The 56,204-nt window shown below is 67.9% G+C and carries 56 protein-coding genes (1 of these 56 running past the window's edge); 16 read left to right on the forward strand and 40 right to left on the reverse strand.

What is annotated here, in order from left to right; genetic code table 11:
• Positions 1-193 precede the first annotated feature (193 nt).
• The gene (locus tag ACE3T8_RS07810; protein WP_374608224.1) at positions 194-2,854 is read right to left on the reverse strand and encodes a M1 family metallopeptidase; all 2,661 of its coding nucleotides are present in this window, start codon (positions 2,852-2,854) and stop codon (positions 194-196) included.
• A 164-nt stretch (positions 2,855-3,018) separates the two neighbouring features.
• On the opposite strand from ACE3T8_RS07810, the gene ACE3T8_RS07815 reads away from it, so the two are divergent.
• The gene (locus ACE3T8_RS07815; RefSeq protein ID WP_374608226.1) at positions 3,019-3,474 is read left to right on the forward strand and encodes a hemerythrin domain-containing protein; all 456 of its coding nucleotides are present in this window, start codon (positions 3,019-3,021) and stop codon (positions 3,472-3,474) included.
• Positions 3,475-3,540: 66 nt separating this feature from the next.
• Here the strand turns inward: ACE3T8_RS07815 and ACE3T8_RS07820 are convergent, their stop codons facing one another.
• The gene (locus ACE3T8_RS07820) at positions 3,541-4,833 is read right to left on the reverse strand and encodes an adenylosuccinate synthase (protein WP_374608228.1); all 1,293 of its coding nucleotides are present in this window, start codon (positions 4,831-4,833) and stop codon (positions 3,541-3,543) included.
• Positions 4,834-5,062: 229 nt separating this feature from the next.
• On the opposite strand from ACE3T8_RS07820, the gene ACE3T8_RS07825 reads away from it, so the two are divergent.
• Positions 5,063-7,171: a prolyl oligopeptidase family serine peptidase gene (locus ACE3T8_RS07825; protein WP_374608230.1), complete on the forward strand. Its 2,109-nt coding sequence runs from the start codon at positions 5,063-5,065 to the stop codon at positions 7,169-7,171.
• Positions 7,172-7,175: 4 nt separating this feature from the next.
• Here ACE3T8_RS07825 and ACE3T8_RS07830 read toward each other — a convergent pair whose 3' ends face one another.
• The 12 genes from ACE3T8_RS07830 to rlmE all read right to left on the reverse strand — a co-directional run bounded on the left by ACE3T8_RS07830 (position 7,176) and on the right by rlmE (position 20,177).
• Complete coding sequence (locus ACE3T8_RS07830) at positions 7,176-7,364, reverse strand: DUF2065 domain-containing protein (RefSeq protein WP_374608231.1); 189 nt, start codon at positions 7,362-7,364, stop codon at positions 7,176-7,178.
• A 3-nt stretch (positions 7,365-7,367) separates the two neighbouring features.
• Positions 7,368-8,231, reverse strand: a complete 864-nt coding sequence (gene hflC, locus ACE3T8_RS07835) for a protease modulator HflC (RefSeq protein ID WP_374608233.1) — start codon at positions 8,229-8,231, stop codon at positions 7,368-7,370.
• A complete protein-coding gene (hflK, locus tag ACE3T8_RS07840; RefSeq protein ID WP_374608466.1) occupies positions 8,228-9,307 on the reverse strand; it encodes an FtsH protease activity modulator HflK in 1,080 nt (359 codons plus the stop codon). The genes hflC and hflK overlap by 4 nt, the downstream gene beginning before the upstream one ends.
• A gap of 41 nt (positions 9,308-9,348) precedes the next feature.
• Positions 9,349-10,692 carry a ribosome rescue GTPase HflX gene (gene hflX, locus ACE3T8_RS07845; protein ID WP_374608468.1) on the reverse strand — a complete coding sequence of 448 codons (1,344 nt, stop codon included), beginning with the start codon at positions 10,690-10,692 and terminating at the stop codon, positions 9,349-9,351.
• A gap of 129 nt (positions 10,693-10,821) precedes the next feature.
• A complete protein-coding gene (hfq, locus tag ACE3T8_RS07850; RefSeq protein ID WP_374608235.1) occupies positions 10,822-11,097 on the reverse strand; it encodes an RNA chaperone Hfq in 276 nt (91 codons plus the stop codon).
• 129 nt (positions 11,098-11,226) lie between these two features.
• Entirely contained in the window at positions 11,227-12,189 is a 963-nt protein-coding gene (gene miaA / locus ACE3T8_RS07855; RefSeq protein ID WP_374608470.1) for a tRNA (adenosine(37)-N6)-dimethylallyltransferase MiaA, read from the reverse strand.
• 43 nt (positions 12,190-12,232) lie between these two features.
• Positions 12,233-13,726: a sodium/proline symporter PutP gene (gene putP, locus ACE3T8_RS07860; protein ID WP_374608236.1), complete on the reverse strand. Its 1,494-nt coding sequence runs from the start codon at positions 13,724-13,726 to the stop codon at positions 12,233-12,235.
• A 54-nt stretch (positions 13,727-13,780) separates the two neighbouring features.
• Positions 13,781-14,578, reverse strand: coding sequence for a c-type cytochrome (locus ACE3T8_RS07865; protein WP_374608238.1), 798 nt, complete (start codon positions 14,576-14,578; stop codon positions 13,781-13,783).
• Between the two features lie 61 nt (positions 14,579-14,639).
• Positions 14,640-15,548, reverse strand: a complete 909-nt coding sequence (gene folP, locus ACE3T8_RS07870) for a dihydropteroate synthase (RefSeq protein WP_374608240.1) — start codon at positions 15,546-15,548, stop codon at positions 14,640-14,642.
• Between the two features lie 6 nt (positions 15,549-15,554).
• Positions 15,555-17,378, reverse strand: coding sequence for a hypothetical protein (locus tag ACE3T8_RS07875; protein WP_374608242.1), 1,824 nt, complete (start codon positions 17,376-17,378; stop codon positions 15,555-15,557).
• Between the two features lie 181 nt (positions 17,379-17,559).
• Positions 17,560-19,461: an ATP-dependent zinc metalloprotease FtsH gene (gene ftsH / locus ACE3T8_RS07880; RefSeq protein ID WP_374608244.1), complete on the reverse strand. Its 1,902-nt coding sequence runs from the start codon at positions 19,459-19,461 to the stop codon at positions 17,560-17,562.
• 53 nt (positions 19,462-19,514) lie between these two features.
• Positions 19,515-20,177 carry a 23S rRNA (uridine(2552)-2'-O)-methyltransferase RlmE gene (rlmE, locus tag ACE3T8_RS07885; protein ID WP_374608246.1) on the reverse strand — a complete coding sequence of 221 codons (663 nt, stop codon included), beginning with the start codon at positions 20,175-20,177 and terminating at the stop codon, positions 19,515-19,517.
• A 71-nt stretch (positions 20,178-20,248) separates the two neighbouring features.
• Here rlmE and yhbY point away from each other — a divergent pair, with 71 nt between their 5' ends.
• Complete coding sequence (gene yhbY, locus ACE3T8_RS07890; protein ID WP_374608248.1) at positions 20,249-20,554, forward strand: ribosome assembly RNA-binding protein YhbY; 306 nt, start codon at positions 20,249-20,251, stop codon at positions 20,552-20,554.
• 53 nt (positions 20,555-20,607) lie between these two features.
• Positions 20,608-20,982 carry an Mth938-like domain-containing protein gene (locus ACE3T8_RS07895; RefSeq protein ID WP_374608250.1) on the forward strand — a complete coding sequence of 125 codons (375 nt, stop codon included), beginning with the start codon at positions 20,608-20,610 and terminating at the stop codon, positions 20,980-20,982.
• A gap of 50 nt (positions 20,983-21,032) precedes the next feature.
• Here ACE3T8_RS07895 and ACE3T8_RS07900 read toward each other — a convergent pair whose 3' ends face one another.
• From ACE3T8_RS07900 to surE, 4 genes are read right to left on the reverse strand one after another with little or no spacing between them, the layout of a single operon-like run.
• Positions 21,033-21,815 (reverse strand): peptidoglycan DD-metalloendopeptidase family protein, encoded by a 783-nt coding sequence (locus tag ACE3T8_RS07900; RefSeq protein ID WP_374608251.1) that lies wholly within the window; start codon positions 21,813-21,815, stop codon positions 21,033-21,035.
• A complete protein-coding gene (locus ACE3T8_RS07905; protein WP_374608252.1) occupies positions 21,815-22,429 on the reverse strand; it encodes a YqaA family protein in 615 nt (204 codons plus the stop codon). Before ACE3T8_RS07905 ends, ACE3T8_RS07900 begins: the two co-directional genes overlap by 1 nt.
• On the reverse strand, positions 22,426-23,124 hold the full coding sequence (locus ACE3T8_RS07910) for a protein-L-isoaspartate(D-aspartate) O-methyltransferase (RefSeq protein ID WP_374608253.1): 699 nt from the start codon (positions 23,122-23,124) through the stop codon (positions 22,426-22,428). The genes ACE3T8_RS07905 and ACE3T8_RS07910 overlap by 4 nt, the downstream gene beginning before the upstream one ends.
• Complete coding sequence (surE, locus tag ACE3T8_RS07915) at positions 23,121-23,909, reverse strand: 5'/3'-nucleotidase SurE (RefSeq protein WP_374608254.1); 789 nt, start codon at positions 23,907-23,909, stop codon at positions 23,121-23,123. The genes ACE3T8_RS07910 and surE overlap by 4 nt, the downstream gene beginning before the upstream one ends.
• An 87-nt stretch (positions 23,910-23,996) precedes the next feature.
• Between surE and ACE3T8_RS07920 the strand changes: the two genes are divergently transcribed.
• A complete protein-coding gene (locus ACE3T8_RS07920) occupies positions 23,997-24,551 on the forward strand; it encodes a Smr/MutS family protein (protein WP_374608255.1) in 555 nt (184 codons plus the stop codon).
• 158 nt (positions 24,552-24,709) lie between these two features.
• On the opposite strand, the gene truD is transcribed toward ACE3T8_RS07920, so the two are convergent.
• The 10 genes from truD to ACE3T8_RS07970 form a co-directional block, all read right to left on the reverse strand.
• The gene (gene truD, locus ACE3T8_RS07925; RefSeq protein WP_374608256.1) at positions 24,710-25,741 is read right to left on the reverse strand and encodes a tRNA pseudouridine(13) synthase TruD; all 1,032 of its coding nucleotides are present in this window, start codon (positions 25,739-25,741) and stop codon (positions 24,710-24,712) included.
• Complete coding sequence (gene ispF / locus ACE3T8_RS07930) at positions 25,738-26,223, reverse strand: 2-C-methyl-D-erythritol 2,4-cyclodiphosphate synthase (protein WP_374608258.1); 486 nt, start codon at positions 26,221-26,223, stop codon at positions 25,738-25,740. Before ispF ends, truD begins: the two co-directional genes overlap by 4 nt.
• Positions 26,220-26,912, reverse strand: coding sequence for a 2-C-methyl-D-erythritol 4-phosphate cytidylyltransferase (ispD, locus tag ACE3T8_RS07935; RefSeq protein WP_374608259.1), 693 nt, complete (start codon positions 26,910-26,912; stop codon positions 26,220-26,222). The genes ispF and ispD overlap by 4 nt, the downstream gene beginning before the upstream one ends.
• A complete protein-coding gene (gene ftsB / locus ACE3T8_RS07940) occupies positions 26,909-27,238 on the reverse strand; it encodes a cell division protein FtsB (RefSeq protein ID WP_374608261.1) in 330 nt (109 codons plus the stop codon). Before ftsB ends, ispD begins: the two co-directional genes overlap by 4 nt.
• A gap of 14 nt (positions 27,239-27,252) precedes the next feature.
• Positions 27,253-28,644, reverse strand: coding sequence for a phosphopyruvate hydratase (gene eno / locus ACE3T8_RS07945; protein WP_374608263.1), 1,392 nt, complete (start codon positions 28,642-28,644; stop codon positions 27,253-27,255).
• A gap of 16 nt (positions 28,645-28,660) precedes the next feature.
• Positions 28,661-29,494, reverse strand: coding sequence for a 3-deoxy-8-phosphooctulonate synthase (kdsA, locus tag ACE3T8_RS07950; RefSeq protein ID WP_374608472.1), 834 nt, complete (start codon positions 29,492-29,494; stop codon positions 28,661-28,663).
• Positions 29,495-29,496: 2 nt separating this feature from the next.
• Positions 29,497-31,185: a CTP synthase gene (locus ACE3T8_RS07955; protein ID WP_374608265.1), complete on the reverse strand. Its 1,689-nt coding sequence runs from the start codon at positions 31,183-31,185 to the stop codon at positions 29,497-29,499.
• 116 nt (positions 31,186-31,301) lie between these two features.
• On the reverse strand, positions 31,302-32,033 hold the full coding sequence (locus ACE3T8_RS07960) for a copper homeostasis protein CutC (RefSeq protein WP_374608266.1): 732 nt from the start codon (positions 32,031-32,033) through the stop codon (positions 31,302-31,304).
• Complete coding sequence (locus tag ACE3T8_RS07965; RefSeq protein WP_374608268.1) at positions 32,033-33,034, reverse strand: N(4)-(beta-N-acetylglucosaminyl)-L-asparaginase; 1,002 nt, start codon at positions 33,032-33,034, stop codon at positions 32,033-32,035. The genes ACE3T8_RS07960 and ACE3T8_RS07965 overlap by 1 nt, the downstream gene beginning before the upstream one ends.
• A gap of 11 nt (positions 33,035-33,045) precedes the next feature.
• Entirely contained in the window at positions 33,046-34,050 is a 1,005-nt protein-coding gene (locus ACE3T8_RS07970; RefSeq protein WP_374608269.1) for a glucokinase, read from the reverse strand.
• Between the two features lie 158 nt (positions 34,051-34,208).
• Here ACE3T8_RS07970 and parE point away from each other — a divergent pair, with 158 nt between their 5' ends.
• The 4 genes from parE to ACE3T8_RS07990 all read left to right on the forward strand — a co-directional run bounded on the left by parE (position 34,209) and on the right by ACE3T8_RS07990 (position 38,171).
• Positions 34,209-36,098: a DNA topoisomerase IV subunit B gene (gene parE / locus ACE3T8_RS07975; RefSeq protein WP_374608271.1), complete on the forward strand. Its 1,890-nt coding sequence runs from the start codon at positions 34,209-34,211 to the stop codon at positions 36,096-36,098.
• Positions 36,099-36,210: 112 nt separating this feature from the next.
• Complete coding sequence (locus ACE3T8_RS07980) at positions 36,211-36,750, forward strand: hypothetical protein (protein ID WP_374608272.1); 540 nt, start codon at positions 36,211-36,213, stop codon at positions 36,748-36,750.
• Positions 36,747-36,914, forward strand: coding sequence for a hypothetical protein (locus ACE3T8_RS07985; protein ID WP_374608274.1), 168 nt, complete (start codon positions 36,747-36,749; stop codon positions 36,912-36,914). Before ACE3T8_RS07980 ends, ACE3T8_RS07985 begins: the two co-directional genes overlap by 4 nt.
• A 30-nt stretch (positions 36,915-36,944) precedes the next feature.
• Complete coding sequence (locus ACE3T8_RS07990; protein WP_374608275.1) at positions 36,945-38,171, forward strand: alpha/beta hydrolase family protein; 1,227 nt, start codon at positions 36,945-36,947, stop codon at positions 38,169-38,171.
• Between the two features lie 52 nt (positions 38,172-38,223).
• Here ACE3T8_RS07990 and hutG read toward each other — a convergent pair whose 3' ends face one another.
• The 5 genes from hutG to ACE3T8_RS08015 form a co-directional block, all read right to left on the reverse strand.
• Entirely contained in the window at positions 38,224-39,009 is a 786-nt protein-coding gene (hutG, locus tag ACE3T8_RS07995) for an N-formylglutamate deformylase (protein ID WP_374608276.1), read from the reverse strand.
• 7 nt (positions 39,010-39,016) lie between these two features.
• Positions 39,017-40,276, reverse strand: coding sequence for an NAD(P)/FAD-dependent oxidoreductase (locus ACE3T8_RS08000; RefSeq protein WP_374608474.1), 1,260 nt, complete (start codon positions 40,274-40,276; stop codon positions 39,017-39,019).
• A gap of 75 nt (positions 40,277-40,351) precedes the next feature.
• A complete protein-coding gene (locus ACE3T8_RS08005) occupies positions 40,352-41,803 on the reverse strand; it encodes a DUF418 domain-containing protein (RefSeq protein WP_374608278.1) in 1,452 nt (483 codons plus the stop codon).
• A gap of 131 nt (positions 41,804-41,934) precedes the next feature.
• Positions 41,935-43,197 (reverse strand): DUF418 domain-containing protein, encoded by a 1,263-nt coding sequence (locus ACE3T8_RS08010; RefSeq protein ID WP_374608280.1) that lies wholly within the window; start codon positions 43,195-43,197, stop codon positions 41,935-41,937.
• Between the two features lie 246 nt (positions 43,198-43,443).
• Entirely contained in the window at positions 43,444-43,926 is a 483-nt protein-coding gene (locus tag ACE3T8_RS08015; protein WP_374608282.1) for a peptidylprolyl isomerase, read from the reverse strand.
• 69 nt (positions 43,927-43,995) lie between these two features.
• On the opposite strand from ACE3T8_RS08015, the gene ACE3T8_RS08020 reads away from it, so the two are divergent.
• Positions 43,996-44,547, forward strand: a complete 552-nt coding sequence (locus ACE3T8_RS08020; RefSeq protein ID WP_374608476.1) for a C40 family peptidase — start codon at positions 43,996-43,998, stop codon at positions 44,545-44,547.
• Positions 44,548-44,814: 267 nt separating this feature from the next.
• On the forward strand, positions 44,815-45,366 hold the full coding sequence (locus ACE3T8_RS08025) for a C40 family peptidase (protein ID WP_374608284.1): 552 nt from the start codon (positions 44,815-44,817) through the stop codon (positions 45,364-45,366).
• Between the two features lie 51 nt (positions 45,367-45,417).
• Here ACE3T8_RS08025 and ACE3T8_RS08030 read toward each other — a convergent pair whose 3' ends face one another.
• Positions 45,418-45,915, reverse strand: a complete 498-nt coding sequence (locus ACE3T8_RS08030; protein WP_374608285.1) for an acyl-CoA thioesterase — start codon at positions 45,913-45,915, stop codon at positions 45,418-45,420.
• Positions 45,916-46,009: 94 nt separating this feature from the next.
• Here ACE3T8_RS08030 and ACE3T8_RS08035 point away from each other — a divergent pair, with 94 nt between their 5' ends.
• Positions 46,010-46,426, forward strand: a complete 417-nt coding sequence (locus tag ACE3T8_RS08035; RefSeq protein ID WP_374608287.1) for a hypothetical protein — start codon at positions 46,010-46,012, stop codon at positions 46,424-46,426.
• Between the two features lie 4 nt (positions 46,427-46,430).
• On the opposite strand, the gene ACE3T8_RS08040 is transcribed toward ACE3T8_RS08035, so the two are convergent.
• On the reverse strand, positions 46,431-46,841 hold the full coding sequence (locus ACE3T8_RS08040) for a GNAT family N-acetyltransferase (RefSeq protein WP_374608289.1): 411 nt from the start codon (positions 46,839-46,841) through the stop codon (positions 46,431-46,433).
• On the reverse strand, positions 46,838-48,157 hold the full coding sequence (locus tag ACE3T8_RS08045) for a dicarboxylate/amino acid:cation symporter (RefSeq protein WP_374608291.1): 1,320 nt from the start codon (positions 48,155-48,157) through the stop codon (positions 46,838-46,840). The genes ACE3T8_RS08040 and ACE3T8_RS08045 overlap by 4 nt, the downstream gene beginning before the upstream one ends.
• A 113-nt stretch (positions 48,158-48,270) precedes the next feature.
• Here ACE3T8_RS08045 and ACE3T8_RS08050 point away from each other — a divergent pair, with 113 nt between their 5' ends.
• Positions 48,271-49,977 carry an alkaline phosphatase gene (locus tag ACE3T8_RS08050; protein WP_374608293.1) on the forward strand — a complete coding sequence of 569 codons (1,707 nt, stop codon included), beginning with the start codon at positions 48,271-48,273 and terminating at the stop codon, positions 49,975-49,977.
• Between the two features lie 119 nt (positions 49,978-50,096).
• Here the strand turns inward: ACE3T8_RS08050 and ACE3T8_RS08055 are convergent, their stop codons facing one another.
• The gene (locus tag ACE3T8_RS08055) at positions 50,097-50,516 is read right to left on the reverse strand and encodes a CopD family protein (RefSeq protein WP_374608294.1); all 420 of its coding nucleotides are present in this window, start codon (positions 50,514-50,516) and stop codon (positions 50,097-50,099) included.
• A gap of 139 nt (positions 50,517-50,655) precedes the next feature.
• Between ACE3T8_RS08055 and ACE3T8_RS08060 the strand changes: the two genes are divergently transcribed.
• Together ACE3T8_RS08060 and ACE3T8_RS08065 are read left to right on the forward strand one after the other, a co-directional pair.
• Complete coding sequence (locus ACE3T8_RS08060; RefSeq protein WP_374608296.1) at positions 50,656-51,249, forward strand: class I SAM-dependent methyltransferase; 594 nt, start codon at positions 50,656-50,658, stop codon at positions 51,247-51,249.
• 93 nt (positions 51,250-51,342) lie between these two features.
• On the forward strand, positions 51,343-52,707 hold the full coding sequence (locus ACE3T8_RS08065) for a polyhydroxyalkanoate depolymerase (RefSeq protein ID WP_374608478.1): 1,365 nt from the start codon (positions 51,343-51,345) through the stop codon (positions 52,705-52,707).
• A gap of 33 nt (positions 52,708-52,740) precedes the next feature.
• On the opposite strand, the gene ACE3T8_RS08070 is transcribed toward ACE3T8_RS08065, so the two are convergent.
• Entirely contained in the window at positions 52,741-53,652 is a 912-nt protein-coding gene (locus tag ACE3T8_RS08070; RefSeq protein ID WP_374608297.1) for a sensor domain-containing protein, read from the reverse strand.
• Positions 53,649-54,008, reverse strand: coding sequence for a PadR family transcriptional regulator (locus tag ACE3T8_RS08075; protein ID WP_374608299.1), 360 nt, complete (start codon positions 54,006-54,008; stop codon positions 53,649-53,651). Before ACE3T8_RS08075 ends, ACE3T8_RS08070 begins: the two co-directional genes overlap by 4 nt.
• 129 nt (positions 54,009-54,137) lie before the next feature.
• Here ACE3T8_RS08075 and ACE3T8_RS08080 point away from each other — a divergent pair, with 129 nt between their 5' ends.
• Positions 54,138-55,091 (forward strand): peptidylprolyl isomerase, encoded by a 954-nt coding sequence (locus tag ACE3T8_RS08080; RefSeq protein ID WP_374608300.1) that lies wholly within the window; start codon positions 54,138-54,140, stop codon positions 55,089-55,091.
• Positions 55,092-55,163: 72 nt separating this feature from the next.
• On the opposite strand, the gene ACE3T8_RS08085 is transcribed toward ACE3T8_RS08080, so the two are convergent.
• A protein-coding gene (locus ACE3T8_RS08085; RefSeq protein ID WP_374608302.1) for a TonB-dependent receptor crosses the window boundary here: on the reverse strand, positions 55,164-56,204 show its end. Its footprint extends 1,449 nt past the window's final position; the window shows 1,041 of its 2,490 coding nt (coding positions 1,450-2,490); its start codon lies beyond the right edge, outside the window; its stop codon occupies positions 55,164-55,166.

A 56,204-nucleotide genomic window follows, 5' to 3' on the forward strand; every position in this document is an offset into this window, starting at 1 on the left:
AACCCGTCCAGCCACCAAGCTGAGCAATACAATCCACGTCGGCCACGGCCGGCCCCAATTTGTAGTCTCGACAACCACAAGTTAGCCGGGTCGGCCGTGTGCCTCTCCCTCAGATGGGAGAAGAACCGAATTTTCGGCCAGCGCCCGGCGCGATGAAGAAGGCCCCGCATCGCGGGGCCTTCGGGTCGTCGGTTTACTTGCCCTGCTGCTGCAGCCAGGCCTCGATCGCCGGCATCCGCTCCTGCTTCACCTTGAGCCGGTATTCGATGTTGGCGATGGCGGTTTCGGTGGCGTTGCGCGCACTCGCCGGGATGTGCGCCTCGGCGAACGCACGCAGCTTGCCGATCATCGCCCGGTCCGACGAACCACCGCCGATGCCGGGGTAGTAGCGCGCCTGCGACGACGCATCCACCAGCTTCTCCACGTCCGCGCGATGCACCACCGCGAAGTCGAAGGCCATGTCCGGATGTTGGCCGGCGACCGCACCGATCATCGCCGCGCTGTTGGTCGCGCCCGGTTCGTCGGTGAGCGCGAGGTCCAGCGCGCGCTGGCCCAGCGCCTTGTCCTCGGCGATGCCGAGCAGGTTGTACAACTGGTTCTTGATCAGCGGAGTCTTCTCCGCCCTGGCCATCGCGTGCAGTCGGTCCCACGTGGCGGCATCGGCCTTGTTGGCGACGATGCCGGTGACCAGGCTGCGCAGCGCCGGCGGCAGCGAGGCATCGTCATTGGCGGCGAAACGGCGGCGCGCCTCGGCGATGATCGCCTCGTCGCCCAGCCCGGCCAGCGCACCGATCAGGGTGGTGCGCAACAGTTGCACCGGCGCGGAATCGTCGGCCTTGCCGTTCCAGCCGACCTTGGCGAACACCGGTTGCAGCACGCCGCGCGCATACGCCTGGAAGCGCGCTTGCGCCGCATCGTTGCCCGCCAGGTAGCCATTGATGCTGCCCAAGGTGCCAGCGATGTCGTCCCAGATGGCCGGGTCGGCATCGATGGACACACCCTTGGCCAGGCCCAGGTAATCCGATGCCGGCCGCAGCCCGGCCATGCCCAGTGCCCAGGTGTCGTTCATGATGCCGAGCTGGTCGATCGGGTCGAGCTTCGCGAAGTCCCTGCCGATGGCGGCGAACTGCGCGCGGTCGTAGACGGTGCGGTAGTAGCCGGCCTGCCCGGCGTTGACCACCACCGCGCCGCAACCCGGCACCTGCAGCGTGCCCTTGCCGTTTTCGACCACGGTATCCACGCGCACGCCGCCCGCCGTGGCCGCGACCACCGGCACCCGCCAGTGCAGCGGCACCTTGCCCGGGCGATCCTTGGTGAACTCGCCCTGCGACAGCTGCAGCGTGGTGTTGCCGCCGCTGCAGGTCGCCGACTCGACGGTGATCAGCGGGATGCCCGGCTGGGTGGTGAAGTCGCGGGCGATGTCCTGGATCGGCTTGCCGGCGGCGGACTGCACCGCGCTCCACAGGTCGGCGGAGACCGTGTTCCCGTAGGCGTGCTTCTTCATGTAAGCCCGCACGCCCTCGCGCCAGGCGTCCTCGCCCACGTAGTTCTCCAGCATGCGGATCACCGCGCCGCCCTTGCTGTAGGTGATCGCGTCGAAGGCCTGGCCCAGTTGCTCCACGGTCTGGACCTGCTGCACCACCGGGTGCGTGGTCGCCACCGCGTCGCGGTTCATCGCGCTCTCGCGGCCACCGACGGCGTCGAGCCTCGTGTTCCATTCTGGATGGAATTTCTCGGTCGCGCGCGCCGCCATCCAGGTGGCGAAGCCTTCGTTGAGCCAGACGTCGTCCCACCAGCTCATCGTCACCAGGTTGCCGAACCACTGGTGGGCGATCTCGTGCGCGGCCACGGAGAAGATGCCCTGCACGTTGCCGATGGTGGAGATCTTCGGATCGACCAGCAGGATGTACTCGAAGGAGAGGATCGCGCCCCAGTTCTCCATCGCGCTGAAGAACTGGCTGCCGCCCGGCGCGGCGACGTTGTCGAGCTTCGGCAGCGGGTACTTCACCCCGAAGTAGTCGTTGTATTCCGCCAGCACCAGCTTCGAGGCCTCCAGCGCGCCGGCGGCCTGGCCGACCTTGCCGCGGGTCGCGACGACGCCGACCTCGGTGCCATCGACCGTGTCCGTGGCGCGCTCGAAATCGCCCACCGCCAGGAACAGCAGGTAGGTCGACATCTTCGGCGAGGTGGCGAACACGACGCGCTTCATCCCGTTGCCGAGATGCTTCGACGCGGTCTGCGGCATGTTGCTGACCACCATGTCGGCACTCGGCGCATTGACGGTCAGGTCGAAGGTCGCCTTGAGGTTGGGCTCGTCCCAGGACGGCACGAAACGGCGCGCATCCGGCGCCTCGAACTGGGTGTACAGCGCGCGCTTCTTGCCGGCCTCGGTGTCGTAGTCGATCGCGAACAGGCCGTTGGCCTGCGTATTGATCACGCCGGTGTAGTCGATGGCCAGCGCGTAACGACCGGCCGCGAGCGGCGCGTCGAAGGTGAAGGTCGCGGTCTGGCTGGGCTCCTCCAGGCTGACCTTCGGCAACAGCGCCTTCCTGGATTTGCCGGTGAGCATGCTCTTGGCGATGGTGAGGTTGACTGCCTGCAACGTGATCGTCGATGTCGGTTCCAGCACGTCGATGTCGATCACGACCTTGCCGTCGAAGGCCAGCTTGTCCGCATGCGGCGTGACCTCGATGGCGTAATGCGATGGCACCACGTTGCGCGGCAACTGGGTGGTGGCACGCACCGCCGGCGGCGAGGCCTTGCGCGAGACCTCGGCTGGCGTCTGCGCGGACGCCTGCAGCGTGGCCGCGCACAGGGCAAGGGTGATGGCGGCGGTGACCAGGTTGCGACGCATGGGCTGTCCTCGATGACGGAGCGGGGCGGAACCGCCCGCGCGAGCCGCGATCATCCGCGCCCGCAGCGCCGGGCGGCAGCGCCGGAAGTCATGCCGGCTGCGCATTCACGTGGCCATCGCGGCGTCCGGGACAACCTGCCGGCCCGTCGCCGCGGATCGCCGCCATGCCCGAGACCATCTACGACGCCCTGCGCGAGAGCCACGAGATCCAGCGCTCGCTCTGCCGCAAGCTGCTGCGCGCGAAGCCCGGCACCCAGGACCGTATCTCCCTGTTCAAGGAACTGCATACCGAACTGGCCGCGCACGCGGCGGCGGAAGAACGCTTCCTCTACGCGCCTGTGCTGATGCACGACGCCGGCCTGGACTCGAGCCGCCACGCGCTGCACGAGCACCACGAGATGGACGAACTGGTCGAAGACCTGCACAAGGCGGATGCCGAAGGCGGGCAATGGCTGGCGGTGGCGCGCAAGCTCTCGGAAAAAGTGCACCACCACCTGCGCGAGGAAGAGAAGAAATTCTTCCAGGTCACCGGCAAGATCCTGACCGATCCGCAGAAAGTGCAGGCCGCGAAGAAGTACCGTAAGGACTATGCGCGGATGTTGAAGAAACTGCGCGCCTGAAGCACATGGCCTGCAAACGAAAACGCCCCGCACTGCGGGGCGTTTTCATGTCGAGCTGCGCGTGGCTCAGGCGAACGGATCGCGCAGGACGATGTTGGCGTCGCGGTCCGGGCCGGTGCTGACGATCGCCAGCGGGCAGCCCGCCAGTTCTTCCAGCGCGCGCAGGTAGGCACGCGCCGCCGGCGGCAGCTTGTCCCATTCGGTGATGCCGGCGGTGGACTCGCTCCAGCCCGGGAACTCCAGGTACACCGGCGTGCATTCTTCCCAGCCGGCGGCATCCAGCGGCGCGTACTCGCTGCGCTTGCCGTGGTACTCGTAGGCGATGCAGATCTTCAGGGTCTCCATCCCGTCGAGGATGTCGAGCTTGGTGATGCACAGGCCGCTGATGCCGTTGATCGCCACCGCGCGCTTCAGCGCCACGATGTCCATCCAGCCGCAGCGACGCGGGCGGCCGGTGGTCGCGCCGTATTCCTGGCCGCGGTCGCGGATGCCCTGGCCCACGGCATCGTCCAGCTCGGTCGGGAACGGGCCGCCGCCGACGCGCGTCGCGTAGGCCTTGGCGATGCCCAGCACGTAGTCGATCGCGTCCGCGCCCACGCCGGTGCCGGCCATCGCACCGCCGACGGTGGTGTTGGACGAGGTCACGTACGGATAAGTGCCATGGTCGATGTCGAGCAGCGAGCCTTGCGCGCCCTCGAACAGCACCTTCTTCCCCTGCTTGCGCAGGTCATGCAGGATGCCGGCCACGTCGGCCTTCATCGGCTGCACGTATTCGCCGAACGCCAAGGCCTCGTCGAGGGTCTGCTGGAAATCGACGGCATCGACCTTCAGGTACTGGGTCAGCACGAAGTTGTGGTAGTCCAGCGCGACGCGCAGCTTTTCGGCGAGTTCCTTCGGGTAGTGCAGGTCGGCCACGCGGATGCCGCGACGTGCCACCTTGTCTTCGTAGGCCGGGCCGATGCCGCGGCCGGTGGTGCCGATCGCCGACTTGCCTGCGGCCTTCTCGCGCGCCTGGTCCAGGGCGATGTGGTACGGCATGATCAGCGGCGTCGCCGGGCTGATCTTCAGGCGCGAACGCACTTCCACGCCATTGCCTTCCAGCTCGGCGATTTCCTTCTGCAGCGCGCCCGGGTGCAGGACCACGCCGTTGCCGATCAGGCACAGCGCGTCGTCGCGCAGGATGCCGGACGGGATCAGGTGCAGCACGGTTTTCTTGCCCGCGATCACCAGCGTATGGCCGGCGTTGTGGCCGCCCTGGAAGCGCACCACCGCGCCGATGTCCTGCGTCAGCAGGTCGACGATCTTGCCCTTGCCTTCATCGCCCCATTGCGCGCCGAGTACGACGACTGACTGACCCATTTCCGTGCTCCAGACGTGAGAAAAGCCGAGGTGAGCCCCGGCTTTTCGACATTCTACGGGGTTCGCGGCCCGCTGTCGTGGCGCACGCGCCGGACCACGACCCGCCCGGGGCCGATTCGCATTTATGCTGCCGCGAGCAGGCCATCCGGGGAGGGACGGCCCGCCCGCTACGCCGCATCCAGCATGCCGATGCGGCGGCACGCGCCCACCTCCGTCCAGGGGATCCGCCATGACTGCTGCACTGCTCGCACGCGTTGCCCTCGTCCTTGCACTCGCGTCGCCCGCATCCCTGGCCACCGCCGCGGACACCGGCAAGCGCCCGATCACCGCGCAGGACCTGTGGGCGGTGAAGCGCGTGGGTGCACCGGCGCTTTCGCCGGACGGCCGGCAGGCGGTGGTCAGCGTGCAGGAGTGGTCGATCGAGAAGAACAAGCCGACCGCCAGCCTGTGGCTGGTCGACGTCGCCCGTGCGACGACGCGACGGCTGACCGCCGGCACCGGCAGCGACACTGCCCCGGCCTGGAGCCCGGACGGCGGCCGCATCGCCTTCACCAGCAAGCGCGGTGAGGACGAAGCCGCGGCGCTCTACGTCATCCCGGTCGCCGGTGGCGAGGCCGAAAAGCTGGTGGAATTGCCGATGGGCATCGCGGTACCCGCCTGGCTGCCGGACGGCAAGGGCATCGTCTTCGCCACCCAGGTCATTCCCGAGCTGGCCGGCAGCTTCGCCAAGGCCGACCTCGCGGCGATGAAGAAGGAGGCGAAGCGCCGCAAGGATTCGAAGATGACGGCCTACGTCACCGAGTACCGGCAGTACCGCTGGTTCGACCGCAACCTCACCGACAACCTCGCCAATCGCCTGCTCCGGGTGGACGTGGCCAGCAAGGCGCTGAGCGACCTGACCCCGAAATACGACCGCCTGTTCGCGCCCTCCGGGGAGGTGCGCTTCGACATCGCACCGGATGGCCGCCACGTGGCGCTGGCGCTCAATTCCACGCCGCCGCCCTACGCCACCCAGCCCAACAGCGACATCGTGCTGGTGCCCACCGACGGCAGCGGCGCATTCGTCAACCTCACGCCGGACAATCCCTACGGCGACGATTTCCCGCGCTTCGCCCCCGATGGTCGCTCGGTGCTGTACACCCGCGTCGCCACCGCCAACAGCCAGGGCGAGTTGCGCAGGCTGTGGCGGGTGTCGCTGGGCGACCGCAAGGCCGCGCCGTTGACCGCCGCGCTCGACCTGAGCATCGACGACGTGGCGTTCTCGGCGGATGGCCGCCAGTTGTGGCTGCAGGCCGAGGACAACGGCGTGGTGCCGGTGTTCGCGATGGATGCCGACGGCGGTGCGGTGCGGAAGGTCGTGGCCAGCGGCAGCAATACCGAGCTGGACAGCGCCGAGGGCCAGCTGGTGTTCCTCGGCGAAACCACCAGCCGCGCGCCGGAAGTATTTGCGCTTGATCCGGGCGGCCAGCCACGCCAGCTCACCCGCTTCAACGACACGCTGTTCGCCGGCTTGGACCTGGGCAAGGTGGAATCGCACACCTTCCCGGGCGCCGGTGGCGACAAGGTGCAGGCGTGGGTCGTCTACCCGCCCGGTTTCGACCCGAAGAAGAAATATCCGCTTGTGCAGCTCCTGCACGGCGGCCCGCACACGATGGTGCGCGACGCCTTCAGCCCGCGCTGGAACAGCCATGTGTTCGCCAGCCCGGGTTACATCGTGGCATGGGTGAACCGGCATGGTTCCACCGGCTTCGGCGAGGCCTACGCGCGCAGCATCAACGGCGCCTGGGGCGACAAGCCGATGGAGGACGTGCTCAGGGCGAACGACTACCTGTTCGCCGCCATCCCGGCCATCGACCGCGACAACGTGGCGGCCGCGGGCGCGAGTTACGGCGGCTACCTCGCCACCTGGCTGCTCGGCCATACCAAGGTCTTCAAGACCTTGGTCAACCATGCAGGCGTCAGCGACTTCATCGGCCAGTACGGCGCCGACATCACCACCTACGGATTCACCAAAGAGGTGCTGGGCGGCACGCCCTGGGACAGCCCCGAGGCCATGCAGCGCAACAACCCGGTGGCCCATGCCGCCAACTTCAGCACGCCGATGCTGATCACCCATGGCGAGAAGGATTACCGCGTGCCCTACGGCCAGGGCATCGCCCTGTACGGCATCCTGCAGACGATGCGCGTGCCCTCGCGCCTGGTGGTGTTCCCCGACGAGAACCACTGGATCCTCAGCCCGCAGAATTCCATTTACTGGAATTACGAAGTGCAGGCCTGGCTGGCGCGCTACATCGGCGGCAAGCCGATGGCGAAGCCGGAGTTCAAGGCCGCCGAGTGACCGGCTAGCCGCCCTTCACCAGCCACAGCGAGACCAGGCCGAGCGCCAGCACGATCCCGCCGATGCGGCGGACGTGCTCGTCCGGCATCTGCTGCAACTGCTCGGCCGCGCGTTTCCATCCACCGGGCGCGGCGAACAGGACCAGGCCTTCCAGCACGGCGACCAGGCACAGCGCCGCCCACAGGTCGGCCACGGCTCAGCGGTCGCTGCGCATGTATTGCAGGAACGGGTCGTCGCGTTCCAGCACGATCACGTTGTCGCCGCTGGAGAACGACTTGCGGTAGGCCTCCAGGCTGCGCTGGAAGGCGAAGAAGCCGGGATCGCGGTTGGCCGCCTCGGCGTACAGACGGGTCGCTTCGGCATCGCCCTGGCCGCGCAGCGTCTGCGCATCGCGCTCGGCCTCGGCCAGGATCACCGCACGGTCGCGGTCGGCCTTGGCGCGGATCTGGTTGGCCTGTTCCTCGCCTTCGGCGCGCAGCCGGCTGGCCACCTGCTGGCGCTGCGCGCGCATGCGGCTGTAGACGTCGCCGATGACGCGGCTGTCGGTGGGCAGGTCGATCTGCTTGATGCGCAGGTCGACGATGCGCACGCCGATGTTCTTCGCGCCGACATTGATGTTCTGCAACTGCTTGCCGATCACGTCGGCGCGGCTGCCCGAGACCACCTGCTGCAGGGTGCGCGAGTTGATCTCGTTGCGCAGGGCGTCCTTGATGATCGGCGCCAGCCGTTCCGACGCCGCGCTTTCGTCGCCGCCGGTGGCGCGGTAGAACGCACGCACGTCCTCGATCCGCCCGATCGCGAAGAAATCGACGCTGACGTCCTTGCGCTCCGAGGTCAGGTAGCGCTCCGGCTGCGCGGCCAGCACCTGCAGGCGGCGGTCGAAGCGACGGATGCTTTCCACCAGCGGCAGCTTGAAATGTAGGCCCGGCTTGAGGTCGCTGCGGACCACCTTGCCCAGGTTCAGCACCAGCGCGGTCTGGCCTTCCGGGATCACGAACACCGAACTCGCCAGCAACAGCAGGCCGGCGACCGCGGCGGACATCCACGTGGAGAATTTCATCGCACGGCCTCCTCTCGGCCCGCGGCACGGCCGCTGCGCGCACTGCGCACGGGTTCGGCGGTGGCTTCCACCGTCGGCGAAACCAGTTCAGGCGCCAACGCAGCCGGTGGCGCGGTGGTCGCGCCACCGGCGGCCTTGCCGCCCTGCATCGGCACGTAGATCAGCTGGCGGCCATCGCCGCCGACCACGGTGCGGTTGTCGGCCAGCACCTGCTGCACGGTGTCCAGCCACAGGCGCTTGCGGGTGACCTCGGGCGCGGCCTTGTACTGGTCGACCAGCAGGCTGAAGCGCGCTGCGTCGCCGGTGGCGCGGGCAATCGACGCGCTCTTGTAGCCCTCCGCCACGGTGCGCGTGCGCGCCGCTTCACCACGCGCCTCCGGCACGATCTTGGCCGCATAGGCGATCGCCTCGCTGGTCACCCGGTCCTTGTCCTGCTGCGCGCTGTTGACGTCGTCGAAGGCCGGCTTCACCTCTTCGGGCGGGCGCGCGTTGGGCAGGTTCAGCTCGGTCACGGTCAGTCCGGTGCCGTAGGTATCCAGCGATTTCTGCAACTGGTCGCGGGCGGAGACCGCCAGCGCATTGCGCGCGCCGAGCACGGTGTCCAGGTCGGAACGGCCGACCTGCTCGCGTACGGTGCTGAGCGCGGCCTGCTTGAGCACGCTGACGCCATCGCGGGTGCCGAACAGGAACTTGTAGGGCTCGCCGATGCGGTACTGCACGTTGATCTCGACGTTGACGATGTTCTCGTCGCGGGTCAGGACCGGGACGGTTTCGTTGAAAGTGTCGATCTTGGTCGCGTTGACCTTGCGCACGCGCTCCAACGGCCACGGCAGCTTCATGTTCGGGCCCGGCTGCATCACCCGGTCGAACTTGCCGAAGCGCAGCACCACGCCGCGCTCCTGCTCGTTGACCAGGACGAAGCAGTTGAACGCGAGCCACAGCGCCAGCACGACCCAGATCCAGCGCAAGGGATTGCCGTTGCCGAAGTCAGGCAGCCTGTCCAGCAGGTTGCCGAAACCGCCACCGCTGCCACCCGTGGATTTCCCGGAAGAACCGCCGGGCCTGTTCCAGGCCATCCAGCTCACTCGTGGCCCGCGCGGGCCGCTGCTTTTCGTCGTCATGCGTCCAATTCTACCGACAAGCCCATCGGGAAGCGTTCTGCAGGAAGTCCCGTGTCGATCGCTGGCAGCAGCGGTCGCAACGGCGCGCCATCGGCCTGCGCCGCCAGCCGCGCCGCGTCCGCGACCGGCAGGTCCACGGTGAGTCGCCAGCCATCGGCATCGAGTTCCTCGCGGCGCACCGCATCCAGCGCATGCAGGCGCGCGCGCAGGCGACCGGCATCCACCGGCAGCACGATGTCGCCGACCACCCGCTGAAGGTCCAGGCGTTCGCCCAGTGCCACGCGCAGCAGGTCCAGGCCCAGCCCGTCGCGCGCGGACAGCCAGACCGCATGCCGGTCTTCGCCGCGCTGGTCGATGCGCGGAGTGGCGCCCTCGATGCGGTCGATCTTGTTGAACACCAGCAACTGCGGGATGTCGCCGGCATCGATCTCGCGCAGCACGGCATCGACCTGGGCGATGCGTTCGTCGCGCAGCGGATCGTCGGCATCGATCACGTGCAGCAGCAGGTCGGCCTCGCGCGCTTCGCTCAGGGTCGAGCGGAACGCCGCGACGAGCTCATGCGGCAGGTCGCGGACGAAGCCGACGGTGTCGGCCAGCACCACGCCACCGCCCGGAAGCTCGATGCGGCGCACGGTGGGGTCGAGGGTGGCGAACAGCAGGTCGGCGGCATAGGCCTCGGCGCCGGTGAGCGCATTGAACAGGGTCGACTTGCCGGCATTGGTGTAGCCGACCAGCGCAACCCGCGGCAGCTCGCTGCGAACGCGCGCACGGCGCATCTGCGTGTGCTGGACCTCGACCTTTTCCAGCCGCTTCTGCAGCATGTCGACGCGCTTCTGCAACAGGCGGCGGTCGGTTTCCAGCTGGGTTTCGCCGGGGCCGCGCAGGCCGATCGAACCGCCGCGCTGGCGCTCCAGGTGGGTCCAGCCGCGCACGAGGCGCGTGGCCACGTGCTTGAGCTGTGCCAGCTCGACCTGCAACTTGCCTTCGGCGCTGCGCGCACGCTGCGAGAAGATGTCCAGGATCAGGCCGGTGCGATCGACGACGCGGCGTTCCAGCGCCCGTTCCAGGTTGCGTTCCTGCACCGGGCTGAGCGCATGGTTGACCAGCACGAGGTCGGCGCCGGTGGCCTCGCAGGCGGCCTTCACTTCCTCCAGCTTGCCGCTGCCGATCAGGGTGGCGGGATTGGGGCGGTCGATCTTCGCGGTCAGTACCGCGGCCACGCTGGCACCGGCCGAGCGTGCGAGCTCGCCGAATTCCTCCAGCACGCCCTCGGCGGGCGGGCCCCCGGCATGCGGCTGGATCAGCAGGGCGTGTTCGCCCCGGCGGGAGCGTTCGAACAATTGGGTTGGCATTGCAACCCAGATGTGGGCGAATCCCGTTGGGGCAACCCCTTTGGTTGCACGGGGTTGCGCCGGGGTTGCCCCATGGGCAACAGGGCAGGCACGGGGGCCTGCCCCTACGGGTTGCCGTTATTCGGTTTCGTCGTCTGCCTCGCCCGCATCGCTGGCCTCGACGCCGGCACCGCCGGTGGCGCTGATGCGCACGTTGCGCGCCGGCACCACGGTCGAGATCGCGTGCTTGTAGACCATCTGGCTGACGGTGTTGCGCAACAGGACCACGAACTGGTCGAACGATTCGATGGTGCCCTGCAACTTGATGCCGTTGACCAGGTACACCGAGACCGGGACGCGCTCGCGGCGCAAGGCGTTCAGGAACGGATCCTGCAAGGACTGCGACTTCGACATTGGTTTCCCCACGGCTGTTGCGTGTCTTCTTTGTTGTTTGTGGTCGTGGGCCTGTTCCCCGGGCCCCGCACCCGCCGCGTTTCCGGGGGCGCGATCCGATGGTAACGCAGGACGCCGTGAATGCGTGCGTCAGGGCGCACGGTTGCCGGTGAAACCGGCCACCGCATCGTCCAGCGGCGTGCGCTGCGTCACGGGATCGAACCAGCGCGCGTCGACTTCCCCGCGCAGCCAGGTGAACTGGCGCTTGGCGAGCTGGCGGGTGGCGGCGATGGCGCGCGCGCGGAACGTGGCGGTGTCGCACTCACCATCCAGGAACTCCCAGGCCTGCCGATAGCCCACCGCACGCACCGCCGGCAATTCCAGCGGCGCGGGATGCGTGCGCAACTCCGGCAACGCGCGCAAGCCATGCACTTCATCGAGGAAACCATCAGTCAGCATCACATCGAAGCGTCGTTCGATGCGCGCATGCAGCAGCGCGCGATCCGGTGGCGACAGCACCAGCTTCAGCAACTTCGCCGGAAAGCGCACGCGCGTCGACTCGCGCTGCCAGGCGCTGATCGGCTTTCCGGTCAGGCGATGCACTTCCAGCGCGCGCTGGATGCGCTGTGCATCGGTGGCGTGGATGCGCGCGGCGGCCTCCGGATCCACCACGGCGAGATCCGCATGCAGCGCCGCCCAACCGCGCAGGTTGGCATCCTCGGTGATGGCCTCGCGCAGCGCCGGATCCGCATCCGGCATGTCGGCCAGGCCGTCGAGCAATGCACGGAAATACAGGCCGGTGCCGCCGGCGAGGATGGCAACGCGGCCACGCGCGAGGATGCCGTCGATCGCCACCCGCGCATCCTTCGCGAACTCGGCGGCCGAATACGGCTGACAGGGATCGCGCACGTCCATCAGGTGGTGCGGCACGCGCGCCTGTTCCTCGCGGGTGGGCTTGGCCGCGCCGATGTCCAGGCCGCGATAGACCAGCGCCGAATCCACGCTGACGATCTCGCCGCCGAGCCGCTCCGCAAGCTCGAGCGCATACGCGCTCTTGCCCGACGCGGTCGGCCCCATCAGCGCAATCGCCAGTGGCCTGGCGCGCAGGCGCATGTCCGGCGTCATCGCGCGCAACTCATCGAGGCTCGCCCAGGCCTCAGTAGCCCTGCTCGCGCAGGCTCAGTCGTACCTGCCGGTGCCGCGCCAGCACGTCCGCACTCGGCGCGCGCGACAGCAGGCTGCCGGCCACGATCGCGATGCTGGCGGCAATCACCCCCGGCACCATTTCGTACAACGCGCTGCCCGTGTATTTCCACAGGATCACCGTGGCCGCGCCGGCCAGCATGCCGGCCAGCGCGCCACTGCGGGTCATCCGCGCCCAGAACAGGGAGAAGAGCACGACCGGACCGAACGCCGCGCCGAAACCGGCCCACGCATAACTAACCAGGCCCAAGACGCGGCTCTGCGGATCGCGGGCGATGAAGATCGCCACCAGCGCGATCCCCAGAACCATCGCCCGGCCCATCCACACCAGCTCGCGTTCGCTGGCGCGTGGCCGCAGGAATCCCCGATAGAAGTCCTCGGTCAGCGCACTGGAGCAGACCAGCAACTGGCAGGACAGCGTGCTCATGATCGCGGCCAGGATCGCCGACAGCAGCACCCCCGCAATCCACGGATTGAACAGCACATTCGACAACGCGATGAACACGCGCTCGTGGTTCTCGCTGACGATCCCCGCCTGTTCCGGATGCTGGGCGAAATAGGCGATGCCGAAGAAACCGGTCGCCATCGCACCGCACAGGCACAGCACCATCCAGGTCATGCCGATCCGCCGCGCCTGCGGGATCACTGCCAGCGAATCCGCCGCCATGAACCGGGCCAGGATATGCGGCTGGCCGAAGTAGCCAAGCCCCCATGACAACAACGACACGATCCCGACCAGGCCCAGCTCGCCGCCCTTGAACCAGTCGAGTTTCGCCGGATCCACCTGCTCGATGATGCGCAGGCTGTCGCCGATGCCGCCGGTGCTCAGGATCACGATGATCGGCGTCAGGATCAGTGCGAAGATCATCAGCGTGGCCTGCACGGTGTCGGTCCAGCTGACCGCCAGGAAGCCGCCGATCAGGGTGTACAGGATGGTCGCCGCCGCACCCCACCAGAGCGCCTGCGCGTACGACAGGCCGAACACGCTTTCGAACAGGCGCGCGCCGGCCACGATCCCGCTGGCGCAATACACCGCGAAGAACACGAGCACCACCAGCGCGGAAACGATCCGCAACAACTTGCCATCGGCGGCGAAGCGCGTGGTGAAGTAATCCGGCAAGGTCAACGCGTTGTCGGTGCGCTCGGTGTACACGCGCAAGGGTCCGGCCACGAATTTCCAGTTCGCCCACGCGCCCAGCACCAGCCCGATCGCGATCCACGCCTCCGAGACGCCGGACAGGTACAGCGCGCCGGGCAAGCCCATCAGCAACCAGCCGCTCATGTCCGAAGCGCCTGCGGACAACGCAGTCACATAGCCGCCCAGCGAGCGTCCGCCCAAGATGTAGTCGTCGAAGTCGCGGGTGCGCCTCCACGCCACCACGCCGATGCCGATCATCGCCAGCAAGTAGACCGCGAAAGTGATCAGCAATGGCGTGCTTGCGGTCATGCGTGCCTCCCCGTGGCGTTCGCGGGGAGCTTACCGCGACCGAGCGTGGCTCGCTCAGCGCGAGTCGAGGTAGAGCTTGAGCGCCGACACCTCGGCATCGGTCAAGGTCGAGAACCGATACGCAGCGACCTCACTCATCATCCCGGTCTTCGACTTGCCGCCGGTGGCGATCTCGCCTGTCTTCATCAATCGCGCGAATTTTTCCGCGGTGTAGGCCTTGGCCACGACCAGCGACGGCGCGTCATCTTCCCGGCTCCAGCCATTGAGGTCGCGCCCGTGGCATTCGGTGCAGGTGGTCATCGCCAGGTACTTGCCGAGCGCCAGCGGCTCGACCGGGCGCGTCGCCGGCGGCACGTTGCCGGGATCCGGCTTCACGTCATCGAGGTAAGGCAGCGTGCCATCGGCGATCGCCCTGGCGATGGCCGGCGCGTACGCCGTCTTCGGCAACGCCGTGGCGACATCCGGCAGCGAGCGCAACCAGGCGGTGACGTCGCGGACTTCGCCGTGGCTGAGGTACTGGAACATGTGGATCGGCATGCCCAGCGGGGGGTGGCCGTCGTGGGTCTTGCCTTCGTGCAGCAGCGCGGCGAACGCGGCATCGTCGTACAACCGCCTGCGTTCGGTGAGGTTCGGTGCCACCACGCGGCCCACCTGCGGATTCTCCATGAAGATGCCGCCGCCCCCGTTCTTTTCATGGCAGCCGTTGCAGCCCAGGCGCGTCGACACACGCAGGCCTTCGACGGGATCGCCTTTCGCCACGGCTTCGACCTTCGCAACGGGCGCTGCCGGCATCGGCGAAGGCGATGGGTTGCAACCGGCGAGCAGTATCAGCACGACGACGAGATGGCGCATCGGAGTTCCCGCGGGATGTCCAGGAGTCCAACGCAGCCGCCGCACGCGAACGGACAGCGGCTTATTCGTCCGGCCAGCGGATCTCGGGCTTCGCCTGCACGCGCGGCATCGGCACCGCCGCGAGTGCGTTCCACACCTTCAGCGCATCGACGGTGGCGGCGACGTCATGCACGCGCAGCAGCATCGCGCCACGCTGCGCGGCGATCAGGTGCGCGGCCACCGACCCCGCCGCGCGTTCGCGCGGTTCGGCGCGGCCGGTGAGTTCGCGGGCGATCAATTCACCAATCGTCTTCTTGCGCGACAGCCCGGCCAGCACCGGCACGCCGAGTTCGGTGAAGCGCTGCAATTGCGCGAGCAATTGCAGGTTGTGGCGCGTGTCCTTGCCGAAGCCGAAACCCGGATCGACCAGGAGATTCTTCTTGGCGATGCCGGCCATCTCGGCGACGAAGATGCGCTCGGCCAGGAACCGATGCACCTCGGCGACCACGTCATCGTAGACCGGCGCGTCCTGCATCGAGCGCGGTTCACCCTGCATGTGCATCAGCACCACCGGCACGCCGAGCGATGCCGCGGCATCCAGCGCACCTTCGCGGCGCAGCCCGCAGACATCGTTGATCATGCCCGCACCGGCCGCGACCGCGGCGCGCATCACCTCGGGCTTGCTGGTGTCGATGCTGATCGGCACGGCGACCTGCGCCGCCAATCGCTCGATCACCGGGATCACCCGGCGCAGTTCTTCATCGACCGCCACCTCGTCCGCACCGGGTCGGGTCGATTCGCCGCCGATGTCGAGGATGTCCGCGCCTTCCTCGACCAGTTTCACGCCATGCGCGACCGCAGCATCGACGTCGTCATGCGCACCGCCATCGGAAAACGAATCCGGGGTGACATTGACGATGCCCATCACCCGCGGCAGGTCGAGGCGGAGGATGCGGCCGTTGCAATCCAGTTGCGGCGAGGTGTCGAACATGCGGTTCTAGAGGCCCTTGGCCTGGCTTTGGGTGGGTGGCGGCAGCCCGACCTGCTCGCAGAACGCGGCCAGGCGTGGGTCGGTCTTGTAACGCATCACCAACGGATCGATCAGGGTATTACCCACGCCCGGGTCGCGGGTTTCGCGCGCGCGCTGCAGCCATTCGAACGTGGCGTCGGCATCGTTGCGCAAGGCCTGCACCTGGGCGACCTGGTAGGCGGCCACGTCGCCGTATTCGGCGATGAGTCTGGCCAGCGCGGCATCCGCGGCGGCGCGATCCTTGCCGCCCTGCAGCGCCATCGCCAGCGCGATGTCGTGCCACACGCCCTCGGGCTCGTTCTTCGCAGCCTCCAGTGCCGCCTTCGCATCGCCGCGCTGGAGCTCGATGATGGCCAGTTGCGCCCATGCGGAGCTGCCCTGCGGACGCAGCGCGATGGACTGGCGGATCGCCGCCTCGGCCTCGTCGAGCCGGCCCACCGCCGACAGGTAGGCGCTGTACCAGTTCCACCAGTTCGGCGACATCGGATCGTTGTCGAGTGCCTGCCGGCTGAGGGTGATGGCCTCGCCGAGTTGTCCCTGCAAGGCGAGCATGCTCGCCATGCTGAACATGGTCTGCAGGTTGTCGGGCGACAGTTCCAGCCCGCGCCGATAGGCGATGGTGGCACCTCGCCAGTCGAGCTCGGCATTCTCCAGCAGCCAGCCACGCGCCACGTACGCATCGCCGAGGTCCGGTGCCAGCGCCAGCGCCACGTCGCCGGCCTTGCGCGCTTCGGCGTAGGCCTGTTGCGCCTCGGCACCGCTCAGGCCCAGCGCGGCCAGGGTGGTCCAGTTGCGCGACAGCGTGGCCCAGGCCTTGGCGTACTTCGGGTCCAGTTTCGTCGCCCGGGTGATCTCCTCGATCGCGCGGCGCATGTCGCCGTCTTCGCCGCGGTCGGCGTAGAAACTCCCGCGCAGGAAGGCCGAATACGCCTCCACGTTGCCGCTCGGTGGGCGGTCGTCCGCGCGGACGCCGGGCGACAGCAGCTTCGCCTTCAACACGCCGGCGATCGCGCGCGTCAGCTCGTCCTGCAGGGAGAACAGATCGCGGAAAGGCCGGTCGAAACTCTCCGTCCAGATCGCGGAACCATCGCTGGTGCGGACCACCTCGGCGCGGATGCGCACCTGGTCGTCGGCACGCTGCACGCTGCCCGCCAGCAGGTACGCGACACCAAGCTTGGCGCCGATGCTGCGCGCGTCCTCCTTGCTGTCGCGGAACTGGAACGAGGACGTGCGCCCGATCACCCGCAGGCCCTCGAACTTGGACAAGGCGTCGATCAGGTTGTCCGACAGCCCGTCGGAGAAGAACAACTGGTTGGCGTCTCCGCTCGCATTCGCCAGCGGCAGCACCGCGATGGAATTGCCGCGATCCACCGGCTTGGCGCGCGCCACGGCCACGCGCGTGGTCTCGGCCACCAGGGCCACTTCCCGCCGCGGCGACAGCACGAACTTGTCGAAGGCGAAATAGCCCAGCGCGATCGCCAGCAGGACGATGATCGCGCGGTCGAGCATGCGCGCGGTCTTCGGTGCGATCGATTCCGACGGCGGCACGTCGGCATCGCGCTTCAATCCCTGCGGGGTCAGCTCGAAGATCCACGCCACCGCCAGCGCCGGCACGAAGGCGACCGCCAGGGTCAGCACCAGCGCCTTCATCGTCCATGGCGGCGCATCGAACACCGGCAACAGGGTCGCGCCGACCTGCACCACCAACCACGCGGCGACCAGGTACAGGCCCGCCATGCGGATGACGTTGCGGCGCTTGAGCTCCGCGATGAATCCGCCGGTCGTCGCCAAGGCCCGCCCCCTTCGCGCCGGCATCGCGCCGGCCCTCGGGCGAGTGTCCGCAATGGTCAGCGCGTGTGCAAGCCGTCAGGTTCACGGCGGTCCCGATTGCGATATCCGCGGCGTCTCCGTGATCCAGCATGCGAAAGGCCCGGATCGCTCCGGGCCTTCCGTTTCCCGCGTCGCTGTCGCGTCAGATTTGCGGCGCGGGATCCACCAACACCGGAGCCGTGGGCGTGGACGAATCGTCCTTGCCGCCGCCGGCAGGCGGCTTGGCCACCCAGCCCGGCGGTGGCGACGGCGTGCGCCCTTCCATCAGCGCCTTGACCTGCTCGGCATCGATGGTTTCCCACTCCAGCAGCGCGGCCGTCATCGCCTCGACCACGCTGCGCTTGTCTTCCAGGATGCGATGGGCGACCGCGTACTGCTCGTCCAGGATGCGGCGGATCTCGGCATCGACCTTCTGCTGGGTGGCCTCCGAAATCGTCTTGTTCTGCAGGCCGAACCCGGAATCCTTGTCGTCGGCGTAGACCATCGTGCCCAGCGCATCGGACATGCCGTACCTGGTCACCATCGCCCGCGCCAGCTTGGTCGCGCGCTCGAAGTCGTTGGACGCGCCGGTGGACATCTGGCCGACGAACAGCTCCTCGGCGATGCGGCCGCCGAACAGGATCGCCAGTTCCTCCAGCATCTTGTCCTTGTAGTTGCTGAGACGGTCGTGCTCCGGCAGCTGCCAGGTCAGGCCCAGCGCCCAGCCGCGCGGCATGATCGTGACCTTGTGCACCGGGTCGGCCTTGGGCAGCGACATCGCCACCACCGCATGGCCGGACTCGTGGTACGCCGTATTGCGGCGCTCGTCCTCGCGCATGACCATGCTGCGGCGCTCGGGGCCCATGTAGATCTTGTCCTTGGCGTCCTCGAAGTCCTGCATGTCCACCTGGTTCTTGTTGCGACGCGCGGCGAACAGCGCGGCCTCGTTCACCAGGTTGGCCAGGTCGGCGCCGGAGAAGCCCGGCGTGCCGCGCGCCAGGATGTCCGCGCGCACGTTGTCGTGCAGCGGCACCTTGCGCATGTGCACCTTGAGGATCTGCTCGCGGCCCTTGATGTCGGGCAGGCCCACCATCACCTGGCGGTCGAAACGACCCGGGCGCAGCAACGCCTTGTCGAGCACGTCGGGGCGGTTGGTCGCGGCGATCACGATCACGCCCTCGCCGCCCTCGAAGCCGTCCATCTCCACCAGCATCTGGTTGAGGGTCTGCTCGCGCTCGTCGTGGCCACCGCCCATGCCGGACCCGCGATGGCGGCCGACCGCGTCGATCTCGTCGATGAAGATGATGCACGGCGCGTGCTTCTTGGCCTGCTCGAACATGTCGCGCACGCGGCTGGCGCCGACGCCGACGAACATCTCGACGAAGTCGGAACCGGAGATCGAGAAGAACGGCACCTTGGCCTCGCCGGCGATGGCCTTGGCCAGCAGGGTCTTGCCGGTGCCGGGTGGGCCGACCATCAGCACGCCGCGCGGGATCTTGCCGCCCAGCTTCTGGAAGCGCGACGGATCGCGCAGGAACTCGACCAGTTCGGAGACTTCTTCCTTGGCTTCGTCGCAACCGGCGACGTCGGCGAAGTTGACCTTGGTCTGGTCTTCGTTGAGCAGTTTCGCGCGCGAACGGCCGAACGACATCGCGCCCTTGCCACCGGCACCACCGCCCTGCATCTGCCGCATCATGAACAGCCAGAAGCCGATGATCAGCAGCACCGGCAGGAAGTTCAGCACCAGCGACCAGAACGAGATGCCGGAATCCGGCGGTGCCTGGTTGATCTCGACCTTGTGCTCGATGAGGTCGGCGATGAGGTCCTTGTCGCGCACCGGCGCGGTGGTGGTGCCCTTGCTGCCGTCGGTGCGTTCGAAGGTGACCGTGCGCTCGTTGCTGGAGATGTCGACCTTCTTGATCCGGTCGTTGTCCACTTCCTGCACGAACTGCGAGTACACCACCTCCTGGCTGGCGGCCAGCTTCGGCGAGAAACTCTGGAACACCACCATCAGCACGGCGGCCACGACCACCCAGAGCAGCAGGTTCTTCGCAAGATCGTTCATGTATTCGCCTGTCCTTCCTCGATGCTGCCCTGGAACACCGGGCCTTGGCCCACTTATTTCACCTGCGCCAGCTTGCCTTGCGCCAGCGCGTACACCTCCGGCGACCGCTTGCGCGAGGCCGCCGGCTTGCGGATCGCCACCTTGGCATAGCGCCGCCGCAGCTCCTTCACGTACTCGTCGAACCCGATCCCCTGGAACAGCTTGATCAGGAACGTGCCGCCGGTGCGCAACTGGCCATCGGCGAAGTCCATCGCCAGTTCGGACAGGTGCATCGCGCGCGGCTGGTCCACCGCATGCACACCGCTTTTATTGGGGGCCATGTCGGACAACACAAGGTCGACCTGTTCCCCGCCCAGCATCCCCAACAGGTTGGATAGGACGGCATCCTCCCTGAAGTCGCCATGAAGGAAATCGACCCCGGCCAGGGTCGGCATCTCCAGGATGTCGCTGGCGATGACCCGCCCGCGCTTGGCGGTGTCCGGCAGGCCGCGCTCCAACTGGTCCAGTTCCTGCCGCACCCATTGCGACCATCCGCCCGGTGCGGCCCCCAGGTCGACCACCACCATGCCCGGCTTGAGCAGGCGATCGCGATCGACCAGCTCCTCCAGCTTGTAGGCCGCGCGCGAGCGCATGCCTTCCGCCTGCGCCTTCTTCACGTAGGGGTCGGAGAAATGTTCCTTGAGCCAGCGCTGGCTGGATTTGCTGCGAGTCGCCACGAGCGCCGGCCGGATGGGAAAACAGGCCGCCATGATACCCTGCCGCCTGTTTCCGCCTCTCTTCGTGCCGCATGCCCATCGCCCTCACCAATGCCCAGATCCGCTTCCTGCGTGGCCAGGCGCACGACCTGAAGGCGATGCTGCAGGTGGGTGGCAAGGGCATCACCGACGCCCTGGCGGCCGAGGTCGACGGCGCGCTGGAGCACCACGAGCTGATCAAGGTGAAGGTGGCCGCGGAGGATCGCGAAGCCCGCGACGCGATGATCGGCGAACTCGTCGAACGCAGCGACGCCGTGCTCGTGCAGCGCATCGGCCACGTGGCGGTGCTGTACCGCCCGGCGAAGGACAAGCGGCAGATCGTGCTGCCGCGCGCGTAACAATCCACCCCCACCCCAGCCCTCTCCCGCCAGCGGGAGAGGGAGCGAACGGCATGCAGCTCAACCTCGAACGCCCGGACTACACGTACTTCCTGCGCGGTGCCGACGGCAGCGGCGCACTGGTCAACGAGCGCCGGCTGACCCGCAGCTTCATCATCGCCCCGGATGCGCTGGTCGAAGACTGGCCGGTCCACGACGTGCGCGCGATGAACCCCGCGGATCTCGATGCACTCCTCGCACTGCAGCCGGTACTCGTGGTGCTGGGCACCGGCGCGCAGCAGCAGTTCCCGCCCGCCGCGGTGATGGCGGCCTGCCTGCAGCGCGGGATCGGGCTGGAAGCGATGACCAATGCCGCTGCCGCACGTACCTATTCGGTGCTGGCCGGTGAAGGCCGTCGGGTGGTGGCGGGGTTCGCGTTCCCCGCGTGAGGCGCCATCACTGCATCACCTGAAGTGGTACCGCCTGCGGATCGTGAGACTCAACGCCCCGGCAAGTACTGCTGCGGGTTCACCGGCTTGCCGTTGTAGCGGATCTCGAAGTGCAGCATGTCGCGCGAGGCGCCGCTGCGGCCCATTTCGGCGATCTGCTGGCCGGCCTTCACCAGTTGGCCCTCGTTGACCAGTCGCGCGCGGTTGTGGCCGTAGGCGGACAACCATTGGTCGTCGTGCTTGACGATCACCAGCTCCCCGTAACCGACCAGGCCGGAGCCGGAATACACCACCACGCCATCGGCGGCGGCACGCACCGGTTGCCCGGCCTTGCCGGCGATGTCGATGCCTTGCCGGGTCGGGTCGCCGCCGGCATACGTCGCGACGACGCTGCCCTCGGCCGGCCAGCGCCAGGCGAGCTTGCTGGTGGCAGGGACCACGACCGGCGTCGGCGCGGGAGCGCGCGGAGGCGTCGTGGTCGGCGTTGCGGGCTTCTTCGGCGGCGTTGCCGGCCGCGCAGCCACACTGCCCTGCCCACCCGGATACAGGCGCAGGCGCTGCCCGGGGTGGATCGTGTAGGGCGGCGGGATGTCATTCCACAGCGCGAGGTCGAGCGCTGTCAAACCGTTTTCCGTGGCGATGCGGTAGACGTTCTGGCCGCGCTGGACCACCACCGTCGCACCATATTTGGGTTGCGATACCCGCACCGGGCTGTCCGCGCCGCGCGGTCGCGATGACCCGCCTTCGCGCACCACGTGGCTGCGCCCGCAACTGGCGAGCAGGACGACGGCAGTGCAGGCAACAAGGACACGATGCAGGCGCATGGACCGCATCATGCCGCATGGCCCCGCAACAGGAACCAACCCGCGGCGCCGACCATCAGCACCAGCACGCTCCAGCCGATCGGTTCGATGTAACGGTGCAGGGCGCGCTCCGCGCGTTCGCCACCGATGCGGATCGCCGCGGCGACAAGGTAGAGGCGCTTGCCGCGCCCGACCAGCATGCTGAGCATGAACGGCAGCATCGGCACCCCCACGATGCCGCTGGCCCAGGTGAACACCTTCATCGGGATCGGCGAGAAGCCGGCCAGCACCAGGAACCAGAACACTGCCCAGGGCGATTCCACGCTCTTCGCGCGCACCACCTCGATGCCGTGTTCGATCGACTCGAGCATGCCCAGCTTGCCCAGCAGCGGCTGCACCACCTGCCAGGCGTAGTGCCCGAGGTAGTAACCGACCACCGCGCCGACCATCGCGCTGGCCAGGCTGATGGTCGCGAACCAGAAGCCGCGTCGCGGCTGCGACAGGCACATCGGCGCCAGCATCACTTCCGGCGGGATCGGGAAGAAGATCGCTTCGATGAAACTCAGGAAGGCGAGCAACCACGTCGCATTGCGATGACGCGCCCAGCGCAGGGTGCGCTCGTACATCGGGCCGAACAGCTTCATCGGTCTGCCACTCCCGACAGCAGCGGCACGAACACCACCGGACCCAGGTCGTCCTGTTCGATGTCGCCATCGGCGTTCTTGCGCAGGCACAGCAGCGACTGCGCGCTGGAACCACCGACCGGCGCGACCAGGGTGCCGCCCGGCGCCAGTTGCGCGCTCAGCGCATCCACCAGCGACGCCGCCGCGGCGGTGACGATGACGCCATCGAACGGCGCCTCCTCGGGCCAGCCGATGCGGCCGTCGTCATGCTTGCTGCGCACCTGCAGGCCCAACGTGCGGAAGCGCTTGCGCGCGGTGCGCAGCAGGTCGCCGATGCGTTCGACGGTGTAGACCTCGATGCCGAGCGCCGCCAGCACCGCCGCCTGGTAGCCGGAACCGGTGCCGATCTCGAGCACGCGCCTGGGCATGCCCCGTTGCAACAGGACTTCGGTCATCCGCGCCACGACCCACGGCTGCGAAATCGTCTGTCCGTGGCCGATCGGCAGCGCGGTGTTCTCGTAGGCGCGGGTAGCCAGCGCCTCGTCGACGAACTGGTGGCGCGGCACCGTGCGGATCGCATTGAGCACGCGCTCGTCGGTGATCGCGTCGTACTGCGGCGAACCGGCGCGCAGCCAGTCGATCAGGCGGTCGCGCACGCGCTGGCCGGTCAGGCCGCTGCCGATGTCCGCCGGCTGCAGGCGCATCCGCGCGATCACGCGGTCTGCTCCAGCGTGGTCGACAGGCCGCCGACCCAGCTCGCCACCTGTTCCAGCGCCTGGTAACGGGTCAGGTCGACGTGGATCGGGGTAATCGAGATATGACCGGTCCGCACCGCATGGAAATCGGTGCCCGGGCCGGCATCCTGCTCGATGCCGGCGGCCCCGATCCACCACCACTGGCGCCCGCGCGGATCCTGCTGGGCGATGCACGGCTCGGCACGATGGCGATTGCCGAGGCGGCTGGTCTCGAACCCGCGTACTTCATGCCAGGGCAGGTCCGGCACGTTGACGTTGAGGATGGTGTTGGCCGGCAGGGGATCGGTGCGCAGGCGCGCGATGATCTCCACCGCCGCCTTCGCCGCGGTTTCGTAATGGCGACCCTTGTGGTCGGCGGTGACCAGCGACATCGCCACCGCGGGCAGGCCCAGGAAGCGCCCTTCCATCGCCGCGGCAACGGTACCGGAATAGATCACGTCGTCGCCGAGGTTGGCGGTGTTGTTGATCCCGGAGACCACGATGTCCGGTTCCAGGCCCAGCGTCTCCAGCATGCCGGTGATCGCCACGTGGACGCAGTCGGTGGGCGTGCCGTACACCTTCCACATGCGCGCGTCGAGTTGCACCACGCGGATCGGTGCATCCAGCGTCAGCGAATTGCTGGCGCCGCTGCGGTCGCGGTCCGGGGCCACCACGATGACCTCGTGGCCGGCCTCGCGCAGGCCTTGCGCCAGCGCCTGGATACCGGGGGCGTCGACGCCATCGTCGTTGCTGACAAGGACCCGCATGGCGCTACGACATCACTGGATTCTGCATGCGGCCATGATACCGGATCGATCACCGACACCGCCCGCGCTTCGCGGTAACCTGCGCCGATGCGCAAGGCCCCGCCCCAACCCGACGATCGCGACGACGCCGAACTGTTCCGCGCCGCGATCGGCGCCGACCGGGGCAAGGTGCGCGCCCTGCCCGAAGCGCCGTTGCCGCCCTCGCCGCCCAAGCCGAAACCGTCGGCGAAGATGGCGCGCCGCGACGAGGATGCCGCGCGCGACGAATTCCGCCATGCGGTGATCGCCGAACTGGAAGCCGGCGACGTGCTCAGCCATCGCCGCGACGAGATCCCGCCGCTGGTGTTGAAACGGCTGGCGCGCGGCGAATACTCGCCGCAGGAGGAGCTGGACCTGCACGGCCTGCCGGCGCATGTCGCCGAAGCGCTGTTGCGCGAATTCCTGCGCGACTGTCGCACCCACGGCGTCGGCTGCGTGCGGATCGTGCACGGCAAGGGGCGCAACTCGGAAGAACGCCTGCCGGTGCTGAAGAACCTGGTCGACCGCGTGCTGCGCCATCGCGCCGACGTGCTCGCCTTCCATTCGCCGCCGGTGGCACAAGGTGGAACGGGGGCGGTGCTGGTGTTGCTCGAGAAACGTTAAGCTCGATGGTCTGCAACCTCGGATGCGCTGCGCTTATCCGGGCTACGACAGTCGAACGATCGAAACATGCATCTGTAGCCCGGATAAGGCCCCAGGCCGCATCCGGGGCCGCCGTGTGAGACGTCGTGGCGGGCCAATACTCTGCAATATCCGGCCTGCTATACCTCCGCTGCGTCGGTGATGTCGCCGAGTTCTCGCAAGACGGTCGTCGCGTAACACCCGGGAGGCAAGGCGAAGCGCAGCTCCAACGCTGCATCGTCCAGCCATTGCCAGCGCAACTCCGACGGCTGCAAACGCAACGCACGTCGCTCCTGCTTCAGGCCTGCACGTTCAAGGCCGGTGCGCAGGCGTGATGCGGTATCGCCCTCGAGCGCGCCTAGTTCAACTTCCCGGGCAATGCCGTCACTTCGCAACTCGCCCTCGCCCCAAAGCGGCCCGGTCGGATGAATGTCGAATGCATCGAGGCGAGCCTGCAATTCTTGGGTCAAAGACTCAGGCCCGAACACGCTGCGGCTGCCGTCGAGCATCCACACCTCGCCATCGAGCGCCGAGTTCCAGATGCCGGCCTCGACGCGCGCGGCCAGCACCCGGTTGAACAGTTCGGAACGCGCGGCCGAGAGCAGCATCGAGCGTTCCTCGCGCTTGACCCGGCGGCCGGCGAACATCGCCACCGCCTGCTGCACGTTGTTCCCGCCGCGGCCGAAGCGCTGCTCGCCGAAATAGTTCGGCACGCCCTGCGTGGCGATCGCCTGCAGGCGCGCATCGATGGCATCGCGCTGTCCTTCGACATCGCGCAGCACCAGCACGAACCGATTGCCGGCCAGCGCACCGCGCGGGAGCTTGCGCGCATGCCAGGCGTGGTCGAGCACGCGCAGATCGTCGGACTGCAGGGCATCGAGGTCGGGCGCGACTTTCTTCGGCAGCCACACGGTGAAGCGCTGCCGGGTGACCGCATGGCGGTCCTTCATCCCGGCCTGGCCGATCGCGGATTCGTCCACGCCTGCCCACGCGGCGATGCGCTTCGCTGCGAACGCGGTGTTCATGCCGCGCTTCTCGATGGTCAGCAACAGGTGTTCGCCGGCACCACTGGCCTCGAAGGCCGGCAGTTCCTCGACGAAGAAATCCTCCGCCGACACGCGGATGCGCGCGGTCAGTACCGATGCGCCATGCGCACGCGCTGGCTCGCTCATGCGCGCACCAGCAGGCAGACCGCCTGTGCGGCAATCCCTTCGCTGCGGCCGGTGAAGCCGAGCGTCTCCGTGGTCGTGGCCTTCACGCTGACGCGGTCGATCTCGATGCCGAGGTCCGCCGCGATCGCCTCACGCATCGCCAATGCATGCGGGCCGACCTTGGGCCGCTCGCAGACCACGGAGAGGTCGCAGTTGCCGACCTTCCAGCCGCGTTCGCGGACCAGCGCATCGCAATGGCGCAGGAAGGTGCGGCTGTCCGCGCCCTTCCAGCGATCGTCGGATGGCGGGAAATGCTTGCCGATGTCGCCCAACGCGAGCGCGCCGAGGATGGCATCGCACAGCGCATGCAGGGCAACGTCGCCGTCGCTGTGCGCGAGGACACCGCGCGTGTGATCGATGCGCACGCCGCCGAGCATCACGTGGTCGCCGTCGCCGAACGCATGCACGTCGAAGCCCTGGCCGATGCGGATGTTCGTGCTCATCGCGATGCGCGTCCTTGCAGCAGGAATTCCGCCAACGCGAGATCCGCTGGCGTGGTGACTTTCAGGTTGTCCTCGCGGCCTTCCACCAGCGCGGGATGCAGGCCGAGGCGTTCGACCGCCATCGCTTCGTCGGTGGCGACCACGCCGTCGGCTTGCGCGGCCTTCAGCGCGCGCAACAGCAAGTCCCGGTGGAACGCCTGCGGGGTCAATGCACGCCACAAGCCATCGCGCGGTTCGGTCCGCGCGATACGGGTGTCGGCGTCGGAACGCTTCAGCGTGTCGCGCACCGGCGCGGCCAGGATCGCGCCATCGATGCAGTCCCTTGCGGCTTCGATCAATCTGCCGATGTCGTCTGCGTGCAGGTGGGGTCGCGCGGCATCGTGGACCAGCAGCAGTTCGTCATCTGCTACACCGGCCGGCAATCCACGCAAGGCAGCGAGCACCGAATCGGCGCGTTCACCGCCGCCGATGCAGGTCAGCACCGGCTTGCCGTGCAACGACGTCAGACCCGGCCAGTGCGCATCATCAGCCGCCAGCGCGACCACCACGCCATCGATCCCGGGATGCGAGAGCACGGCCTCCAGCGCATGTTCGATGAGCGATTTTCCGGCGGCATGCAGATATTGCTTCGGCACCTCGCCGCCGAAGCGGCGACCGCTGCCGGCGGCGGGCACCAGCGCCCAGGTCACGGGCTCGCAGCCGGCGCGGGCGTGGGCGCAACCGCGCTTGCCGGCGCGTCCTCGACCACGCGATAGAAGGTCTCGCCCGGCTTGACCATGCCCAGCTCGCTGCGCGCGCGTTCCTCGACCGCAGCCTCGCCGGACTTCAGGTCCTCGACCTCGGCCGCGAGCGCGTCGTTGCGTTCCTGCAGGCGCAGGTTCTCCGCCTGCTGCGTCGCCACCTGCTGCTGCAGCCCGGCGACTTCCCGGTGACCACCGCTGCCCAGCCAGAGCGTGTACTGCAGGCCCGCCAGCAACAATGCCAGCAACAGCAGCAGCACGCGCACGGGCTTCACCTCCGCGCTGCCTCTCAGCGCTTCAGCGAGACGAACGCGGCGCGACCGGCATAGCGGGCTTCGCTGCCCAGCTGCTGTTCGATCCGCAGCAACTGGTTGTACTTGGCCACGCGGTCGCTGCGGCACAGCGAACCGGTCTTGATCTGGGTGGCGGTGGTCGCCACCGCGATGTCGGCGATGGTGGTGTCTTCGGTCTCGCCGGAGCGATGCGAGATCACCGCCGCGTAGTTCGCGCGCTCCGCCATCGCGATCGCTTCCAGCGTCTCGCTGAGGGTGCCGATCTGGTTGACCTTGATCAGGATCGCGTTGGCCACGCCTTGGTCGATGCCGTCCTTGAAGATGCGCGGGTTGGTGACGAACAGATCGTCGCCGACCAGTTGCACCTTGCCGGCCAGGCGCTCGGTGAGCAGCTTCCAGCCGGCCCAGTCGTCCTCGGCCAGGCCGTCCTCGATCGAGACGATCGGGTACTGCGCGGCCCAGTTGGCCAGGAAGTCGACGAACTGTTCCGAGGTCAGGCGCTTGCCTTCGCCGGTGAGGTTGTACTTGCCGTTCTCGAAGAACTCGCTGGCCGCGCAGTCCAGGCCCAGCAGCACGTCCTCGCCCGCCTTGTAGCCGGCCTTGCCGATCGCTTCCAGGATCGTTTCCAGCGCTTCCTCGTTGCTGCGCAGGTCGGGCGCGAAACCGCCTTCGTCGCCGACTGCCGTGCTCAGGCCGCGGCCCTTCAGCACCGACTTCAGCGCGTGGAAGATCTCGGTGCCGCTGCGCAGCGCTTCCGAGAACGAATCGAAGCCGACCGGCAGCACCATGAATTCCTGCAGGTCGACGTTGTTGTCGGCATGCGCGCCGCCGTTGATGATGTTCATCATCGGGACTGGGAGAGCAGGAGCGCTCAGGCGTTGCCCTATCGGCAACGCCTGCTCCTGCGAGCGCCCGGCCATGGATGGCCGGGCCGGGCTATCCGAAGTCGACGCGCCTGCGCCATGGATGGCCGCGACATCCATCAAATGCCGCCAAAGTGGAACCTTCTTCGATGCCGCGACCGCATGCGCATTCGCCATCGACACCGCCAGCAGCGCGTTCGCGCCGAGCCGGCCCTTGTTCTCGGTGCCGTCGAGGTCGATCAGGCGCTTGTCCAGGCCTTGCTGGTCCTGCGCATCGAAGCCCTTGAGCATGTCGGCGATCGCGCCGTTGACGTTGCCCACGGCCTTGAGCACGCCCTTGCCCAGGTAGCGGGTCTTGTCGCCATCGCGCAGTTCGACCGCTTCCTTGGTGCCGGTGGACGCGCCCGAGGGCACCAGCGCGCGGCCGAAGCTGCCGTCCGCCAGGGTGATCTCCGCTTCGAGCGTGGGATTGCCGCGGCTGTCGAGGATTTCGCGGGCGTGGACGGACGTGATCGTGGTGGTCATCGAGGGGATCGTCGGCTCAGAGGGAGGATTCGGCGAAGCCGGCGCGCTTGGTGATCGCGTCGAGTTCGAGCATGGTTTCGAGCAGGGCTTCCATCTTGCCCAACGGCCAGGCGTTCGGGCCGTCGGACAGCGCCTTGCTGGGATCGGGATGGGTTTCCATGAACACGCCGGCCACGCCGACCGCGACCGCCGCGCGCGCCAGCACCGGCACGAATTCGCGCTGGCCGCCGCTGCTGCTGCCCTGCCCGCCCGGCAACTGCACGGAGTGGGTCGCGTCGAACACCACCGGGCAGCCGGTGTCGCGCATCACCGCAAGGCTGCGCATGTCGGAGACCAGGTTGTTGTAGCCGAAGCTGGCGCCGCGCTCGCAGACCATGATGTTGCCGTTGCCGGTGGACTTGGCCTTCTCGACGACCGGCTTCATGTCCCACGGCGACAGGAACTGGCCCTTCTTGATGTTGACCGGCTTGCCGGTGGCGCAGACCTTGGTGATGAAATCGGTCTGGCGCACCAGGAAGGCCGGCGTCTGCAGCACGTCGACGACGGAGGCGACTTCATCCATCGGCGTGTATTCGTGCACGTCGGTCAATACCGGCACGCCCAATTGGCGCTTGACCTCGGCGAGCACGCGCAGGCCTTCTTCCATGCCCGGGCCGCGGAAGCTGCCGATCGAGGTGCGGTTGGCCTTGTCGAAGCTCGACTTGAAGATGAAGTTGATGCCGAGCCGCTCGGTGATTTCCTTCAGCTTGCCGGCGACATCGATTTGCAGTTGTTCGGACTCGATCACGCAGGGGCCGGCGATCAGGAACAGCGGCCGATCCAGGCCGACCTCGAAACCGCACAGTTGCATGCTCATGCTGCTGCCTCGCTGAGTAGCTTGCCGCCGGCCTTGCGCTCGCGCGCGGCGCGGATGAAGCCGACGAACAACGGATGCCCGTGGCGCGGCGTGGAGAGGAATTCGGGATGGGCCTGGCAGGCCAGGAACCACGGATGCGCATCCTGCGGCAGTTCGACCATCTCCACCAGCAGGTCGTCCATCGACTTGGCCGAGATCACCAGGCCGGCCGCTTCCAGTTGGGTGCGGTAACGGTTGTTGAACTCGTAACGGTGGCGGTGGCGCTCGCCGACGACGTCCTTGCCGTAGAGCTTGTGGGCGAGCGTGCCCGGCTTCACCCGCTGTTCCTGCAGGCCGAGGCGCATGGTGCCGCCGAGGTCGCTGCCTTCGCTGCGGCGTTCGATGTCGCCCGCCTGGGTGCGCCATTCGGTGATCAGGCCGATCACCGGGTGCGGGGATGCGCGATCATTCTCGGTGCTGTTGGCGCCGTCCAGCCCGGCGATGTGGCGCGCCACGTCGACGGCGGCCGCCTGCATGCCGTAGCAGATGCCGAAGTACGGCAAGTGGGTCTCGCGTGCATGCTTCGAGGTCAGCACCTTGCCTTCGAAACCGCGATCGCCGAAACCGCCCGGCACCAGGATGCCGTCCACGCCGGCCAGCACGGTCTCGGCACCATCGCGCTCCACGTCCTCGGCTTCCAGCCACTTCAGGTTGACCCGCGTGCGCTGGCGGATGCCGCCGTGCTTGAGCGCCTCGCCGACCGACTTGTACGCGTCCTTGTGGTCCACGTACTTGCCGACCACGGCGATGGTGACTTCGTCGATCGGATGCGCGGACGCATCGACCACCGCGTCCCATTCGGAGAGATCCGCGACCGGCGCGGCCTTGCCCTGCAGGCGCAACTGGTCGACGACGAGCTGGTCCAGCTGCTGGCCGTTGAGCCAGCGCGGGATCTTGTGGATGTTGTCCTGGTCGATCACCGAGATGACCGCCTTTTCCGGGACGTTGGTGAACAGCGCGATCTTGCGGCGCTCGCCGTCCGGCAGCGGCTGCTCGCTGCGGCAGAGCAGCACGTCCGGCTGGATGCCGATGCTGCGCAGTTCCTTGACCGAATGCTGGGTCGGCTTGGTCTTCAGCTCGCCCGCAGCGGCGATGTACGGGATCAGGGTGAGATGCACGTACATCGCCATGTCCTGGCCGCGCTCGATGCGCAACTGGCGGATGGCCTCGAGGAAGGGCAGCGACTCGATGTCGCCGACGGTGCCACCGATCTCGACCAGGCCCACGTCATAGCCGGCGGTCGCGGCATCGATGCAGCGCTTGATCTCGTCGGTCACGTGCGGGATCACCTGCACGGTGCCGCCCAGGTAATCGCCGCGGCGTTCCTTGCGGATCACCTGCTCGTAGATCTTGCCGGTGGTGATCGAGTTCAGGCCGGACAGGCGGGTGTTGACGAAGCGCTCGTAGTGGCCCAGGTCGAGGTCAGTCTCGGCGCCGTCGTCGGTGACGTAGACCTCGCCGTGCTGGAACGGGCTCATCGTGCCCGGATCGACGTTGAGGTACGGGTCCAGCTTCATCATCGTGACCTTCAGGCCACGGGCTTCGAGGATGGCCGCCAGCGAGGCGGCGGCGATGCCCTTGCCGAGCGAGGACACCACGCCCCCGGTGACGAAGACGAGGGGGGTATGCGAAGCGGGGGAAGTCATGGCGTCGGCACGGCGCTGGAAAGCGGCATTCTAGGCCAAGCGCCCCGCCGCTGCACGCGCCGGCTGCGCTGGCATCCACGGAAACCATTGATCCGCAACGGGAAAACCCGCCACGCTCAGGCGCGGAGGTCGAGCGCCTCGCGCAGCGCGCGCACCGTCGCTGCATCGCTGCGCCAGTGTCCGCGGGCCAGTCCGGCCGGCCCATCCGCGCCGATACCGGGGTCGAACCCCTTGGCAGAGGCATGCAGTTCACGGACGCCCGCGAGGCGCGCGACCTCGGCGATGTTTCCGGGCGTCAGTCCAGCCCCAGCGATCAGCGCGATGCGCCCGGCGGCACATTCGACGTCGGCAGCGATCACGGCAGCGCCGTCCAGTGCGCTGTCCGCGCCGCCGGAGGTGAGGATGCGCGAGCAGCCAAGGCCGATGACCGCCTCAATCGCCGCAGCGCGATCCGCGACCACGTCGAACGCGCGATGGAAGGTGATGTCCATCGTGCCCCCTGCCTCCACCAGTGCGCGGCAGCCCGCCCCGTCGACCCTGCCATCGGCATCCAGCATGCCGATGACGATGCCGTCGCAGCCCAGCCGGGCGCAGGCCTCGACATCGCGACGCATCGCGTCCAGTTCGGCTTGCGAACAAACGAGATCCCCGGCGCGCGCGCGGATCAGCACGTGCAGCGGGATGCGCAAGCGCTCGCGGGCGATGGCGATGCTGCCGAAAGACGGCGTGGTGCCGCCCTCGCCGAGGTTGGCGCACAACTCGACGCGATCGGCTCCACCGGCCTGCGCCGCCAACGCGGATTCGACGGAATTGGCCGCGATCTCCAGCAGTCGTCGCGACGACGCCATCAGGTCTTCGACGTGGCGTAAACCGAGGATGCCTGCAGCAGCGCGTCCTGCTGTTGCGCATCGCAGACCGCATAGACGAAGCCCTGGTGCAACGCGAACGCACCGACCTCGCCATGCCTGTTCATCGCCAGGAAACAGACCTGCAATGTCTTGCTGGCCTGGGGACGTTTCATCACGACGCGTTCGATCGCCAGGTGGCAGGCATCGCCCGGCGAGTGGCCCTGCCGCATCAGCTCGACCACCAGGAAGCTGGCGGCATTGCGCAGCATTTCCTCGCCCACGCCGGAGGCGGTTGCGCCTCCGACCTGATCGTCCACATAGAGGCCGGCACCGATGATCGGGCTGTCGCCGACCCGGCCGTGCATCTTCCAGGCCATCCCGCTGGTGGTGCAGGCACCGGCCATGCGCCCGTCCGCACCAAGCGCGAGCATGCCGATGGTGTCGTGGTTGTCCTTGTTGCCCGGCATGCCGCGGCGTTCGGCGTTGATCTCCGGGGCGTAGCGCGAGGTCTTCAACCACTCGCGCCAGGCCTGTTCCGCTTCGGGCGTGCGCAAGCTGCGCGGCGCGAAGCCTTCGGCAATGGCGAACTGTTTCGCGCCATCGCCGACCAGCAAGACGTGCGGGGTTTTCTCCATCACCTTGCGGGCGACCGAAATCGGGTGGTCGATGTCCTGCAGCGCCGCCACCGCGCCGCAGCTGCCGTCACCTTTCATGATGCTGGCATCCAGGGTCACGACGCCGTCGCGATCCGGATAGCCGCAACGGCCCACGGTGGAATGGCACTGGCCGGTCTCCGCCCAGCGCGCGCCGGCTTCGACCGCGTCGAGTGCGTTGCCGCCGGCGGCGAGCACCTGCCAGGCCTCGCGATTGGCCGGCACGCCGAAATCCCAGGTCGACACGACTTTTGCGCCGGTGGCTTCCGACGATGCACGTGCAGTCGGCAGCATCGCCGCGCCCGCGGCCATCAAGGAAGACTGCAGGAAGCGGCGTCGCGACGACATCGTGGGCCTTGTCAGGAAGGATGGTGGGCAGCGTGCCAGGCGGCGGCGCCGATGATGCCGAGCTGGCCGTGTTCGACCGTGTAGACCGGCACGTCGCGCAGGGTGTCGGAGAGCACGCCCTTGTCGAGGAAGCGTTGCATGAAGCCGCCCTGCCGCAGGTAGTGGTCGAGGTGCCCTGCGAGGCCACCGGCCAGGCAGACCGAACCGGCGCGGAACGTGATCGCGAGGTCGCCGGCGAAGCTGCCCAGCCAGCGGCAGAACAGCGCCGCGCATTCGGCGGCGAGCAGGTCGCCGCCTTCGTCGGCGGCATCGACGAGTTCGCTCGGCGCATGCCAGCGCGGCTGCATGCCGCGCAATTCGCACAGCGCCTGGTACAGGTTCACCAGGCCGGGACCGGACAGTACGCGCTCGTTGTCGACATGGCCGAAGCGCGACTGCAGCAGGCGCACCACGTCGAGTTCCAGCGGCGTATTCGCCGCCAATGCTGCATGGCCGGCCTCGCTCGGTTGCACGCCCGTGCGCCCACCCTGGTCGATGACCAGCGCCGCACCCAGCCCGGTACCGGGCCCGACCAGTACCACCGGCAGTCGCAAACCGTTGCCATCGCCCGCGCCGAGCACCTGCAATTGATCGGCCGGCACCTGCGGCAAGGCCCAGGCCAGCGCTTCGAAATCGTTGATCAGGTGCAGCTGGGCGATGCCGGCCTCGCGGCGGGTCTCGGCCAGCGACACCTTCCACGGCAGGTTGCTGTTCAACAGCTGGTCGCCCTGCAGCACGCCGGCGATCGCGACCACGCAATCGGCCGGGAACGGGCCGGCTTGCGCGGCCTCGCATTCTTCGCGGAAGCGGCGGAGGATCGCCGCCAGTCCGCCGAAGTTCGCGCAAGGATAGCGGCGGTGGAACAGCACCGTGATGCCGCCATCGGCCTCCACCCCGACCAGTCCCAGCCGGGCGTAGGTGCCGCCCACGTCGGCAGCGATCAACCGCGCGCCGGATTGGTCCCCGGTCGCGCGCACGGCGGCGTCCACCACAGGCAAGCTCCCTGGCCGGCGATGCGCCTGGCCTTTCCGCGATTGTATCGGCCATCGCCACACGGCTGGCAGGTCGGCGTGCAAATCCCGACTTCAGGCCACACACTGGCCGCCCCCTGCGTGCGCAAGCCCCGATCGAACGAATGAATACCCGTTACAACGCCGCCGACATCGAAGTCCTCTCCGGCCTGGATCCGGTCAAGCGCCGTCCCGGCATGTACACCGACACCGCGCGGCCCAACCACCTGGCGCAGGAAGTCATCGACAACGCGGTGGACGAGGCCCTGGCCGGCCACGCGCGCAGCATCCAGGTCATCCTGCACGAAGACGGCAGCTGCGAAGTGGCCGACGACGGCCGCGGCATGCCGGTGGACATCCATCCGGAGGAGAAGATTCCCGGCATCGAACTGATCCTCACCCGCCTGCACGCGGGCGGCAAGTTCAGCAACAAGAACTACACCTTCAGTGGCGGCCTGCACGGCGTAGGCGTGAGCGTGGTGAATGCGCTGAGCAGGCATGTCGACGTGTTCATCAAGCGCGACGGCAACGAATACCGGATGGCGTTCAAGGACGGCGATCGCGCGTCGCCGCTGGAGATCGTCGGCAGCGTCGGCAAGAAGAACACCGGCACCCGCCTGCGTTTCTGGCCGGATCCGAAATACTTCGATACGCCCAAATTCAACCTGCGCGCGCTGCGCCACCTGCTGCGCGCCAAGGCGGTGCTCTGCCCCGGGCTGACCGTCACCCTGTTCGATGAGGCCAGCGGCGAACGCAACGCGTGGCATTACGAAGACGGACTGCGCGACTACCTGAAGGGCGAATTGGCCGAGCGCGAATTGCTGCCGCCGGACCTGTTCGTCGGCAATCTCAAGAAGGACACCGAGATCGTCGACTGGGCGGTCGCCTGGGTCGCCGAGGGCGATCTGGTGCAGGAAAGCTACGTCAACCTGATCCCCACCGCGCAGCACGGCACCCACGTCAACGGTCTGCGCACCGGTTTCACCGACGCGCTGCGCGAGTTCTGCGACTTCCGCAACCTGCTCCCGCGCGGCGTCAAGCTGGCGCCTGAAGACGTGTGGGATCGCGTGGCCTTCGTGCTGTCGCTGAAGATGACCGATCCGCAGTTCAGCGGGCAGACGAAAGAGCGACTGAGTTCACGGCAAGCGGCAGGATTCGTCGAAGGCGCGGCGCACGATGCGTTCTCGCTGTGGTTGAACCAGCACACCGAGTACGGCGAGAAGATCGCGCAGCTCGCGATCGAACGCGCATCGGCGCGCCTGAAGACCGAGAAGCAGATCGTCCGCAAGAAGGTGACGCAAGGCCCGGCCCTGCCCGGCAAGCTGGCCGATTGCATTTCGCAGGATCTCTCGCGCACCGAGCTGTTCCTGGTCGAAGGCGACTCCGCCGGCGGCAGTGCGCGGCAGGCCCGCGACAAGGATTTCCAGGCGATCCTGCCGTTGCGCGGCAAGATCCTGAATACCTGGGAAGTGGCCTCGGGGCAGGTACTGGCCTCGCAGGAAGTGCACGACCTCGCGGTCGCGATCGGCTGCGACCCGGGCAAGGAGGCGATCGACGGCCTGCGTTACGGCAAGGTGGTGATCCTGGCCGATGCGGACAGCGACGGCCTGCACATTGCCACCTTGCTGTCGGCGCTGTTCCTCAAGCACTTCCCGGCCTTGGTCGCTGCCGGCCACGTGTTCGTGGCGATGCCGCCGCTGTTCCGCGTCGACGTCGGCAAGCAGGTGTTCTACGCGCTGGACGAAGAGGAAAAACGCCTGCTGCTGGAGAAAATCGCCCGCGAGAAGCTCAAGGGCCAGGTCAACGTCACCCGCTTCAAGGGACTGGGCGAGATGAACCCGCAGCAGCTGCGCGAATCGACCATGCACGTCGACACGCGGCGCCTGGTCCAGCTCACCGTGGACGACCACGACGCCACCCGCGGCCTGATGGACATGCTGCTGGCGAAGAAGCGTGCCGGCGACCGCAAGTCCTGGCTCGAGCAGAAGGGCGACCTGGCGACGCTGGAAGTGTGAACCGCGCCGGGAGTTCAGCGTGATGAACGGCGCCCGGATCGCCCGGTTTTGCCGCGCCATGCGGCAAGCCACTAGACTTGCCGGGCCGGCGACGGGCGCAAACGGAATGCACATGGACACCATCAGGAAACCGCTCGCCCGCTGCATCGGCGCACTGCTTGCCTGCGCCGCGGCGCCGGTCTTCGCGCAGGCGATCCCCGCCGCGGACTTCGCGAAGCGCCAGGAGGCCTGGGGCGCGACGCTATCGCCCATGGGCGAATACGCGGCGCTGGAAGTGCCGGTCAAGGACGGCCTGGAGACCCAGTTGCAGATCGTCAAGCTCGACGGCAGCGGCGACACCAAGGTGCTGCGTTTCCGCAGCCAGCAGCACGTCTCGGACGTCATCTGGACCGCGGACGACCGCGTGGTGGTATCGCCGGCACGCTTGCAGCCGCTGAAGGAAGCCCCGGCGAGCTATGGCGAACTGATGACGTCGGACATCAATGGCAAGAACCAGGACACCCTGTTCGGCTACATCCCCGACAGCGGCAACCTGCGCGGCAAGCGCAAGGACACCGGCTGGTCGGTCGTCACCGAGGTACTCGACGCCGAACCCGGCATGGCACTGGTCGACTCACCTGCTGGGATTGCGGCGAAGATCCGGACTCGGTGATCTTCAAGGTCGACACGCGCACCGGCTCGCGCACGGAGATCGAGCGCGTCGACGGGCGCGCCCATTTCGAGTTCGATCGCACCGGCGAGGGGCGTTTCCGCACGACCTGGAACGACGAGGACGAGCCGATCCTGCACTACCGGTCCGCGAAGGGATCGGCCTGAACCCCACTGCCGGAATCGATCGCCGGCCGGTTGATCTATGGCACCCAGTTCGACCCGGACAACAACGTCGTCTACGCGCTGGTGACCGATGCCGGCGAACCTGCGCAGGCGTATCGCATCGATCTCGCGGCGGGTACCCGCACCAAGCTGGCCGGGCGCGACGACGTCTCGATGTCCGGGTTCATGCTGGAGGGGCGCAACGGCTCGCCGTTCGCGGTGCTCTCGTTCGCCGACAAGCCGTCCGTCCAGTACATCAAGCCGCAGTCCGGATGGGCGCAGCTGCATGCCGGCCTGATGAAGTCCTTCCCGGGGATGATGGTGTCCTTCAGTGGCGTCAGCCGGGACAACGACAAGGTGATGTTCCGCACCTGGTCCGATCGCGATGCCGGGTCGGTCTACATCTATGAGCGCGCCGCGAAGAAGGTGCAGAAGCTCATGGATTCCCGTCCGTGGCTGCCTGCCGCCCGAATGGCGAGCATGAAGCCGATCGCATTCACCGCGCGCGACGGCGGCAAGGTCTACGGCTTCTACACCGCGCCGGCGGGCCCGGGCCCGCATCCGCTGGTGGTGCTGCCGCATGGCGGCCCCTACGAGGTCAGCGACAGCTGGGGCTTCGATGAGGAAGTGCAGTTCCTGGCCAGCCGCGGCTACGCCGTACTGCAGGTGAACTACCGCGGCTCCAGCGGGCGCGGCGAATCGTACGTACAGGCCGGCTGGAAGGGCTGGGGCACGAAGATCCAGGACGACATCACCGATGCGGTGAAGTGGACCATCGACCAGAAGATGACCGACGCAAACCGGATCTGCCTGTTCGGCGCCAGCTTCGGTGGCTACTCGGCCCTCGTGCAGCCGGTCCTCAACCCGGGCATGTACAAGTGCGCGATCGGCTATGTCGGCGTCTACGACCTTCCGCTGATGCGCAAGACCGACAATCGCAATGGCCAGAGCGATGCCACCGAACGCTTCTTCGCGCGCACCCTGGGCACCGACGACGTGGCGCTGGGCAAGGTCTCGCCCGCGCTGCGCGCAGGCGACATCAAGGTGCCGGTGATGCTGGTGCACGGCAAGGACGACAAGACCGCCGACTTCAACCAGTTCAAGGTCATGGAGGCCGCGCTGAAGGCTGCCGGCAATCCCGCCCAGGTCATGCTTGCGGACGGCGAGGGACATGGCTTCGTGAAGCCCGAAAACCGCGCGGAGATGTACCGCAAGATGGAAGCGTTCCTGGCCAAGTACATCGGCCCCGGCGCGAAGTAAGCGCCGGCTCCCGAGGCTCCCCCGGAGGGCGGCGCAAGCCGCCCTTCGTCGTTCAGGACGCCAGCGTCGCCGCCAGCAGGCGGCGCAGCAACGGCCGCAGGCGCGCGGCCTTCGCCTCGTCGTAGGCGAAGCTGTCTTCGTCCATGTAGGTGCGCTGGCTGATCTCCAGTTGCACAGCGTCGATGCCATCGCCCGGAGCGCCGTAGTGGCGGGTGATATGGCCGCCCTTGAAGCGGCCGTTGGCGATCCAGTCGTAGTCGGTTTGCGCGGTCAGCACGGCTTCGATCCGGGCCTGCAGCGCGGGCGAGCAACTCCCGCCATTCGCCGTGCCCAGGTTGAGGTCGGGCAGGCGTCCCTCGAACAGGAACGGCAGGCCGCTGCCGCGGATCGAATGGCCTTCCCACAACGCCACGCGCCCATGCGCGCTGCGCAGGCGATCCAGCTCGTCGCGCAAGGCGACGTGGTACGGCCGCCAATAGCGTTCGATGCGCGACGCCACTTCATCGGCGTCTGGTTCCCGGCCCTGCAGGTAGATCGGCTCGCCGGTGAAGCGCACCAGCGGCACCAGGCCCGTGGTGTTCTGTCCGGGATACAGGCTGGTGTCGTCCTCGCCACGATTGAGGTCGATCACGTAGCGCGAATACCCCGGCACCAGGATCGATGCGCCCAGTTCTCGGGCGAAGTCGTACAACCGCGACACATGCCAGTCGGTATCCGGCGCGATGCGTGCCGGCGGGGTCATCCGCGACTGCAATGATTCCGGAATCAGGCTGCCGTCGTGCGGCAGGCTGAGCAGCAGCGGGGCGCTGCCGCGATGCAGGGTGAACACATCAGGCATGACGGCCTCAGGCGAAGCGCGCGGGATCGAACGGCGCGGGATCGATCGCCGGTGCCCGACCGCCGATCAGGTCGGCCAGCAACTGGCCGGTGCCGGCGCTCATGCCCACGCCCATCATGCCGTGGCCGACCGCCAGCCACAGGTGGCGATGGCCGGGCGCGCGGCCAAGCAGCGGGATGTCGTCACGACTCATCGGCCGCCAACCGAACCACTTCTCGCGCAGTTCGGGGCCGACAGGTTCGTGCAGGAACTGGCGCGCACCGCGCTCCAGCGCGCCCAGGCGCGCCTCGTTGAGGCTGCTGTCGTAGCCAGAGAATTCCATCGTGCTGCCCAGGCGGAACCCGCCCGGCCAGGACGAGACGCAGACGGAGGGTCCATGCAGGATCATCGGCCGCTTCGGCACCAAGGCCGGCCGGCTGTAGGTCATCGAATAACCCTTGCCGGGCTGGATCGCGTTTCGCAGCCATGGCAGCCCGATGTCGCGGGCCATGCGCGGCGACCAGGCGCCGGTGGCGATGACCGCATCGCGGGCGCGCAGCGTGCCTTGCGCCGTCATCGCGACCACGCCGTCCTTGCCCGCCTCGAGCGAGTGCAGGGCGCAATCCTCGACGATGCGGCCGCCGCGTTCGCGCACCACGCGCGCGAGCTCCGCCACGTAGCGGTCGGGCCGCAGCGCGGCATCGCCGCTGAAGCGGATCGCACCGACCACGCCGGGCTTCAGTGCAGGCTCCTGAGCTTCATAGTCGGCGCCATCGATGAGTTCGACGTCGATGCCGAGGTCGCGCAGCAGCGGGATCTCGTGCATCTCGCCCGCCATCGTGCGCTGGTCGCGGAACACGTAGTCCTCGCCGCTCTCGACGAAGTCGCAGTCCAGGCCGTAGTCCTCGATCCAGCGCTGCACGCGCAGGCGCGAATCGGCCAGCATCGTGTACTTCGCGCGCGCGCTGGCTTCCCAGTCGCGCAGGTTGCAGCGCAGGGCGAAGCCCGCCATCCAGCGCCACAGCAGCGGATCGAAGCGCGGCGGCACGAACAGCGGCGCATCCTTCTTGAACATCCAGCGCATCGCCTTGGCGATGGTGCCCGGCGCGGCCAGCGGGGTTGCGTGGCTCGGGGTCAGCGTGCCGCAATTGCCGTGCGAGGCGCCGCCGCCGATGCGGCCGGCATCGATGACGGTGACCGCGCGTCCATCGTTCAACAGCGCCAGCGCGGTGGCCAGGCCGGACACGCCGGCACCGACCACCAGCACATCGATCGGGTTGTCGTTCAATCGCGACGTCACGCCGTCATCCCGGTAGAGGCAAGGCCGCCATTATCCGGGGAACACCGGCCTCCGCCACCGTCCTCAGTCGGTCGCCACCCGCAGCGCCGGGCGCTTGCCGTACGTGATCCAGCGCCACGCCCATTCCAGTGGACCGTAGCGGAACCTGGACAGCCACCAGCGGCTGAGCAGCACCTGCAGCGCGAACACCACGAGTACGTAGACCACCTGCTGCGCGCGCGGCAGGCCCCATTGCCCCAGCCCGTAGCCGTAGAAGAACAAGGTGCCCAGCAGCGACTGCAGGATGTAGTTGCTCAGCGCCATGCGCCCGACCGGCGCCAGGTGCGCGAGCCAGTCGCGGAAGCGCCCATGGAACAGCAGGACCACGACGCCGAGGTAACCCAGGCAGGCCGCCAGGTTGCCGACGAATGCCAGTCCGCTCGCCAGCTGGAAGGCGGCGTCGTTCTGCCCGCGCACATGGGTCGGCGCGATGCCGGCACCCACGACGCTCAAGCCGATCCCCAGCGGAATCCCGATCCACGCCAGTTGCCGGAACAGGCGGAGGTGCGACGCGGGATCCGCCATCACCCCGGAACGGATGAACCAGGCACCGAGCAGGAACACGCCGAGCACGATCACCGCGAAGCTGACGTTCTGGCCCAGGTGCTTGACGAAGGATTGCGCGCGCCACGCCGTCGCCTCGGCATAGGTGCCCGTGCGCATCAGCCGGGTTTCGTCGGCGATGTCCTGCGCGTGTTCCTGGCGGCGTTCGGCACGCTGCTCCCGCGCTTCCGCCAGCGCCTTCTTCAGCTCCGGCGTCTTCGCCTGCGACTGCTGCTGGCGGTCGCGCTCGGCCTCGGGCGGCTGCCCGATCATCACCGCGCCGCCGATGGTCATCGCCAGCGCCGGGATCAGGTACAGCGCCAACCCCGCCGCACGCAGCCCCGACAGCGGCCAGCGCCGCAACGAATACGCGATCACGCCGAACAGCAGCAACGGGATGCCGAAACCCAGCATCGGTTGCCAGGGCAAGGCATGGCCAAGCGATGTCGCCGCGCCGAAGCCAGCGGCCAGCACCAGCAGCAGCACGCCCAGCCACAGCAGGATCCGTGGCTTCGAATAGAACACCAGCATCAGCAACATGGCGCCGGCGGCATAGCTGAAGAGGATGTCGCCGGTCCACAGGAAGATGAAATGCAATGCACCGAACACCGCCAGCGCCAGCGTGCGCCGCAGGTACGGTCCGAAGAAGCCGCGACCGGACTGCTCGGCGCGGGTGAGCATCACCGCGAAGCCCATGCCGAACAACAGCGAGAACATCGTCCAGAACTTGCCGCGGACGAACACGTGGACGAACCAGCCGGCCCAGTAGTCGATCCCGGTGACGCCGGCCGGCATGCCTGCGTCCAGGTCGCCCAGCGGCCGATTGAAGAACTCCACGTTCATCAGCGCGATGCCGAGCAGAGCGAAGCCACGCACGACATCCAGCACCTCGATGCGGTCGCGGATCGCGACCGGACGGAATTCCTGGTTCATTCGATATCCCCCGATGAGGCCGCGATTAGCGCATGCGCACGGCGCGCACACGCGGGCCGGAAGTCATTGCGCCTTTCGTCGCGGCCAATTCGAACGACCCGCACTGCGGGCCGCTTGCCTGTCGATCGACGTCAGCCTGCCGCCGGCTGCAGGCGCATGGCCGGGCGACTGCCGTAGGTCATCCACCGCCACAGCCATTCCATCGGCCCGAGCCGGTAGCGCGCCAGCCACCAATGGCTGAAGACGACCTGCAGCGCGAACAGTGCCAGCACGAACAGCGGCTGCCACGCGCGCGGCAACTGTTCGAAGAACCCCAGGCCGTAGCCGTAGAACACCAGCGTGCACACCACCGATTGCATCAGGTAGTTGGTCAGCGCCATGCGCCCCGCCGGCGCCAGCAAGCGTAGCCGGTTCGCCCATGACGGCCGTTGCATCGCCAGCACGATCACCGACAGGTAGCCCAGCATCATCAGCAGGTTGGCGACCTGCGCCGCGGCCTGCGCGGCCGCACTGCCGAGGCTCATCTCCGAGAAACTCATGGTGGGATGGGTCCACGCCGACCACAGCATCAGCGGCAGGCCGATGCCGAAACCGATGTTGCGCAGGCGGCGGAACAGCGGCAGGTGCGCGGCGCTGTCGCGGATCGTGCCGCTGCGCATGAACCACGCGCCGAACAGGAACACGCCCAGCAGGGTCGGGGCGAAGAACACCAGGAAGCCGAGCATCGCGCCGGTGTCGGTCGCGCGCTGGGCCACCGCATCGGCATAGCTGCCCGCACCGAAGGCCAGTCGCTCGCCCTCGACCAGTGCATTGATCTGCTGCGCCTGCGCGGCCATGCCCTTCTGGAACTCGGCGGCCGCCTGCGGATCCTGCGCCGCCAGCGTGGCGAAGCCCGCCATCGCGAATGTCAGCAGCAGGGGCAACACGAACAGCGCCACGCCCCACTTCGGCAAGCGCGAGACCGGCGTGCGCCGGAAGCACAGCAGCAGCACGAAGCCGAGCAGCGCATAGGTCAGCAGGATGTCGCCGGACCAGACCAGCAACGCATGCGCCAGGCCGATGCCGAGCAGGGCCAGCAGGCGGCGTGCGTAGAGCGCGGTGCCGTTGCGGCCGCCGGCATTCGCCCGTTCCAGCATCACCGCGAAGCCCATCCCGAACAGCAGCGAGAACATGGTGATGAACTTGCCCTGCACCAGCACGTAGATCGCCGCATCAACCGACCGGTCGATGCCGCTGAAGCGCGGGTTGACCCCGGTGATCGATTCCATCAACGGCCCGACGAAGGCCTCGATGTTCATCAGCAGGATGCCGAGCAGCGCGACCCCGCGCAGCACGTCCATCACTTCCACCCGCTCGCCCGCAGCGACCGGCCCCACCGCCTGCATGCCCGACATGGAACGCCCCTCCCCGGTTGCGTGCCGGCAGCGTAGCGCATCGACCAACGCAAACGGCCCGCTTGCGCGGGCCGTCGGGTTGATCTTCAAGCCCCCTGAGTCAGGGGGGGAGGCTGGTCTGTTTGCGCGGCATTGCCGCGCAGGCCAACGAACGCCCGGCTTGTACCAAGCCGGGCCGGGCAGGAAGTACTTGGCGGGGCCCGAAGTTCGCAAAGCAAACTTCGGGATTGATCCTGCGCAGCAGGATCAATGCTGGTGGCCGCCGTCGCCGTGCACGTGGCCGTGCGCCAGTTCTTCCGCCGACGCCTCGCGCACCTCGACGATCTCGATGTCGAATTCCAGGTCCTTGCCGGCCATCGGGTGGTTCAGGTCGACGTCGACCACGCTCATCCCCACCTTCTCGATGGTGACCGCGCGCGGGCCGAAGTTGGTGTTGAGCACCACCTGCATGCCGGGCGCCAGCTTCTGCGCGCCGAAATGCTTCTTGGGCACGCGCTGGCTCAGGCCATCGCGGCGCTCGCCATAGGCATCGGCGGCCGGCACGTCGGCCTTGAAGCTGTCGCCCGCCTCGCGGCCGTCCATCGCCTTTTCCAGGCCGGGGATGATGTTGCCGTGGCCGAACAGGATCGCCAGCGGCTGGCCGCCGTCCTTCGAGTTCTCCACGGGCTCCTGCCCGGCTTCGGCAACGGCGTAGTGGAAACGGACGACGCGGTCTTTCTCGATCTTCATGGGTGCTCTCGGTCTTGGTGCAGTTGCGCGCTTGCCGCCGAACGGCGATGCGGGAACACTGCGCGGATGATGGGACCAGCCGACTGCCAACAGCGACCGGGCGCGCATTATCGGCGCAATGCCGTGCTGGCGCTATCGACCGCCCTGCTGCTGGCCGGTTGCGGCGGCAACGACAACGTCCGCCCGAGCGCGAGCCAGCGAACGCCCCAGCGCGATGGGCCCATCGTCCAACCCGCGGACCCGACGAAGGCGAATGCGGTGCTGATGCGCGCGATCAGCCTGGTCGGCACGCCGTACCGCTACGGCGGCAACACCCCGGAAGGCGGCTTCGACTGCAGCGGCCTGGTCACCTACGTGTTCCGCGACATGCTCGACCTGCGCCTGCCGCGGACCTCGCGCGAGCTTGCCGCCACCCAGGGCCCGCGGATCGCCACCGACCGGCTGGCCGGTGGCGACCTGGTGTTCTTCGGCAGTGGCGGCCAGGTCAGCCACGTCGGCATCTACGTCGGCGAAGGGCGTTTCGTGCACGCCCCGAACAGTGGCGGCACGGTCCGCCTGGATCGACTCGACGGGGCCTGGTGGCGGGATCATTACACCGGCGCGCGGCGATTGCTGAATTGAATCAACGGCTTGCGATCTGCCGCCTTTCATCAAACTGAATACGCCGAATGGCCATTTTTGTGACCGGTCAGCGCACTCATTTGCGTCCAGCTAACGTTTTTTGAACCCTTCACCCGGCGCTCACGGGCATAGTCGCCGCTGGTTTCAAATCGTGATGACCGCGTGACGACAGCGACCCTGCCCCACGGCCATACCGCCGCCCGCCCCGCCCGCCGGGGAATCAACCTCTTCCTCGCCGTGGCGCTTGCCGCTTGCGCCGCCCCGGCGATGGCGATCACCCCCACCGCGCCGCCGGCCGACGCCGCGCCCTCGGTGACCGTCGCGACCCAGGCTCCGCTCGACGCCGTAGCCCCGGTCGACCTGGCCAGCCCCGACAACGCCCCGCTGGTCGCCCAGATCGCCGCGTTGCAGAGCGCCCAGGACGCACCGACCACCTCGTCCCGCATCAAGTCGGTGCTGCAGCGCGCGTTCTCGCTGCTCGGCACGCCGTACCGCTGGGGCGGCACCAGCCCGGAAGGCGGCTTCGACTGCAGCGGCCTGGTCGGCTATGTGTTCCGCACCATCGGCATCGACCTGCCGCGCGTCTCGCGCTCGATGGCCCAGGAAGGCACCGCCGTTGCCGATCGCACCGCGCTGGCCGAGGGCGACCTGGTGTTCTTCGGCAAGCGTGGCCGCGTCGACCACGTCGGCATCTACATCGGCGAGGGCAAGTTCCTGCATGCCCCGCGCACCGGCCGCGACGTGACCGTGTCCAGCCTCGAGAGCGGTTACTGGAGCCAGAAGTACCTGCAGGCCCGGCGTCTCGCCACCGGCGCCTGAATCAGGTTCGCGGCTTCCCGCCGACGCCGCCCCCGGGCGACGTCCTGCGTTTCAGGCCTTCCTGCCGGCCTCGCGATAGCGGGCCACGGTCTGTTCGATGTCCTTGCTGAGCGCCATCACCTGCATCGCATACTCGGCCAGCCGATGGTCCTCGTCGCTGTCGGGTGTCCACGCAGGCACCGCGACCGGCGTGCCCTCCACGCCGTCCAGCGCCACGAACACGATCACGCAATGCGTGCAGAGGCGCTCGCCGGCATCCTGCATGGGGTCGCGCGCCCGCACATCCACCGCGAAGTGCATGGAGCTGGTGCCGGTGTGGACCAGGGTGGTTTCCACGGTGACCAGGTCGCTGATCCGGATCGGCGCGACGAAACGGATCCCGCCCACCGCCACGGTCACGCTGTACCTGCCGCTCCAGCCCACCGCCGCCGCATAGCCGGCCTGGTCGATCCACTTCATCACCTGCCCTCCGTGGACCTTGCCGCCGTAGTTCACGTCGGTGGGTTCGGCGAGGAACCGCATGGTCAACTGGCGCTGCTGTCCGCTCATGCTGGTCTCCGTGGGGAGTGGCCATGCTACGCCGCGCTTGCGATGGCCGCGTCGCGGCGCGATGCTGCCTGCGGGCATCGACGGGGGAATGCACATGGGTCGCACGCTGCTGGGCGCGGTGGTCGGACTGGTCTTCGCCGTCGCCACGGTCATGCTGATCGAATTCGCCGGCCACCAGGTGTTCCCGCCACCGGCGGGGCTCGACCCGATGGTGACCGAGGACATGGCGAAGATCATCCAAGCACTGCCCATCGGGGCGATGGTGTTCGTGGTGGCGGCCTGGGTGATCGGCGCCTTCGATGGCGGCTTCGTGGCGGCGCTCATCGCCCGCAACGGGCATCCACGCGCGGCTGCCGTGGTGCCGGCGCTGATGGTGATGGCCGGCGTGGTCGGCATGATCGTGAAGATGCCCGGTCACCCGCAGTGGATGGCGGTCGTCGGGTTGCTGCTGCCGATCCCGGCCGCGCTCGCCGGCGCATGGCTCGCGGGCAAGGGCCGCCGCACCGCGTGACCGCTCAGACCCGGTAGAACATCCCCACCGAGTGGCTGGACTCGGCGAATCCGTATTGCGCGTAGAGATGCTTCGCCTGGCCATCGGCGAACAGCGAGACATGCGCGGTCGGCTCGGCGTTCGCGCGCAACCAGGCATCCAGTGCGCCCATGATCCGCTTGCCCAGGCCACGGCCCTGCAACTCCGGCAGCACGGCGATGTCGACCACGAAGTGGAAGCAGCCGCCATCGCCGACGATGCGGCCCATGCCGACCACCTCGCCATCGCGCAGCAGGCTGACGCCATGGGTCGTGTTGGCGAGACCGCGCAGCGCGGCCGGCTCCGACTTCGCCGACAAGCCCGTCGCCGCGCGCAGGCGGCGGTAATCGGCGACGCCCGGGAAACGCTCGACCAATTCGATCGCGACCTCGCTCATCGTGGTGCGTCGGCCTCGTCCAGGCCGACATCGGTGGATGCGGCTTCGTAGACGGTGCGGTCGAGCATGCCGGTCTGCTTCGCCACCAAGGTCGGCACCAGGATCTGCCCGGTGACATTGGTCATCGTCCGCATCATGTCGAGGATGCGGTCGATCGCGTAGAGATAGCCGATCGTCTCCAGCGGCAGCCCGGCGGCGCTCAACACGACCGTCGCCATGATCACCGCGGTCCCCGGCACGCCGGCCGTGCCGAAGCTGCCCAGCACCGAGGCCAGCGCGATGATCAGGTATTGCGACAGTGACAGCTCGATGCCCGCGTATTGCGCGATGAACACCGCTGCCAGCGCCGGGTAGATCGCACCGCAGCCGTCCATCTTGATGGTCGCGCCCAGCGGCACCGCGAACGCGGCGTAATCCTTGTCCACGCCGAGGTTGTGGGTGGCGCTGCGCAGCGACACCGGCAACGCCGCGAAGCTGCTCGATGCAACGAACGCCACCTGCATGCCGGGCGCCGCGCCGCGGAAGAACTTCAGCGGGTTCAGGCCATGCGCCAGCAACAGGCCGCCGTACACCACGACGATGTGGAACGCACACGCGGCATACAGCGCGACCACGAACATCAGCAGCGGACGCAACTGCTCGAAGCCGTAGCCACCGACCAGCGCTGCGATCAGGCCGAAGGTGCCGATCGGGGTGAACTCCAGCACGAAGCGGGTCACCTGGATCATGATCTCGCTGGCCTCGCCGACCAGCTTGCGCATGCCCGCGACCTTCTCGCCCAGCTTGACGATGGCGAACCCGACCAGGCCGGCGAAGAAGATCACCTGCAGCACCGTGCCGTTGCGCGGCACCAGCACGGTCATGCCATCGGCGGTCTTCGCGGTGGACGCGCCGCCCAACGCCTGGAACGGATTGGCCGGCACCAGGTTGAGCAGCATGTCGACCACGCCGGGCACCTGCTTGGCCTTGTAGTCGGCGGCAACCTGCAGCACGCCGACACCCACGCCGGGCTTGAGGATCCAGCCGAACGCCAGGCCCACGCCGACCGCCAGCACCGCGGTGATCGCGAACCAGACGAAGGTGCGCCCGGCCAGCGCGGCGATCGACTTCTGCCCGCTGAGCGAGGCCACCGCATTGATCACCGCGAAGAACACCAGCGGCACCGCGATCATCTTGATCAGGGTGACGTAGAGATCGCCCAGCGGACCGAACCAGGTTTCGGCATTCGGACCGAACGCCCAGCCGGCCAATGCCCCGAGGACGAAGCCGGCGACCACGCGCTTCCAGAACTTGATGCGGAACCACCACTCGAACATGCGCGTCACCCAGCGAGGCAGACCGCGACCATACCCGAGCCCCCGCGGGTCCGTCAGTGCCCGGGCCGCAACACTGAAGGACGAGCGACATGCGGAACGTTCATAATCGGCGGATGACGCCATTCCCCCGACGCCGTCCCCTGCTTCCGTTCGCCTGCGCACTGGTCCTGACCGCCTGCGCTGGCGCCCCGACCACCGGTTCCCCACCTGCCCGCAGCGCCGGCATCGATGTCGCCGTGCCGGCCATCGCGCACCCGGCGGGCGAGACCGCCGCGTGGTGGTTCCGCGATGGCGCATCGCAGGCCGCTGCGCGCGGTGCGATGCAGGGCCGGGCGAAGAACGTGATCATCTTCCTCGGCGACGGCATGAGCCTGACCACGGTGGCCGCGGCACGCATCTTCGAAGGCCAGCGCAAGGGCGGCAGCGGCGAAGAGAACCGCCTCGCCTGGGAAACATTCCCCGCGACCGCGCTCAGCAAGACCTACAACACCGACTCGCAGACCCCGGATTCCGCCGGCACCATGAGCGCGATCGCCACGGGAGTGAAGACCCGCGCCGGTGTGCTCAGCATCGGCCAGACCGCGCAGCGCAAGGATTGCGCGGGTGCCCTGGCGGCGCCGGCACTGACGTTGTGGGAACTCGCATCGAGCAGCGGCATGGCCACCGGCGTGGTCACCACCGCGCGGGTCACCCATGCCACGCCCGGTGCCACCTTTACCCACACGCCGGAACGCAACTGGGAAAACGACAGCGACCTGCCCGACCAGGCCGTGCGCGAAGGCTGCATCGACATCGCCCGGCAACTGGTGGAAACCCCGTTCGGGCGCGGCTTCGACGTGCTGATGGGCGGTGGCCGCAAGAATTTCATGCCGGTCACCCAGCGCGATCCGGAAGAGGACGACAAGGTCGGCGAACGCCTCGACGGGCGCGATCTCATCGCCGACTGGCGCAGCCGCCATCCCGGCGGCACCTATGCCTGGAACAAGGCGCAGTTCGATGCCGCGCCGCTCGACAAGCCGCTGCTCGCGCTGTTCCAGCCCGACCACATGCAATTCGAGTACGAACGGCCGAAGGACGTGGCCGGCGAGCCGTCACTGGCGGAGATGACCCGCGCCGCGATCGCGCGCCTGTCGCGCGACCAGGACGGCTACGTGCTGCTGGTCGAAGGCGGGCGCATCGACCATGCCAACCATTACGGCAACGCCTACCGCGCACTCAGCGACACCGTGGCGATGAGCGACGCCGTGCGTGCGGCGACCGAGGCGACCTCGCCCGACGACACCCTGATCATCGTCACCGCCGACCATTCGCACGTGCTGAATTTCGTCGGCTATCCGAAGCGCGGCAACCCGATCCTCGGCAAGGTCCGCGGCGGCAGCGGCGAGGACGATGACGGCGGCCTGGTCAACGACGGCCTCGGCCTGCCCTACACCACGCTCACTTACGCCAACGGACCCGGCTACACCGGCGCGAGCAGCTCGCAACCCGCGGGCCCCAAGCGCTACCCGCACATGGGCAAGGAATACGAGGCCGCCGACGGGCGCCCCGATCTGCGCAACGTGGACACCGAGCATCCCGATTACATGCAGGAGTCCACCGTTCCGTTGCCCAACGAAACGCATGGCGGCGATGACGTCGGCATCTGGGCGCGCGGCCCCGGCAGCGACGCGATCCGCGGCAGCGTGGAACAGAACACGATTTTCCACTTCGCCGCGCAGGCCACGCCACGATTGCGTGCAGCGTTGTGCGCCAAGGGCCTGTGCGATGCGAACGGCGTGCCGGTGACATTGCCGGCGGTCGAAGCGTTCAAGCCGCGCTGATCCTGGCACCCCGAAAAGGGGTCAGAGAACATTTCCCTCGATGCGCATCAGCGTTCGAAATCACGGAAGGACATGTTCTCTGACCCCTTTTCGCCTTTTCGCGCCGGCCGCTAGATGCCTCAGAACGGCTTCGCCAGCACCAGGTAGACGATCGCGAACAGCATCAGTACCGGCGCTTCGTTGAACCAGCGCAATGCCGTCGGCGACGGCAGCGACTTGCCGGCATCGACGCCTTTCAGCCAGCGCCCGGCGACGATGAAGTACGCGAGCAAGGCCGCGACCAGCGCCAGCTTCGCATGCAGCCAGCCGCCGGTGATGCCGAAGTGGAGCCACAGCACCGCCCCCAGCACCACCGCGATGCCGAACATCGAATGGCCGAAGCCGTACAAGCGACGCCCCATCAACACGAGTCGCGCGCGGACGGCCGGCTCGTCGCCGGCTTCGGCGATGTTGACGAGGATCCGCGGCAGGTAGAACACCGTGGCCATCCACGCGATCACGAAGACAATGTGTGCGGTCTTGGTCAGCAGGTAGGCCATCGGGTCGCTCGCGATTCGTCGAAAAGGGGCCAGAGTAAAGTTTCGCGATCCACATCGCATCGCGGGCATGGCTATTCTGGCGCGAAATTTACTCTGGCCCCTTTTCGGCAAGAGCTTCGCCCAGGATGACAAGCGCACCATGACCAAGACCTACGACCGCGCCTATTTCGACCGCTGGTACCGCCGCGGCGGCATCGGTGGCGCCGCGCGGCTGGCGCGCAAGGTGGCGCTGGCCGTGGCGACCGCCGAATACCACCTGGAACGGCCGATCCGCAGCGTCCTCGACATCGGCTGCGGCGAGGGCGCATGGCGCGCGCCGTTGCTGAAACTGCGACCGAAGCTGGCCTACATCGGCTTCGACGCCAGCGCGTATGCGATCGCCCGCTATGGCCGCAGCCGCAACCTGCACCACGCGACCTTCGCCGACTTCGAACACTTGCGCCCCTGCGCGCCCGCCGACCTGCTGGTCTGCAGCGACGTGCTGCATTACCTGCCCACCCGCGAACTGGCGCGCGGGTTGCCCGCGCTGGCCGAACTCTGCGGCGGCGTGGCCTTCATCGAAGCCTTCGCCCGTGAGGATGAAGCGGTCGGCGACGATCACGAATTCAAACGACGACCGGCGGCGTTCTACACCACCCGCCTGCGCGCCACCGGCCTGCGTCCGCTGGGCTCGCATTGCTGGCTGTCGCCCGCACTGGCCGGCCAGGCGACGGCGCTGGAACTGCCCGCCTAGGCGAAGCGCGACCGCGGTCACGGCCGGCCCCGGACGATGCGTTATGCTGCATTGCCGCATCATCGATCCGACACGGGGACTGGCCGCCGCATGCTGCTCTACCACCTGCACGAAGCCTGGCGCGCCGGCCTGGCGCCCTGGACCTATTTCGCCGATGCCGGCGCCAAGATGTATTCCGCCAACGACAGCTGGCTGTCCGCGGTGCCGGGGGCGCAACGCACCGCCGCCGCGTTCGAGCTGATGTACCGGTTGGGCAAGGATTACGAGAAGCCCGAATTCGGCATCCACCAGGTCGAGGTCGATGGCGTGCCGGTCCCGGTCGTGGAGCGCGTGGCGCTGGAAAAGCCGTTCTGCCGATTGCTGCGCTTCAAGCGCTTCACCGACAACGAGGACAAGCTGCGCGATCTCAAGGACGATCCCAGCGTGCTGGTGGTGGCGCCGTTGTCCGGGCATCACGCGACGTTGCTGCGCGACACCGTGCGTACCCTGCTCGCCGACCACAAGGTGTACATCACCGACTGGACCGACGCGCGCATGGTGCCAGCCGAGGCCGGGCCGTTCCACCTCGACGACTACATCGCCTACGTGCAGGACTTCATCCGCCACATCGGCACCGACAACCTGCACGTGATCAGCGTCTGCCAGCCGACCGTGCCGGTGCTCGCGGCGATCTCGCTGATGGCGGCGCATGGCGACCCGCTGCCGAAGTCGATGACGATGATGGGCGGGCCGATCGACACCCGCGAGTCGCCGACCTCGGTCAACAACCTGGCCACCCGCCAGCCGCTGTCGTGGTTCCAGGACAACGTCATCCACAGCGTCCCGACCAACTATCCCGGCCACGGCCGCCGCGTGTATCCGGGTTTCCTGCAGCACATGGGCTTCGTGGCGATGAACCCGGAGCGGCACCAGACCTCGCACTGGGATTTCTACCAGGACCTGCTGAAGGGCGACCTCAGCTCGGCCGAGTCACATCGCAAGTTCTACGACGAATACAACGCGGTGCTGGACATGCCCGCCGAGTACTACCTGGACACCATCCGCACCGTGTTCCAGGAACACCTGCTGCCGCGCGGCCTGTGGGACGTGGCCGGCGAGCGCGTCGATCCGTCGAAGATCCGCGACTGCGCGCTGCTGACCATCGAAGGCGAACTCGACGACATCTCCGGCCAGGGCCAGACCCGCGCCGCGCACAAGCTGTGCACCGGCATCCCGCAGGCAGACCGACAGCACTACACCGTGCCCGGCGCCGGCCATTACGGCATCTTCAGTGGGCGTCGCTGGCGCACCCAGGTCTATCCGCAGGTACGCGACTTCATTGCCACGCATGCGGCGGTCGAACCTGCACAGCGCTCGCTGGCGCTGGAACCGGCACCCGCGGCGAAGCTTGCATCGAGTGGAACAACCAGGAAAAAACCCGCGGCGAAGCCATCGACCGGCAAGAAAAACGCCCGCTAGCGCGGGCGTTTTCTCGATCCCTATCGCGTGCTGTCACCAGGCCCGGTTGCTCACCAGCAGCGCCTTCGCCAGCTTGCCGTGCAGGTAACCGACCAGCCGCGCCAGGTGCAGCATCGCCACGATCAGCACGATCCCGACGGCGATGCTGAGCGGCCAGATCCACGGCGAGGACGGATCGACGAAGCCGAAGAGCTCGATGTCGATATTGGCGTCGAAGCCGAACCAGTGCGCGAACGGCAGCGCGATGAAGCCCGCGCCCAGTGCCAGCGTGGTCACCGCGACGGCGAAGTAGGCAACGCCGAGCGGCTGCATCGCCAGGAAATAGCCGACCGTGCCCCAGGTCCGCGGGTCGGTGAACATCGCGCCGATCCGCTGCAGCCACGGCAGGCTGCGATCCGTGTACACCGGTCGGCGCGGCATCCGCTCACCCAGCATCACTTCGACGATCCGACCCTCGACCAGGGCCAGCACGCGGGTGGCGCCGATGAACAGGATCGCGAACGGGATGCCGATGATCAGGATCGCCAGGCCCAACGACAGCGACAGCCCGGTCACCGCCCAGGTGAAATAGAACGTGCCGGTGGCGAGCGCCAGCAGCATGTAGAACAGCGAGCCGTAGGTGTGCGGATCCACCAGCACGCCGAAGAAGCGGCCCAGCACCGACTTGCGCGGCGGCGGCGGCGGCGCGCGCAACGCGGTCTGCACGCGGGCCTCGGTGTCGCGGTAGATGTCGGCGACTTCGTCCGGCGCGCCGTAGCTGCCGGCGACCGCGGCGATCACGTCGGCTTCGGACTTGCCGGGATTGGCGGCCAGTTCGGAACGCAGGTAGTCCTCGGCGTCGTACAGCGCATCCTGCGCCAGCGCGGGATCGCAGCCCTGCAGCGACTGGCGCAGGCGTTCCAGGTAGGCGGGGATGGTGGTGGGCAGGTCGTGGGCGGTGTTCATGCGCTGGCTTCCTTGAGCACGGCATCGAGGGAATCGCGGGTGGCGCGCCAGGCGGCGCTCCAGTCGGTGAGGGCGTCGCGGCCGGCAGCGGTGGCGCGGTAGTAGCGGCGCGGCGGACCACTGACCGAGGGCTCGACGAAGCTGTCCAGCAGGCCGGCACCTTCGAGGTTCCGCAGCACCGGATACAGCGCGCTCTGCTTGCCGGCCAGCACGCCGTCGCCGGTCTGCTCCAGGCGCTTGGCGATCTGATAGCCGTACATCGGTTCGGTCGAGGTCGCGACCACTGCCAGCAAGGCCAGCGACACCGTGCCGGCGCTGAGCTCCTTGTGGAATTTCCGTAACAGGGTTTCGTCCATCTGCGGATCCGCCGTGTCTATGTTGGATCGAACACTACTATTCAATTCGATATAGCGAATGTGCCAGTAGTCACACCCTCGCATTAGAGCCGCCGCTGGGGCCCCGTTGCCCGATCCGGCGCGAACGCTATGCTTCGGCCTTTCCCGCATTCCGGATGCCCCATGCGCCCTGCCTTGCTCGCCATCGCCCTGTCGCTCGCCGTCGCCACGCCCGCCCTGGCGCAGGACACCGCCAAGCCGAAATACCGCAGCGCCAAGGAGATCATCGATGCCGCCCCGGCCAGCGCCTGGCGCGACCTCGACCCGGCCAACACCCTGTACATGGAATTGCCGGCCGGCCGCGTGGTGATCGAACTGGCACCCGGCTTCGCGCCGGAACACGTGGCCAACATCAAGACCATGGCCAAGGGCGGCTTCTGGGACGGGCTGGCGATCTACCGCTCGCAGGACAATTTCGTGGTCCAGTTCGGCGATGCCGAGGGCGAGGAAGCCGGCAAGGCCAAGCCCTACCCCGCCGGCACCAAGACCCACCTGCCCGCCGAATTCACCCGCGATGCCAAGAGCGCGCGCTTCGACAAATTGCCCGACCGCGATGGCTATGCACCGGAAGTCGGCTTCATCGATGGCATGCCCGCCGCGCGCGATCCGAAGGCGGGCAAGGCGTGGATGGCGCACTGCTACGGCATGCTCGGCGCAGGCCGCAACAATGCCCCGGACAGCAGCATCGGCGCGGAACTCTATGTGGTCACCGGTCAATCTCCGCGCGGCCTCGACCGCCAGCTGAGCGCCGTCGGCCGCGTGGTCAAGGGCATGGAATTCCTCAGCGTCATCCCGCGCGGCCCCGAGCCGATGGGCTTCTACGAGAAACCCGAACAGCGCGCGCCGATCGTCTCGATCAAGCTGGCCAGCGACGTGCCGGAAGCGCAGCGCACACCACTGCAACTGCTGCGCACCGACAGCCAGGCCTTCATCGACGCCACCGAGGCCCGCCGCAACCGCGTCGACGGCTTCTACACGATCCCGGTCGGCCACATCGACCTGTGCAACGTGCCCTTGCCGGTGCGTGCGCCGCCGGCCAAGTGAGGCCAGCACGGATCATGAAAAAGGCGGCCAATGGCCGCCTTTTTCGTTGCACGTACGTAACGACGTGACCGATCAGAACGACTGGCTGAAGCGGATCCCGAACGTGCGCGGTTGCGCGATCACCGTGTACGGCTGGTTGCCGCAGGTGAGCGCGGCGCACTGGGCGAAACGGCTCATCTCGGCGCGTTCGTCGAAGGCGTTCTTGAGGAACAGGTCGATCGACCAGCTGTCCTTGCTCCAGCCCACCGAGACATCCGCCGTGGTGTAGGCGCCGAGGGTGCCGAGCAAGGCGGTCTCCGCTTCGCGCAGGTCCACGCGGCGGTTGCCGACGTGCGAGGCCGAGGCCTGCCAGTAGGCTTCGCCGCCGGCGAGGTCCCAGGTGTAGCGGGCGTTGAGTGCGCCCTTGAACCTGGGGGTGATCGGCAGGCGCGTGCCGGACGCGGCCTGCGGGCCATCCACCGGATCGCCGTTGGGGTTCAGCGTGCCGGGCGGGCACACGGTTTCCGGTTCGCCATCGGGGCGGATCCAGCCGCAGTAGTTGCGGGTCAGCTTGGCGTCGTACCAGGCGAAGCCGCCGCTGATCTGCAGGTTGTAGCTGGCCGCCCAGCTGAGGTCCAGCTCCAGGCCATCGACCTGCGCGCTGTTGGCGTTGCGGATCTCGGTCAGGCCGTTCTGCCCCAGGTAGGAGAACTGGAAATCCTCCCAGTCGGCGCGGAACAGCGCGCCGTTGAACACGAAGGCATTGCCCCAGGTGGTCTTCCAGCCCAGCTCGTAGTTGGTCAGGAAGTCGGAGGTGTACGGCGGCAGCGTGCCGCGACGGTTGATGCCGCCCGGCCGATACCCTTCCGACCAGGTCGCGTAGACCATCTTGGTGTCGTCGATCTGCCAGGTCACGTTGACCTTGCCCAGCGAGTCGCGCTCGCTCACGCGCTTGTCCAAGTTGGTGCAGGGTGCGCCGTGGAATTCCTCGTCGGAGAAGCACTGCGACACGCCGGTGCTGCCGCTGAAGCCGTCGCCGTAGCCGAAGAAGCCCTTCAGCGAATTGTTGGCCTTGAACCAGCGCATGCCGCCGCTCACGGTGACGGCGTCAGTGATGTCGAACGACAGTTCGCC

The organism is Thermomonas sp., from assembly GCF_041919455.1.
In the GTDB taxonomy this organism is placed as follows: Bacteria; Pseudomonadota; Gammaproteobacteria; order Xanthomonadales; family Xanthomonadaceae; genus Thermomonas.

Bases quoted from the DNA above. Each gene is read 5' to 3' on its own strand.
- ACE3T8_RS08030 (WP_374608285.1), bottom strand. From the start codon at position 45,915: ATGAGCGGACAGCAGCGCCAGTTGACCATGCGGTTCCTCGCCGAACCC.
- ACE3T8_RS07900 (WP_374608251.1), bottom strand. From the start codon at position 21,815: ATGCGGTCCATGCGCCTGCATCGTGTCCTTGTTGCCTGCACTGCCGTC.
- hfq (WP_374608235.1), bottom strand. From the start codon at position 11,097: ATGTCGAAGTCGCAGTCCTTGCAGGATCCGTTCCTGAACGCCTTGCGC.
- ACE3T8_RS07960 (WP_374608266.1), bottom strand. From the start codon at position 32,033: ATGGCGTCGTCGCGACGACTGCTGGAGATCGCGGCCAATTCCGTCGAA.
- ftsH (WP_374608244.1), bottom strand. From the start codon at position 19,461: ATGAACGATCTTGCGAAGAACCTGCTGCTCTGGGTGGTCGTGGCCGCC.
- ispF (WP_374608258.1), bottom strand. From the start codon at position 26,223: ATGAGCACGAACATCCGCATCGGCCAGGGCTTCGACGTGCATGCGTTC.
- ACE3T8_RS07905 (WP_374608252.1), bottom strand. From the start codon at position 22,429: ATGAAGCTGTTCGGCCCGATGTACGAGCGCACCCTGCGCTGGGCGCGT.
- yhbY (WP_374608248.1), top strand. From the start codon at position 20,249: ATGCCCATCGCCCTCACCAATGCCCAGATCCGCTTCCTGCGTGGCCAG.
- ACE3T8_RS07810 (WP_374608224.1), bottom strand. From the start codon at position 2,854: ATGCGTCGCAACCTGGTCACCGCCGCCATCACCCTTGCCCTGTGCGCG.
- ACE3T8_RS08015 (WP_374608282.1), bottom strand. From the start codon at position 43,926: ATGAAGATCGAGAAAGACCGCGTCGTCCGTTTCCACTACGCCGTTGCC.
- ACE3T8_RS07955 (WP_374608265.1), bottom strand. From the start codon at position 31,185: ATGACTTCCCCCGCTTCGCATACCCCCCTCGTCTTCGTCACCGGGGGC.
- hutG (WP_374608276.1), bottom strand. From the start codon at position 39,009: ATGCCTGATGTGTTCACCCTGCATCGCGGCAGCGCCCCGCTGCTGCTC.
- ACE3T8_RS08035 (WP_374608287.1), top strand. From the start codon at position 46,010: ATGGGTCGCACGCTGCTGGGCGCGGTGGTCGGACTGGTCTTCGCCGTC.
- miaA (WP_374608470.1), bottom strand. From the start codon at position 12,189: ATGCGCCTGCGCGCCAGGCCACTGGCGATTGCGCTGATGGGGCCGACC.
- ACE3T8_RS08045 (WP_374608291.1), bottom strand. From the start codon at position 48,157: ATGTTCGAGTGGTGGTTCCGCATCAAGTTCTGGAAGCGCGTGGTCGCC.
- hflK (WP_374608466.1), bottom strand. From the start codon at position 9,307: ATGGCCTGGAACAGGCCCGGCGGTTCTTCCGGGAAATCCACGGGTGGC.
- putP (WP_374608236.1), bottom strand. From the start codon at position 13,726: ATGACCGCAAGCACGCCATTGCTGATCACTTTCGCGGTCTACTTGCTG.
- ACE3T8_RS08005 (WP_374608278.1), bottom strand. From the start codon at position 41,803: ATGAACCAGGAATTCCGTCCGGTCGCGATCCGCGACCGCATCGAGGTG.
- hflC (WP_374608233.1), bottom strand. From the start codon at position 8,231: ATGAAATTCTCCACGTGGATGTCCGCCGCGGTCGCCGGCCTGCTGTTG.
- ACE3T8_RS08025 (WP_374608284.1), top strand. From the start codon at position 44,815: ATGGCGATCACCCCCACCGCGCCGCCGGCCGACGCCGCGCCCTCGGTG.
- parE (WP_374608271.1), top strand. From the start codon at position 34,209: ATGAATACCCGTTACAACGCCGCCGACATCGAAGTCCTCTCCGGCCTG.
- ACE3T8_RS07980 (WP_374608272.1), top strand. From the start codon at position 36,211: ATGGACACCATCAGGAAACCGCTCGCCCGCTGCATCGGCGCACTGCTT.
- ACE3T8_RS08020 (WP_374608476.1), top strand. From the start codon at position 43,996: ATGGGACCAGCCGACTGCCAACAGCGACCGGGCGCGCATTATCGGCGC.
- ACE3T8_RS07820 (WP_374608228.1), bottom strand. From the start codon at position 4,833: ATGGGTCAGTCAGTCGTCGTACTCGGCGCGCAATGGGGCGATGAAGGC.
- eno (WP_374608263.1), bottom strand. From the start codon at position 28,644: ATGACCACCACGATCACGTCCGTCCACGCCCGCGAAATCCTCGACAGC.
- ACE3T8_RS07920 (WP_374608255.1), top strand. From the start codon at position 23,997: ATGCGCAAGGCCCCGCCCCAACCCGACGATCGCGACGACGCCGAACTG.
- ACE3T8_RS07825 (WP_374608230.1), top strand. From the start codon at position 5,063: ATGACTGCTGCACTGCTCGCACGCGTTGCCCTCGTCCTTGCACTCGCG.
- folP (WP_374608240.1), bottom strand. From the start codon at position 15,548: ATGTTCGACACCTCGCCGCAACTGGATTGCAACGGCCGCATCCTCCGC.
- truD (WP_374608256.1), bottom strand. From the start codon at position 25,741: ATGAGCGAGCCAGCGCGTGCGCATGGCGCATCGGTACTGACCGCGCGC.
- ACE3T8_RS08070 (WP_374608297.1), bottom strand. From the start codon at position 53,652: ATGAACACCGCCCACGACCTGCCCACCACCATCCCCGCCTACCTGGAA.
- ACE3T8_RS07895 (WP_374608250.1), top strand. From the start codon at position 20,608: ATGCAGCTCAACCTCGAACGCCCGGACTACACGTACTTCCTGCGCGGT.
- ACE3T8_RS08055 (WP_374608294.1), bottom strand. From the start codon at position 50,516: ATGGCCTACCTGCTGACCAAGACCGCACACATTGTCTTCGTGATCGCG.
- surE (WP_374608254.1), bottom strand. From the start codon at position 23,909: ATGCGGGTCCTTGTCAGCAACGACGATGGCGTCGACGCCCCCGGTATC.
- kdsA (WP_374608472.1), bottom strand. From the start codon at position 29,494: ATGCAACTGTGCGGTTTCGAGGTCGGCCTGGATCGGCCGCTGTTCCTG.
- ACE3T8_RS07865 (WP_374608238.1), bottom strand. From the start codon at position 14,578: ATGCGCCATCTCGTCGTCGTGCTGATACTGCTCGCCGGTTGCAACCCA.
- ACE3T8_RS08040 (WP_374608289.1), bottom strand. From the start codon at position 46,841: ATGAGCGAGGTCGCGATCGAATTGGTCGAGCGTTTCCCGGGCGTCGCC.
- ACE3T8_RS07815 (WP_374608226.1), top strand. From the start codon at position 3,019: ATGCCCGAGACCATCTACGACGCCCTGCGCGAGAGCCACGAGATCCAG.
- ACE3T8_RS07965 (WP_374608268.1), bottom strand. From the start codon at position 33,034: ATGTCGTCGCGACGCCGCTTCCTGCAGTCTTCCTTGATGGCCGCGGGC.
- ACE3T8_RS08060 (WP_374608296.1), top strand. From the start codon at position 50,656: ATGACCAAGACCTACGACCGCGCCTATTTCGACCGCTGGTACCGCCGC.
- ACE3T8_RS08080 (WP_374608300.1), top strand. From the start codon at position 54,138: ATGCTTCGGCCTTTCCCGCATTCCGGATGCCCCATGCGCCCTGCCTTG.
- ACE3T8_RS08050 (WP_374608293.1), top strand. From the start codon at position 48,271: ATGACGCCATTCCCCCGACGCCGTCCCCTGCTTCCGTTCGCCTGCGCA.
- ACE3T8_RS08010 (WP_374608280.1), bottom strand. From the start codon at position 43,197: ATGTCGGGCATGCAGGCGGTGGGGCCGGTCGCTGCGGGCGAGCGGGTG.
- ACE3T8_RS08075 (WP_374608299.1), bottom strand. From the start codon at position 54,008: ATGGACGAAACCCTGTTACGGAAATTCCACAAGGAGCTCAGCGCCGGC.